The organism is Thioclava arctica (assembly GCF_040892615.1).
Taxonomy (GTDB): Bacteria; Pseudomonadota; Alphaproteobacteria; order Rhodobacterales; family Rhodobacteraceae; genus Thioclava; species Thioclava arctica.
Genome location: NZ_JBFRYC010000007.1, coordinates 111,505 through 168,852 on the forward strand (window position 1 = coordinate 111,505; position 57,348 = coordinate 168,852).

The 57,348-nt window shown below is 60.5% G+C and carries 49 protein-coding genes and 5 pseudogenes (2 of these 54 cut by a window edge); 15 read left to right on the forward strand and 39 right to left on the reverse strand.

Annotated elements, in window-relative coordinates; translation table 11 throughout:
* From AB4874_RS12920 to AB4874_RS12945, 6 genes are all read right to left on the reverse strand, one after another.
* Positions 1–165, reverse strand: the 5' portion of a protein-coding gene (locus AB4874_RS12920) for an urease subunit beta (protein ID WP_368392287.1). 141 nt of this gene lie to the left of the window's left edge; 165 of the gene's 306 nt are visible here — the first part of the coding sequence; the start codon lies at positions 163–165; the stop codon falls past the left edge of the window.
* 4 nt (positions 166–169) lie between these two features.
* The gene (locus tag AB4874_RS12925; protein WP_368392288.1) at positions 170–349 is read right to left on the reverse strand and encodes a hypothetical protein; all 180 of its coding nucleotides are present in this window, start codon (positions 347–349) and stop codon (positions 170–172) included.
* 60 nt (positions 350–409) lie between these two features.
* Positions 410–712, reverse strand: coding sequence for an urease subunit gamma (locus tag AB4874_RS12930; RefSeq protein WP_368392289.1), 303 nt, complete (start codon positions 710–712; stop codon positions 410–412).
* Positions 713–721: 9 nt separating this feature from the next.
* Positions 722–1,546, reverse strand: coding sequence for an urease accessory protein UreD (locus tag AB4874_RS12935; RefSeq protein WP_438273479.1), 825 nt, complete (start codon positions 1,544–1,546; stop codon positions 722–724).
* A 138-nt stretch (positions 1,547–1,684) separates the two neighbouring features.
* The gene (locus AB4874_RS12940; protein ID WP_295532772.1) at positions 1,685–2,146 is read right to left on the reverse strand and encodes an Lrp/AsnC family transcriptional regulator; all 462 of its coding nucleotides are present in this window, start codon (positions 2,144–2,146) and stop codon (positions 1,685–1,687) included.
* Entirely contained in the window at positions 2,143–2,601 is a 459-nt protein-coding gene (locus AB4874_RS12945) for an Lrp/AsnC family transcriptional regulator (protein ID WP_295532783.1), read from the reverse strand. The genes AB4874_RS12940 and AB4874_RS12945 overlap by 4 nt, the downstream gene beginning before the upstream one ends.
* Before the next feature lie 127 nt (positions 2,602–2,728).
* On the opposite strand from AB4874_RS12945, the gene ilvC reads away from it, so the two are divergent.
* Complete coding sequence (ilvC, locus tag AB4874_RS12950; protein WP_295532773.1) at positions 2,729–3,751, forward strand: ketol-acid reductoisomerase; 1,023 nt, start codon at positions 2,729–2,731, stop codon at positions 3,749–3,751.
* An 83-nt stretch (positions 3,752–3,834) separates the two neighbouring features.
* A complete protein-coding gene (locus tag AB4874_RS12955; protein WP_368392290.1) occupies positions 3,835–4,224 on the forward strand; it encodes a hypothetical protein in 390 nt (129 codons plus the stop codon).
* A 33-nt stretch (positions 4,225–4,257) separates the two neighbouring features.
* On the opposite strand, the gene glmM is transcribed toward AB4874_RS12955, so the two are convergent.
* The 8 genes from glmM to AB4874_RS12995 form a co-directional block, all read right to left on the reverse strand.
* A complete protein-coding gene (glmM, locus tag AB4874_RS12960; protein WP_368392291.1) occupies positions 4,258–5,601 on the reverse strand; it encodes a phosphoglucosamine mutase in 1,344 nt (447 codons plus the stop codon).
* Positions 5,598–6,629, reverse strand: a complete 1,032-nt coding sequence (folP, locus tag AB4874_RS12965; RefSeq protein WP_368392292.1) for a dihydropteroate synthase — start codon at positions 6,627–6,629, stop codon at positions 5,598–5,600. The genes glmM and folP overlap by 4 nt, the downstream gene beginning before the upstream one ends.
* Before the next feature lie 39 nt (positions 6,630–6,668).
* Positions 6,669–7,589 carry a dihydroneopterin aldolase gene (locus tag AB4874_RS12970; RefSeq protein WP_368392293.1) on the reverse strand — a complete coding sequence of 307 codons (921 nt, stop codon included), beginning with the start codon at positions 7,587–7,589 and terminating at the stop codon, positions 6,669–6,671.
* 94 nt (positions 7,590–7,683) lie between these two features.
* Positions 7,684–8,373 carry a cell wall hydrolase gene (locus AB4874_RS12975; RefSeq protein ID WP_295535300.1) on the reverse strand — a complete coding sequence of 230 codons (690 nt, stop codon included), beginning with the start codon at positions 8,371–8,373 and terminating at the stop codon, positions 7,684–7,686.
* A gap of 251 nt (positions 8,374–8,624) precedes the next feature.
* Positions 8,625–11,168, reverse strand: coding sequence for a putative PEP-binding protein (locus AB4874_RS12980; RefSeq protein WP_368392294.1), 2,544 nt, complete (start codon positions 11,166–11,168; stop codon positions 8,625–8,627).
* A 165-nt stretch (positions 11,169–11,333) separates the two neighbouring features.
* On the reverse strand, positions 11,334–13,415 hold the full coding sequence (glyS, locus tag AB4874_RS12985; protein ID WP_368392295.1) for a glycine--tRNA ligase subunit beta: 2,082 nt from the start codon (positions 13,413–13,415) through the stop codon (positions 11,334–11,336).
* 1 nt (position 13,416) lies between these two features.
* On the reverse strand, positions 13,417–13,890 hold the full coding sequence (locus AB4874_RS12990) for a DUF6446 family protein (RefSeq protein ID WP_295535310.1): 474 nt from the start codon (positions 13,888–13,890) through the stop codon (positions 13,417–13,419).
* Complete coding sequence (locus AB4874_RS12995; RefSeq protein WP_368392296.1) at positions 13,887–14,849, reverse strand: glycine--tRNA ligase subunit alpha; 963 nt, start codon at positions 14,847–14,849, stop codon at positions 13,887–13,889. The genes AB4874_RS12990 and AB4874_RS12995 overlap by 4 nt, the downstream gene beginning before the upstream one ends.
* A gap of 186 nt (positions 14,850–15,035) precedes the next feature.
* Between AB4874_RS12995 and AB4874_RS13000 the strand changes: the two genes are divergently transcribed.
* A complete protein-coding gene (locus AB4874_RS13000) occupies positions 15,036–16,826 on the forward strand; it encodes a trypsin-like peptidase domain-containing protein (protein ID WP_368392297.1) in 1,791 nt (596 codons plus the stop codon).
* Between the two features lies 1 nt (position 16,827).
* Here the strand turns inward: AB4874_RS13000 and AB4874_RS13005 are convergent, their stop codons facing one another.
* Positions 16,828–18,276 (reverse strand): TrkH family potassium uptake protein, encoded by a 1,449-nt coding sequence (locus tag AB4874_RS13005; RefSeq protein ID WP_368392298.1) that lies wholly within the window; start codon positions 18,274–18,276, stop codon positions 16,828–16,830.
* A gap of 162 nt (positions 18,277–18,438) precedes the next feature.
* Here AB4874_RS13005 and AB4874_RS13010 point away from each other — a divergent pair, with 162 nt between their 5' ends.
* The 5 genes from AB4874_RS13010 (at position 18,439) to AB4874_RS13030 (ending at position 25,568) form a co-directional block, all read left to right on the forward strand.
* Positions 18,439–21,870: a pyruvate carboxylase gene (locus tag AB4874_RS13010; protein ID WP_368392299.1), complete on the forward strand. Its 3,432-nt coding sequence runs from the start codon at positions 18,439–18,441 to the stop codon at positions 21,868–21,870.
* 256 nt (positions 21,871–22,126) lie between these two features.
* Complete coding sequence (locus tag AB4874_RS13015; RefSeq protein ID WP_368392300.1) at positions 22,127–22,789, forward strand: SDR family NAD(P)-dependent oxidoreductase; 663 nt, start codon at positions 22,127–22,129, stop codon at positions 22,787–22,789.
* A gap of 65 nt (positions 22,790–22,854) precedes the next feature.
* On the forward strand, positions 22,855–23,640 hold the full coding sequence (surE, locus tag AB4874_RS13020) for a 5'/3'-nucleotidase SurE (protein ID WP_295535327.1): 786 nt from the start codon (positions 22,855–22,857) through the stop codon (positions 23,638–23,640).
* A complete protein-coding gene (locus AB4874_RS13025; protein ID WP_295535330.1) occupies positions 23,637–24,293 on the forward strand; it encodes a protein-L-isoaspartate(D-aspartate) O-methyltransferase in 657 nt (218 codons plus the stop codon). Before surE ends, AB4874_RS13025 begins: the two co-directional genes overlap by 4 nt.
* A gap of 63 nt (positions 24,294–24,356) precedes the next feature.
* Positions 24,357–25,568 (forward strand): peptidoglycan DD-metalloendopeptidase family protein, encoded by a 1,212-nt coding sequence (locus tag AB4874_RS13030; protein WP_368392301.1) that lies wholly within the window; start codon positions 24,357–24,359, stop codon positions 25,566–25,568.
* Between the two features lie 109 nt (positions 25,569–25,677).
* Here AB4874_RS13030 and AB4874_RS13035 read toward each other — a convergent pair whose 3' ends face one another.
* Positions 25,678–26,649 (reverse strand): DUF808 domain-containing protein, encoded by a 972-nt coding sequence (locus tag AB4874_RS13035; protein WP_368392302.1) that lies wholly within the window; start codon positions 26,647–26,649, stop codon positions 25,678–25,680.
* A gap of 109 nt (positions 26,650–26,758) precedes the next feature.
* Entirely contained in the window at positions 26,759–28,276 is a 1,518-nt protein-coding gene (gene gatB / locus AB4874_RS13040) for an Asp-tRNA(Asn)/Glu-tRNA(Gln) amidotransferase subunit GatB (RefSeq protein ID WP_368392303.1), read from the reverse strand.
* A 329-nt stretch (positions 28,277–28,605) separates the two neighbouring features.
* Here gatB and AB4874_RS13045 point away from each other — a divergent pair, with 329 nt between their 5' ends.
* Both AB4874_RS13045 and AB4874_RS13050 read left to right on the forward strand, forming a co-directional pair.
* On the forward strand, positions 28,606–29,790 hold the full coding sequence (locus AB4874_RS13045; RefSeq protein ID WP_295535341.1) for a sugar ABC transporter substrate-binding protein: 1,185 nt from the start codon (positions 28,606–28,608) through the stop codon (positions 29,788–29,790).
* Positions 29,791–29,796: 6 nt separating this feature from the next.
* Positions 29,797–31,887: an ATP-binding cassette domain-containing protein gene (locus AB4874_RS13050; RefSeq protein WP_368392304.1), complete on the forward strand. Its 2,091-nt coding sequence runs from the start codon at positions 29,797–29,799 to the stop codon at positions 31,885–31,887.
* Positions 31,888–32,067: 180 nt separating this feature from the next.
* On the opposite strand, the gene AB4874_RS13055 is transcribed toward AB4874_RS13050, so the two are convergent.
* The 11 genes from AB4874_RS13055 to AB4874_RS13105 form a co-directional block, all read right to left on the reverse strand.
* Positions 32,068–33,543: an NAD(P)(+) transhydrogenase (Re/Si-specific) subunit beta gene (locus AB4874_RS13055; protein ID WP_295535347.1), complete on the reverse strand. Its 1,476-nt coding sequence runs from the start codon at positions 33,541–33,543 to the stop codon at positions 32,068–32,070.
* A 13-nt stretch (positions 33,544–33,556) separates the two neighbouring features.
* Positions 33,557–35,131 carry a Re/Si-specific NAD(P)(+) transhydrogenase subunit alpha gene (locus AB4874_RS13060; RefSeq protein ID WP_295535350.1) on the reverse strand — a complete coding sequence of 525 codons (1,575 nt, stop codon included), beginning with the start codon at positions 35,129–35,131 and terminating at the stop codon, positions 33,557–33,559.
* Between the two features lie 287 nt (positions 35,132–35,418).
* Positions 35,419–35,859: a methyltransferase family protein gene (locus AB4874_RS13065; protein ID WP_368392305.1), complete on the reverse strand. Its 441-nt coding sequence runs from the start codon at positions 35,857–35,859 to the stop codon at positions 35,419–35,421.
* 18 nt (positions 35,860–35,877) lie between these two features.
* The gene (locus tag AB4874_RS13070; RefSeq protein ID WP_295535356.1) at positions 35,878–36,336 is read right to left on the reverse strand and encodes a D-galactarate dehydratase; all 459 of its coding nucleotides are present in this window, start codon (positions 36,334–36,336) and stop codon (positions 35,878–35,880) included.
* 63 nt (positions 36,337–36,399) lie between these two features.
* Positions 36,400–36,831, reverse strand: a complete 432-nt coding sequence (locus tag AB4874_RS13075; protein WP_368392306.1) for a hypothetical protein — start codon at positions 36,829–36,831, stop codon at positions 36,400–36,402.
* Positions 36,828–37,835 (reverse strand): GTP 3',8-cyclase MoaA, encoded by a 1,008-nt coding sequence (gene moaA / locus AB4874_RS13080; RefSeq protein WP_295535361.1) that lies wholly within the window; start codon positions 37,833–37,835, stop codon positions 36,828–36,830. The genes AB4874_RS13075 and moaA overlap by 4 nt, the downstream gene beginning before the upstream one ends.
* A gap of 50 nt (positions 37,836–37,885) precedes the next feature.
* Positions 37,886–39,070 (reverse strand): M20 aminoacylase family protein, encoded by a 1,185-nt coding sequence (locus AB4874_RS13085; protein ID WP_368392307.1) that lies wholly within the window; start codon positions 39,068–39,070, stop codon positions 37,886–37,888.
* 67 nt (positions 39,071–39,137) lie between these two features.
* Positions 39,138–39,953: an energy transducer TonB gene (locus AB4874_RS13090; protein ID WP_368392308.1), complete on the reverse strand. Its 816-nt coding sequence runs from the start codon at positions 39,951–39,953 to the stop codon at positions 39,138–39,140.
* The gene (locus AB4874_RS13095; RefSeq protein WP_368392309.1) at positions 39,950–40,360 is read right to left on the reverse strand and encodes a biopolymer transporter ExbD; all 411 of its coding nucleotides are present in this window, start codon (positions 40,358–40,360) and stop codon (positions 39,950–39,952) included. The genes AB4874_RS13090 and AB4874_RS13095 overlap by 4 nt, the downstream gene beginning before the upstream one ends.
* Positions 40,360–40,740: an ExbD/TolR family protein gene (locus AB4874_RS13100; RefSeq protein WP_368392310.1), complete on the reverse strand. Its 381-nt coding sequence runs from the start codon at positions 40,738–40,740 to the stop codon at positions 40,360–40,362. The genes AB4874_RS13095 and AB4874_RS13100 overlap by 1 nt, the downstream gene beginning before the upstream one ends.
* Positions 40,740–41,429 (reverse strand): MotA/TolQ/ExbB proton channel family protein, encoded by a 690-nt coding sequence (locus AB4874_RS13105; protein ID WP_295535371.1) that lies wholly within the window; start codon positions 41,427–41,429, stop codon positions 40,740–40,742. Before AB4874_RS13105 ends, AB4874_RS13100 begins: the two co-directional genes overlap by 1 nt.
* Positions 41,430–41,834: 405 nt before the next feature.
* Between AB4874_RS13105 and AB4874_RS13110 the strand changes: the two genes are divergently transcribed.
* Entirely contained in the window at positions 41,835–42,089 is a 255-nt protein-coding gene (locus AB4874_RS13110) for a hypothetical protein (protein WP_295535374.1), read from the forward strand.
* A 509-nt stretch (positions 42,090–42,598) separates the two neighbouring features.
* On the opposite strand, the gene AB4874_RS13115 is transcribed toward AB4874_RS13110, so the two are convergent.
* Positions 42,599–43,381, reverse strand: a complete 783-nt coding sequence (locus AB4874_RS13115; protein WP_295535388.1) for a response regulator — start codon at positions 43,379–43,381, stop codon at positions 42,599–42,601.
* Between the two features lie 223 nt (positions 43,382–43,604).
* Between AB4874_RS13115 and AB4874_RS20070 the strand changes: the two are divergent.
* A pseudogene (locus AB4874_RS20070) lies at positions 43,605–43,979 on the forward strand (IS3 family transposase); the annotation flags it as partial.
* A gap of 41 nt (positions 43,980–44,020) precedes the next feature.
* Positions 44,021–44,417: pseudogene (locus AB4874_RS13120) on the forward strand (integrase core domain-containing protein); the annotation flags it as partial.
* Between the two features lie 119 nt (positions 44,418–44,536).
* Here AB4874_RS13120 and AB4874_RS13125 read toward each other — a convergent pair.
* From AB4874_RS13125 to AB4874_RS13170, 9 genes and pseudogenes are all read right to left on the reverse strand, one after another.
* The gene (locus AB4874_RS13125) at positions 44,537–44,998 is read right to left on the reverse strand and encodes a response regulator (RefSeq protein WP_368392311.1); all 462 of its coding nucleotides are present in this window, start codon (positions 44,996–44,998) and stop codon (positions 44,537–44,539) included.
* Positions 44,999–45,154: 156 nt separating this feature from the next.
* A pseudogene (locus tag AB4874_RS20075) lies at positions 45,155–45,907 on the reverse strand (IS5 family transposase).
* Positions 45,908–45,972: 65 nt separating this feature from the next.
* Positions 45,973–46,771 (reverse strand): annotated as a pseudogene (locus AB4874_RS13140) (IS3 family transposase); the annotation flags it as partial.
* A 73-nt stretch (positions 46,772–46,844) separates the two neighbouring features.
* On the reverse strand, positions 46,845–47,924 hold the full coding sequence (locus tag AB4874_RS13145) for an ABC transporter ATP-binding protein (protein ID WP_368392314.1): 1,080 nt from the start codon (positions 47,922–47,924) through the stop codon (positions 46,845–46,847).
* Positions 47,921–48,838, reverse strand: a complete 918-nt coding sequence (locus AB4874_RS13150; RefSeq protein ID WP_368392315.1) for a carbohydrate kinase family protein — start codon at positions 48,836–48,838, stop codon at positions 47,921–47,923. The genes AB4874_RS13145 and AB4874_RS13150 overlap by 4 nt, the downstream gene beginning before the upstream one ends.
* A gap of 2 nt (positions 48,839–48,840) precedes the next feature.
* Positions 48,841–49,863: an SIS domain-containing protein gene (locus tag AB4874_RS13155; protein WP_368392316.1), complete on the reverse strand. Its 1,023-nt coding sequence runs from the start codon at positions 49,861–49,863 to the stop codon at positions 48,841–48,843.
* Entirely contained in the window at positions 49,860–50,705 is an 846-nt protein-coding gene (locus tag AB4874_RS13160; RefSeq protein WP_368392317.1) for a carbohydrate ABC transporter permease, read from the reverse strand. The genes AB4874_RS13155 and AB4874_RS13160 overlap by 4 nt, the downstream gene beginning before the upstream one ends.
* A complete protein-coding gene (locus AB4874_RS13165) occupies positions 50,705–51,589 on the reverse strand; it encodes a carbohydrate ABC transporter permease (protein ID WP_368392318.1) in 885 nt (294 codons plus the stop codon). The genes AB4874_RS13160 and AB4874_RS13165 overlap by 1 nt, the downstream gene beginning before the upstream one ends.
* A 103-nt stretch (positions 51,590–51,692) precedes the next feature.
* Positions 51,693–52,931 (reverse strand): extracellular solute-binding protein, encoded by a 1,239-nt coding sequence (locus AB4874_RS13170; protein WP_368392319.1) that lies wholly within the window; start codon positions 52,929–52,931, stop codon positions 51,693–51,695.
* Between the two features lie 182 nt (positions 52,932–53,113).
* Here AB4874_RS13170 and AB4874_RS13175 point away from each other — a divergent pair, with 182 nt between their 5' ends.
* Positions 53,114–54,289 (forward strand): ROK family transcriptional regulator, encoded by a 1,176-nt coding sequence (locus tag AB4874_RS13175; RefSeq protein WP_368392320.1) that lies wholly within the window; start codon positions 53,114–53,116, stop codon positions 54,287–54,289.
* A 65-nt stretch (positions 54,290–54,354) separates the two neighbouring features.
* On the opposite strand, the pseudogene AB4874_RS13180 reads toward AB4874_RS13175, so the two are convergent.
* Positions 54,355–55,471: pseudogene (locus AB4874_RS13180) on the reverse strand (transposase).
* Positions 55,472–55,770: 299 nt separating this feature from the next.
* Between AB4874_RS13180 and AB4874_RS13185 the strand changes: the two are divergent.
* Positions 55,771–57,348 carry the 5' portion of a sensor histidine kinase gene (locus AB4874_RS13185; protein ID WP_368392321.1) on the forward strand. The gene runs 273 nt beyond the window's last position, so 1,578 of the gene's 1,851 nt are visible here — the first part of the coding sequence; the start codon lies at positions 55,771–55,773; its stop codon lies beyond the right edge, outside the window.

The window sequence follows — 57,348 nt, forward strand, 5'->3', positions numbered from 1 at the left end:
TGCGTCGCGGTCAAAATCAAGGCCGGGATTGGTCTCGGCGAAATGATAATGGCTGCCGACCTGCACCGGGCGGTCGCCGGTATTGGCCACCATCAGCGTCAGGACCTCGGCCCCGGCATTGAGCGTGATCTCGCCAGCGGCGGGTAGTATTTCCCCCGGGATCATTGTCCTACCCCCGATTGCGGCGCAAAACCCGCGCCAGTTCTGGGCCAAGATAGGCGGCAAGCGCCAGCATCAGCACAGCGATCAACGGGCCGTCATGGAAGAACCAGGTCGTGTCGGCACTATGGCCGGGATGGGCCAGCGCTGCGGTCGGCGCGAGGGCGGCAAGGACTGCGAATGTCTTCATCGGAGGGACCTTTCTTTAGCAAAACTTATTTTGGCTACTATCAGATAAGCCATTCTTATCTCAGCGGATCGGATGATGGACGGTGACGAGCTTTGTGCCATCCGGAAACGTGGCCTCGACTTGGATCGAATGGATCATCTCGGGGATGCCATCCATGCATTGCTCGGCCGTGATTACGCCTGCGCCCGCCTCCATCAAATCGGCGACCGTGCGGCCATCGCGCGCACCCTCAACGACAAAATCGCTAATGATCGCAATCGCTTCGGGATGATTCAGCTTCACCCCGCGCGCAAGGCGACCGCGCGCGACCATCGCGGCAAGGCTGATAAGAAGCTTGTCTTTTTCCCGTGGTGTCAGGTTCATTGGTCCCTCTCAGAGTTGCCAGACGCGCGGCGCTGCCTGCCCGCGTCGCAAGCGTTCCATCAAGCGCAAGATCTGGCGGCGCAAAGGCCAGCCGTCCCGCGCCAGCAATCGGATGATGCATTTCCCGTCAAAGCCCGAGGCCGCGCCGATGACACCCGGCTCATCAAGCACCGCACGCGCTGGCTCCAGCGCATCTTCGCCGCCCGGCGTGCACAGAACGAGCGTCGCCATTGCACGCGCATCGCCCAGAATTGCAGCGCGGGCGCCCTGCGCCAAAATGTCGGAATTCAGCAAGAATGGCTCGATAAAAACCGGCTTTCCAGCCCGTTCAATCCGCCGCATGTCGAAAAAGTCCAAGTCGCGCACGCGCTCTCCCATCGCGACACGACCCAGTAAAACAGCTTCGAGCATCAAACACCCGGCATCCGGGGCAAGCTCGATCACGGTTTCACGCAGCAACTTCGAGCGATCAAACAGGATCGTTTCCTGTGGCAGCCAATCGAGCCAGCACCCCGCCCCGACCTTATGGCGCACCTGCACTTCGGCGCGCCCCTGATCAGCGCGATACGCGCGTTCGGCGGCTTGCGTGGTCGCCACGAGATGCGCGCCATTGCGGGTTTCGGTGACATATTCCAGCCGATCCCCAGAGGTCAAGCCGCCAGAAGTATTGAGGAAAACCACTTCCGGCACACCTGCGACACGCGGCAAGATCGCCTTGGCCGAGCCGCTTTGACGCAGCCCGCGCAACCGTGTGCCGTCAAACGCAGCCATTGCCGCGCCTTTTGAGCGCTGCATTACCGGTACGGCAGAATTGGCGGCGTGATTGTCAAACATGGGACCCTCCTTCACGATCCAATCCCGCATGGGGATCGGGGTCCACCGCTGCCGGACCATACGTTTCGGCAAGGCGCGTACGAAGGGACAAGATGCCCAATAAAGTGGCATCTTGGTGATTTTCAGTGCAGAAATAAATCAGCCCAAAGGACCGGGGCGCCGTTCTTCGCTGAGCAGCACATTCGCCTCGACCTGTCCGACGCCGGGAAGCGTCATGATCCGGCGTCGCAGCACGCGCTCAAAATCTGGGAGATCGCGCGCAGTCACCCGCAAGCGATAGTCAAACAGCCCCAAGACATGCTGCACGACCTGCACCTCGGGGATCGCGGTGACGGCGCGCTCAAAATCGTCAAGACTTACGCGGCCCTTCGCCGCCAGCTTGATGCCGAGAAACACGGTCACGCCAAAGCCCAGCGCAGCCTGATCGAGATCCACGCGCCGCCCTGCCAGCACACCGGCCCCTTCAAGGCGCTTGATCCTACGCCACGTTGCGGGTTGCGACAGGCCCAACCGCCGCCCGAGCGCGCCCGCGCTTTGCGTCACATCCTGCGTCAACGCGCGCAAAATAGCCCGATCAAGATCATCCAGATCAAGGCTCATAGCGCCAGCTCCGCGCTGGATTTGATCGTCGCCACCAACATCAATGCGTCCAGTTCCGCGATATGAGGCAAGGTCAAAATACGCTTGCGATAGATCTCTTGGTAATGTGCCATGTCACGGGCGATGACTTGCAGGCGTATATCAGTTGAGCCAAGAAAGCTTTGAATTTCAATAACCTCCGGGACGCCCCGCGCTGCGGCGATGAATTCATCAAAGGCGCGCGGATCGGTCTTGTCGAGGGTGAAACGCAAACTCACCTCGACCTCCCAGCCCAATGCCTGCCAGTTGATCACAGCCTGCTCTGCGCGCAGCACGCCCGCCTCGCGCAAGCGCTCAATCCGGCGCCAGCACGTGGCCGGGGTCACCCCCGCGCGCTCGGCCAACTCGGCGGTCGCCAAACCCGGCTCTGCCATCATCTGGCGTAAGATTCGACGGTCCGCGTCGCTAATTTGCATGATTATTTCACTATCGACAAAATTGACGAATGTATTTTGCCAAATCACTGCGATAATATCAAGTTTCGAAAGCAAATTCTGTCGATAGTGCCTATTGTCGCCTCCAGACATCAACGGAGGAAACGCCATGCGCGTCTATTACGATCGCGATTGCGATGTGAACCTGATCAAAGACAAAAAAGTTGCCATTCTGGGCTACGGCAGCCAGGGCCACGCCCATGCGCTGAACCTGCGCGACAGTGGCGCGAAAAACCTGGTCGTCGCGCTGCGCGATGGCAGCCCGTCGGCGAAAAAAGCCGAAGGCGAAGGCCTGAAGGTTATGGGCATCGCCGAAGCGGCCGCTTGGTGTGACGTGATCATGTTCACCATGCCCGACGAATTGCAGGCTGAAACCTACAAGAAATACGTCCATGACAACCTCAAAGAGGGTTCGGCGATTGCCTTTGCCCACGGTTTGAACGTCCATTTCGGCCTGATCGAAACCAAGCCGGGCATCGACGTGATCATGATGGCGCCCAAAGGTCCGGGCCACACCGTGCGCGGCGAATATGTCAAAGGCGGCGGCGTGCCCTGCCTCGTGGCGGTGGAAAACGACGCGACCGGCAAGGCGATGGATATCGGCCTGAGCTATTGCTCGGCGATCGGTGGCGGCCGCTCGGGCATCATCGAAACCAACTTCCGTCAGGAATGCGAAACCGACCTGTTCGGCGAGCAGGCCGTGCTGTGTGGTGGCTTGGTTGAGCTGATCCGCATGGGCTTTGAGACGCTGGTCGAAGCCGGTTACGAGCCCGAAATGGCCTATTTTGAGTGCCTCCATGAGGTGAAGCTGATCGTGGACCTGATCTACGAGGGCGGCATCGCGAACATGAACTACTCGATCTCGAACACCGCCGAATATGGCGAATATGTTTCGGGCCCGCGCATCCTGCCCTATGACGAGACCAAGGCCCGGATGAAAGCGGTTCTGAGCGACATCCAGACCGGTAAATTCGTGCGTGATTTCATGCAGGAAAACACGGTTGGTCAGCCCTTCTTCAAGGCGACCCGCCGGATCAACGACGAGCACCAGATCGAGCAAGTCGGCGCCAAGCTGCGCGCCATGATGCCTTGGATTTCCAAGGGCAAGATGGTTGATAAAGAGCGCAACTAAGGCGCGACGACATGAACCAGGGGGGCGCCTTGCGGGGCGCCTCTTTTGTTGTCAGACTCAGCGGTGAACCAAGCGGAGGCCTTATGGCAAACCTGTCCAAATCCGAGCTGGACGCGATCCATGCCGAACGCACGAAATTCTTTACGCCCCAGTGGTTTGGCGACCTTTTCTCAGGTCGTCTGTCACCCGGTGACACGTTTTGGGCTGGCAATTATGGGCCCGCGCTGATCGTCGTGCCGCTTTTGGTGATCGTGGCATTGTTCACGGCAATGGCGATGCCGGGGCGTTTGGGGCCGCTATTCGGGTCGGTTGCGCTTGGCGCGGGGATCTACCGGCTTCTTGTTTTGACCGGTTTGGTGCGCAGCATAGCGCGCGTGTCGGGGCCAAAGGTTTGGCGCTGGATCGGGGTATTCTGGACGTTGTTCGAGGCCGTCATTCTGATCTGGCTGGGCCTGCGTTTGTTTGGCGGCTGAGGCGTTTAGGAAGCGCGGCAACCGTGCCTCCGTTCACGCGGTTTCCGCCTCGACAGCGGCGACGATGCTTTCGACCGCATCATGCAAAACCGTCTCATCTTCGCATTCAGCCATGACGCGGATCAGCGGCTCTGTGCCGGATTTGCGGATCAGCAAACGGCCATGGCCGGCCAGTTTCAGCTCTGCCGCGGCTATCACTTTTTCAACATTTGATGCACCTAGCGGTTCTTGCCCAGCGCGATACCGTACATTTTTCAACATTTGCGGCACGGTTTCGAATTGATGCACCAGCTCAGAGGCGCGCATCTCGGTTTCCGCCATCGCCGCCAGAAACTGCAGCCCCGCCATCAGCCCGTCGCCGGTGGTGGCGTAATCCGTCATCACGATATGGCCCGATTGCTCGCCGCCCAGATTAAAGCCGCCCGCGCGCATCCGCTCGACCACATAGCGGTCGCCGACCTTGGTGCGTTCCAGCCGCAATCCGCGCCCCGACAAGAACCGCTCTAACCCAAGATTGGACATCACGGTCGCCACCAACGCGCCCCCGCGCAACTGGCCGCTTTCGGCCCAGCGTGCGGCGAATAGCGCCATGATCTGATCGCCATCCGCGACATGGCCGGTCTCGTCGATGATCATCACCCGATCCGCGTCGCCATCCAGCGAAATCCCAAGATCGGCCCCATGCGCAACCACTGCCTCGGCGCAGGTCTGGGTGTGGGTCGAGCCGCAATTCTCGTTGATATTGCGCCCATCCGGAGAGACGCCGACCGGGATCACCTCGCAGCCCAGCTCCCACAACACGGCGGGAGCGGCGCGATAGGCGGCGCCATTGGCGCAATCGACCACCACTTTTAGCCCCTGACGCCCGCCCTTGGGAAAGGTCGTTTTGGCATATTCGACATAGCGGCCCAGACCGTCATCGATGCGCTTGGCGCGACCGATGTTTTCGGGCTGGGCAAGGCGGATCTCTTGATCCAGCATCGCCTCGATCTCGGCCTCGGCGGCATCGGACAGCTTAAAGCCATCCGGACCGAAGAACTTGATTCCATTGTCTTTTGCTGGGTTGTGACTGGCGGAAATCATGATCCCCAAATCGGCCCGCATCGAACGGGTCAAATAGCCCACGGCGGGTGTTGGCACCGGGCCCAGCAGCAGCACGTTCATCCCCGTCGAGGTCAGCCCCGCCGTCAACGCATTCTCAAACATATAGCCCGACAGGCGGGTGTCCTTGCCGATCACGACGCGATGCCCGCGCGAGTTGTCGCGACGAAAATACCGCCCCGCCGCCGCGCCAAGCTTGAGCGCGACTTCGGCCGTCATGTGACCCGAATTGGCCTGACCGCGCACACCGTCCGTGCCAAAAAGCTTTCTGCTCATTGCCCGCCCTCCTCGTGGTATCCTCTTGTTATCGCGTCCCAAAGCCGGACCCCTTGAGCGATTTCCGCGACATCGTGGACGCGGTGAATCTGCACGCCCTGCCCCAGCCCCGCCAGTGTCACCGCCAGCGAGCCCGGCATCCGGGCCTGGGCATCTTCGGCCCGCCCGATGGTGCCGATAAAGCGTTTGCGCGACGTCCCAAGCAGCAGCGAACACCCAAGCCCGTGAAACAGGCTCAGCCCCCGGATCAGCGCCAGATTGTGCTGCAACGTTTTGCCAAATCCGATGCCGGGATCGGCGATGATAGCGGCGCGATCCACGCCATGCGCCTCGGCCAGCGCGATGCGATCCTCAAGGTAGTCATAAACATCGAGCAGCACGTCAGAATAGCGCGGATCGTCTTGCATATCCTCGGGCAGGCCCTGCGCATGCATCAGGCAGATCGGCACGCCGGACACCTGCGCCACCTCGACCATCGCGGGATCAAATTCCAGCGCGGAGACATCGTTAAGCATATCCGCGCCCGATTCCAGCGCCTGATCGGCCACAAGCGCCTTGCGCGTATCAATCGAGATTGGCGTATCAAAGTCCACCTCGCGCAGCGCGGCAATCACCGGGGCGGTGCGTGCAATCTCTTCATCCTCGGACACTTCGTTGGCACCGGGGCGGGTCGATTCGCCGCCAATATCCAGAATATCCGCGCCCGCCTCGCGCAGCTCAAGCGCGCGCGCGACGGCGGCATCTTCAAGATCATATTGCCCGCCATCCGAGAAACTGTCGGGCGTGACGTTCAAGATCCCCATGATCCGGGGCGCATCCATGCGCAGCCCGGCGACCGGCGCGCGCGCGGTGCACAGGCGCAGCATGATGTCTTCGGGCAGATGGCTGGCGGGGATGATCTCGGGCTCGGCGTCGCGCCGGATCAGTTCGACCTCGTCGAACCAGCACCAGCCTGCGGCCAATGTCAGGGCGCTGTCGGGACGCGCGGTATCAAGACGCAGAAGCGGGCGGTAATAAGTCTTTTCCATGCGCCCATTCACCTTATCGGCGCGCCTTTTTCAAGCCATTCAAAGCGATGCTCGCGTGATTGGCACGCGGCTTCCCGCCGGGGCTGAAATATCTCCGTGAAGCTCAAGGCGCGCGGCGGCCAGATGCTCGGCCAGCCACAGCGTCAGCGCCACCGCATTATGGGCTGGCGCGCTTGGGCCATCGACGGCATCAAGCACGATTTTCGAAGGCGCCCAGACCACCATCTGCCCGTGGCGCATCGCCCAGTCGATCTCGGTGCGCGTGGCGACCACAACGCAACGCGGATCGCGCGCCGCCAAGCGCCAGGCGTTTTGTTCAATCGCGAGCAGGTCGATGCGACGCTGGGTTGGGCCCTGCCCGCTTTGCACGACGGGACCGTCCGGCAGGCCGACGGCCAAAATCACCGGCGCGCCCGCCTTTTGCAGCGCATCCAGACGCGCGCCCAGATCGGGGGCGTCAATCGCGGCGTTGGAGAGATAGGCGACGACCGGGTGCAGCGGCTCTTCTCCGCCATCGGCGCGCAGACCCTTGGTTGGGGCCGCGGCGCGCGAGCGCACGATTTCCACGCCCAAAGCCCCCGGCCCGCGATCAAGCTTTTCGATACGCACGAAGACCCGCATCGCTTGCGGCGCGGCCAGTACACGCTCTGCGACGCGCGCCGCGAGGGTTTCCAGCAGATTCACCCGTTCCTCGGCCAATTCGGCGGCGATGGCTTCGGTGATGCGATCATAGGACAGGATGCGATCAACATCGTCTTCAAGGGGCTCGGGGGCCGGACGCACCTCGACCACCACATTAAATTGCAGGCGTTGCGTTTGTCCGCGCTCTTGCTGGAACGCGCCGATATCGGCCTCAACCACATGATCGCGCAGCGAAATCCGGTCGCGCGGATCGGTGGGAGCAGACGCGGCCGCGCGCGCCTCGGGATGGGCAAAAGCCAAAGTGATATCGGAACTCATGGCCCCCTCCGGGAATTGCGTCATTTGAGCAAGCATAGAAAAAGGGCGGGACAAAGCCCACCCTCATCCGTCATTTCGCGCGCGATCCGCGACCTCAATTCGAGGCGGTGCGGATCGGATCGGCGTAAAACAGGTGATGCCCGATTGCCGCCGTCTTATCGAAGACACGCGACCAGCGCGGATAGCTGTTGCGGGTGTGGAAATAGGTCGCCCCATCGGTCAGGCTGCGCGGCGCACCGTCGATCATCGCGCGCGCGACCTTGGCCACCCGTGCAAACGCGCCTTTATTGTGCACGGCATCGGCGCGGCCATCGCAATACCAGCTGAACTGGCAGCCACGCGAATTGGACTGATGCACAACACCGCAGATCGAGCCGGGGAAGCGCGGGTCATCGACCCGGTTCAAGATCACTTCGGCCACCGCCTGTTGACCCTTCACACCTTCACCGCGCGCTTCGAAATACAGCGCCTTGGAGAGGCATTCAAACTGCTCACCGCCGGTCGCCTTGGGTTGCTGCGCAAGCCAGGTCGCGGACAGCATCTTGGGCATGACGCCTTTGGTTGCGATCTTTTTGGAATGGGCGGGCGCCATCGAGAGCGCGGTCACCCGACGCTTGTCGATCACGCTCATCGCCGAGCGTTCCTGCCACAGAACAGACATAAGGCCTTGTTCGGCCACTTCGGTCGGGTCGTTGGACTGGCTCACCGTTACTTCGGCACGCAAGCCTCCGGCGAGGGCCAGGAGGACAACAGCGCCCCCCGTCCAGCTTTTCAGCACTGACATGTTTATCTTCCGATAAGGACAATCGCCACATCCCCCCAAGGGCGTGACCGCGCTCACTTAACGTCAGCTGTCAAAAAAGTCCAGAAAACATGGAACCGTGCCCTAAACCCCACAGGATTCGCGGCGGATTCTTGCCATGTTGATGCGCTAAGTTCCGCGCTGTCCCTTAAAGAATCGGATAAACCGAACTGCGGGGATTTGCCAATGGATAAACGCTAAACTGCGCAAAATCTTGCCCATTTACGCGCCCGTCAAGGCGTGCTGCGCCCGCGCGGAGCCAAAAGTGCAAAATGCGCTGCGGCTAAACGCGCAACGGGCACACGAAACGGTGAACAAGACACATAATCGAACCCGGCGGCGCGACAAAACGCGATTGATTCGGGGTTGCCGCCATGCTCGCCACAGACCGAGATCGTGATGTCTGGGCGCGCCCCACGCCCCCGCGCCGCCCCCATCAACAACAGCTCGCCCACGCCCTCGACATCAAGAATGTGGAACGGGTCTTCTTCATAGACCTGCTGATTGACGTAGGTGGACATGAACCGCCCCGCATCGTCGCGCGACAGCCCATAGGTCATTTGCGTCAAGTCATTGGTGCCAAAGGACAAGAAGGCCGCGTGTTCAGCGATTTCCCCGGCACGCAAAGCCGCACGCGGGGTTTCCACCATCACGCCAAGGCGGTAGGTGAAGGACGATTTCGTCTCATTGCGCACGGTGGCGGCGACGGCATCGATGCGGGTCTTCACGAGCTCGACCTCACGCGAGGCCGAGACCAGCGGGATCATGATATCGGGCACGATTTCCGCACCGCGCCGTTTGGCCTCGACCGTCGCTTCAAAGATCGCGCGCGCCTGCATGTCGTAAATTTCGGGCACGGTGATACCCAAACGCACGCCGCGCATCCCCAGCATCGGGTTGAACTCGCTCAGCGCCTCACAACGGCGCATCACGTCCGATAGCGGACGATCCAACGCCTCGGCCAATTCGCGCATCCCCTCGCGGTCATGGGGCAGGAATTCGTGCAAGGGCGGGTCGAACAGACGAATGCAGACCGGCTGGCCCTTCATCAACTCAAACAGGGTCAGGAAATCGGCGCGCTGCATCGGTAGCAGCCGTTCCAGCGAAGCGCGACGATCCTCGGGGCTGTCGGCAAAGATCATCTCGCGCATGACGGTCAGGCGATCTTCGTCGAAAAACATATGCTCGGTGCGACACAGACCGATTCCGTCGGCCTCAAACATCAGCGCGGTGCGCGCATCATCGGGCGTGTCGGCATTGGCGCGAATCCCGATATCGCGCACCAGATCGGCCCAGTGCAGCAACGTGCGAAACCCGTCATCCAGCGCAGGCGCCAGCATCTCGGCGCTGCCCACCAGAACCTCGCCATTGGTGCCATCCAGCGTGACGATATCGCCCTCGCGGAAAATCCGCCCCTTGGGGCCGCGAAACTGGCGCTCGCGGGCGTTCAGTTCGATCTCGGAACAGCCCACGATACAGGGCAGGCCCAGACCGCGCGCGATCACCGCCGCGTGGCTGGTCATGCCGCCGCGTTCGGTCAGCACCGCCACGGCGGCGTGCATGCCGCGAATATCCTCGGGCGAGGTTTCGCGGCGCACCAGAATGCAGGGTTCGTCGCGCGCGGCGGCGGCCTGCGCGGCGGCGGCCGTGAACACGATCTTGCCCGTTGCCGCCCCCGGCGAGGCCGCGATGCCGCGCGCCAGCACATCGCGGGGCGCGCGCGGATCAACCTGATAATGCAGCAATTCCGTGATCGCGCGGGGTTCGACGCGCAGCAACGCATCCTCGCGCGAAATCACCTTATCCTCGGCCAGCGCGACCGCGATGCGCACCGTGGCGCGCGACGAGCGCGGCACGCGCACCGCATCAATCACATGGACCTGACCCGATTCAACGGTGAATTCGAGCTGCATCTCTTCGCGCAGTTTTACCCGACACGCCGCGCCATATTCACAGAGCTGGTCAAAGACGCGCTGGTCGGCCTCTTGCAGCGAGGCTCCGCGCGGATCGCGTGTCAGATACAGCGCCTCGATCGCGGCTTTGCGACCTTGGCTTTGGCCGCGAAACCGACCCGTGACCTGCGTCGCGCCCGTCACCGGATCGACGAATTGGATGGTGCCCGAGCCCGACAGCCCCGGCCCGATCCCAAGCGCCATTTCCTGCACCAACAGCCCGAGGGCGGCATCGGGTGGCGCGCCCTTGGCCTGACGCAGCAACCGCGCGGTCGTGCCTTCCCAAGCGCGCGCCATCGAACGCAGCACCTCACCCAATTGACGCGCAGGCGATTGCGGGAAACGCTCGTCCGTCTCTTCCTCAAAGGCGTCAAGCGCGAGGTCTAGCGCGCCCGGCCCCGAATCCTGCTGAAACATATCCGGATCGAGACGCGCGACATGGATTGCATATAGCTGCACGAAGCGCAGATAGAGCGCATCCGCCGCCTCGGAGCCGTGGGTGTTGGAGAGATGCGCGTGCATATCGTCGTTCATACCGACATTGAGCACCGTGCCCGGCCCGCCCCATTCGGGGTTTTCCGGGCTTGAGCGCACCGAGACCAGCATATGCGGGCCGAATTCCTTGACCAGCGCGACGGTGTCGATGCTTTGCCCTGCGGCGATAGCGCGCACGGTTTGGGCGGGCAGCGACACGGTTGTGGGCACCGGCAAATCCAGCCGGATCAGCCGTTGCAGGCATTTCGCACGCCAGCCGTGAGTCGCCGTCCCGACCGAAGCCGAGGGCGTCAGGGTGACAAAGTCAGCGATTTCAAACAGTTTCTGCATTGCAGCATAAATCTCCACTCAGGCAGGATAGGGCGATTTTGCGCACTCGCAAGTGCGCCGGCACGAGAAACGACGCAGCGTTACCCGCGCGCCCTGTCGCGACGTTGGGACAAGGTCCGCGGGCGGGAGCCTCCGGCGGGAGTATTTTTGGCCAGATGAAAGGGCTTAGCCCTCGATTCGGGTGAGGTCGGCCACGCTGAGGCAGATTTGGCGGATGCGCGAGAGCAGGTTGAGGCGGTTGCGCCGGATCACTTCGCTGTCGGTATTGATCTGCACCGCCTCGAAGAACGCATCAATGGGGCTGCGCAGATCGGCCATTGCGGCCATTGCGGTGGCGAAATCTTCGGACTCCATCGCCGGGGCGATCTGGGCCTCGGCGGCGTCGAGCGCGGCGAAGAGGGCTTTTTCCTCGGGCGTTTCGGCGAATTTCACATCCGCGCCAAAGGAATATTCGACCCCGTCTTTTTCCTCGGCTTGGGTGAGGATGTTATTGGCCCGCTTAAAGCCTTGGATCAGGTTCGCGCCATCCTCGGTCTTGAGGGTTTGCGACAGAGCCTGTGCGCGTTTCACGACGAGGGTGAGATCGTCGTTGCCGGGCATGGCAAGCACGGCGTCGATCACGTCATGGCGGATACCTTGGTCTTTGAGGAAGACTTTGAGGCGGTCGTGGAAGAAGGAGAGGAGGTCGTCTCGCGGTGATACAGTGTCTACTGCGGCGTTTAGTGCGAGACCAATGCGAAGAGTTTTCAAAATTTCCAACCGCAGTCCATTCTCCAGCACCAACCGGATCACGCCCAGTGCCGCGCGGCGCAGCGCAAAGGGGTCTTTCGACCCTGTGGGTTTCTCGTCGATCGCCCAGAAACCGGTCAGCGTGTCGATCTTGTCGGCCAGCGCGACGGCGACCGAGACGGGCTCGCTGGGCACGGCGTCGGACGGGCCAAGCGGTGCGTAATGGTCGCGCACGGCGTCGGCCACGCGATCATCGAGACTAGCACTTTTTGCATAATATCGGCCCATCACCCCCTGCAGTTCGGGGAATTCATAGACCATTTCCGACCTTAGATCGGCTTTGGCAACGCGGGCAGCCTCGGAGGCGAGGTCGGGGCTGGCGCCCACCAGCGGGGCGATTTCGCGCGCCAGTGACTCGATGCGGCGGATGCGCTGGCCCTGAGAGCCCAGCTTGTTGTGGAAGGTCACGGCATCCAGACCCGCGGCCATGCCTTCGAGCCCGTGGGTCTTGATCGTGCGCTGATCGTTTTCCCAGAAGAATTTGGCATCCGACAGACGCGCCGAGAGAACCTTTTGGTTGCCCGCAAGGATGGTCGCGCCGTGATCGGCAGTTTCGCGGTTGGCGACGGTCACGAAACCCTCGATCCGGCCGGTTTTCGGGTTTTTCACCGAGAAGAATTTTTGATGCTCTTTCATCGAGGTTTGCAGCACCTCGGGCGGCAGGTCGAGGAATTCATCGTCGATCTGCCCCATCAGCGTCACAGGCCATTCGACCAGCCCGGCGACCTCGGCCAGAAGGCCTTTGTCTTCAACGACTTCCCAGCCCTTGGCAAAGGCCATTTGCTGCGCGTCATGCCAGATCGTGGCGACGCGGCTCTCGGAATCGAGCACGACCTTGCCCGCCTTGAGCTGGCGCGCGTAGCTTTCAAACCCGCCGACCGAAAACGCATCGGGGGCCATGAAGCGGTGCCCGCGCGTGCTGTCGCCCGCGATGATGCCATCGACATCAAGCGGGACGATGGTGGCGCCGGCCTCATCGGACAGGATCGCGAGGATCGAATGCAGCGGGCGCACCCAGCGCAAGCTGCCCGCGCCCCAGCGCATGGATTTCGGCCAGGGGAAGTTGCGGATCGTGTGTTCGAGCACCTCGGCCACGATCTCGGTCGCGGGGCGGCCGGGGCGTTCGATGGTGGCGAAGTAGACTTGCCCTTTTTTGTCGTCGCGGATTTCCAGTTGGTCCTTCGAAAGACCAGTGGCGCGCAAAAATCCGTCGAGCGCCTTTTCGGGGGCGTCGGTGCGCGGGCCTTTGCGTTCCTCGCGCAGGGTGGGCGAGTTGGCGGTCAGCCCCTCGATGGCCAGCACCAGACGGCGCGGCGTGGAAAACGCGCCCGCATGGGCGTAGGTCAGCCCGGCCTCGACCACGCCATCGGTGATCAGCTTTTGCAGATCGGCGCGCGCGCGCGGCTGCATCCGGGCCGGGATTTCCTCGGAGAACAGTTCAATCAAGAGATCGGGCATGTCACTTCTCCGCTTCGGAATTCAATTGGTGCCAGACATAGGCCTGACCGTCGGGATAGATTGCCACGACGCGATCAACGCCGGGGTGAATGTCGTGCTGAGACAGGAAGGCCACGGCGCGCCCGGCTTCTAGATCGGCGCCGATGCGTTTGGCATCAAAGCAGTCGAACCATCTTGGCCCGATCAGCGGCGTGGGTTTGTCGTAGACCTGAAAGGTTTCGGTGGCCGTGGGCAGCGACAGATCGGTGCGAAAACAGGCGCGGTAGCGCAGCGGCGAGCTGTCGGCGTCAATGCCCTGATAGCCCGCAACATCCAGCGGGTCGAGCGTGCCGCCAAGCTCGGCCAGCGTAATCGCAGCGCCCGGAGCCGTAGCCGAGACGGTCTGATAATAGCCATATTCCTGCGCGTAATAGACGCCCGCGCCAAAGGCCAGCGCGATCAACACGATGCCGCCCCCGATATATTTGCCATTCACGCTGCGGCCCCGTTCGGTTGCGCCCCGCCCGCCTCGGTGCGCACAAAGGCATCGGCGCAAGCTTTGGCGAGCGCGCGCACACGCCCGATATAGGCTTGGCGTTCGGTGACCGAGATCACGCCGCGCGCATCGAGCAGGTTGAACAGGTGGCTCGCCTTGATGCATTGATCATAGGCCGGGTGCGCCATGATGATCTTGCGGCCCGCATCGTCGGTATCGTCACTGGCAAGGATGCGGCCACATTCGGCCTCGGCATCCTCGAAATGGCGCAACAGCGTGTCGGTATCGGCCACGTCGAAATTCCAGCGCGAATATTCCTGCTCGGTCTGGCGGAACACATCGCCATATTTCAGCGCGATGGGCGCGGAGGGGTCGTTATAGGGCATGTCCATCACGTGATCGATGCCCAGCACATACATTGCCAGACGCTCAAGCCCGTAGGTCAGCTCGCCCGCGACGGGTTTGCAGTCATGCCCCCCGACCTGTTGGAAATAGGTGAATTGCGACACTTCCATGCCGTCGCACCAGACTTCCCAGCCAAGACCCCAGGCGCCCAAAGTGGGGCTTTCCCAGTCATCCTCGACAAAGCGGATGTCGTGCAAGTCCAGATCAATCCCGATGGCGGCCAGCGAACCGAGATAGAGATCTTGCAGATCGGGCGGGCTGGGTTTGATCAGCACTTGATACTGGTAGTAGTGCTGCAGACGGTTGGGGTTCTCGCCATAGCGCCCGTCGGTAGGGCGGCGCGAGGGTTGGACATAGGCCGCAGCCCACGGTTTATCGCCCAGTGCGCGCAGCGTCGTGGCTGGGTGGAACGTGCCCGCGCCGACCTCCATGTCATAGGGCTGCAACACCGCGCAGCCCTTGGAGGCCCAATAGCTCATCAATCGCAGGATTATCTCCTGAAACGATCTCGGCGCGCTCTGGGGGGCGTTCTGGGGGGCGTCGGGATTGGCCATGTCTCACCTCGAATAAAGCGCCTTCTTCCTAGGCAAGGGGGGCGGGGGCGTCAACGCCTCGCAAGCCCGATCTGCATGGCGATCTGCGGCCCAAGCCCCACATCCGCCGATTTCCTGCCATTTGAGGGGGTGACCTTGCGCGAGGTTTCGATAAGTTGCGCGACAAGACGATAAAAAGGGGTGGGTATGCGCAAGGTTCACAAAGCGATTTCGGTCATTGTCGGGGCGAGTTTGACGGCGATGGTCTGGACCGGCAGCGCATGGGCGCAGGCTTGGGTGCAGATCGAGGCGAAATCTTCACTCGCCCAAGCAGAGGAACGCGCGCGCGACTGGGCGGGGATGTTTCCGGATGCCTCGGGCTTTCGTTTGAAATCGGGCTGGTATGCGATTGCGCTGGGGCCGTTCGCGGATGAGCAAACGGCCGATGATCGCCGCCGCGCGCTGCGTCAGGACGGGTTGATCCCGCGCGACAGTTTCGTGGCCGATGGCGGGCAGTTCACACAGCAGTTTTGGCCGATTGGGGCAAGCCTGAGTGGCGCGCCGATCAGGCCAGTCGAGACCCAGCCCCTGCCCGACACCGCCCCTGCCCTTGGCGCGGCTGAAGTCCCCGCCCCCCCTGCGGCTGAGCCCGCAACGCCCGCGCAGCCCGCACCTGAAACGTTGGCAGACTCGCGCCGTCTTGAAAGCGCGCTGAGCCGCGATCAGCGCCGCGACATTCAGGCCGCGCTGGATTGGGAAGGCAGCTATCAAGGCGCGATTGACGGGCTGTTCGGGCCGGGCACGCGCAGCTCAATCGCCGATTGGCAGATGAAAAACGGCTTTGAGCCGACGGGGGTTCTCTCTTCGGCGCAGCAGATGGAATTGCTCGACCGGGTGGCGGCATCACGCGCCGCGTTGGGGCTGCAAACGGTCGATGAGACCGAGGCCGGAATCTCAATTGAGCTGCCGTTGGGGCTGGTGCAATTCGCGCGCTACAACACGCCTTTCGTGAATTACGCGCCCAAAAACGATAGCGGCGTACAGGTCTTGCTGATCTCGCAGCCGGGCGATGCGGCGCGGTTGCGCGGTCTGTATGATGCGATGCAAACGCTTGAAATCGTGCCGGTTTCCGGGGATCGCACCCTGCGAAACAATGGTTTCACCATTGAGGGCGGCAACAGCGAAATCCAGTCTTACACGCAGGCCACGCTGTCCAAGGGGCTGATCAAGGGCTTTGTGCTGGTCTGGCCTGCAGGCGATACCAAGCGCATGGGCCGGGTGCTGGAGGCGATGAAATCCAGCTTCAAGCCGATTGGCACCGCCGCGCTGGATGCCACGCTGGGCCAGCCGATGTCGGTCACGCGCGCAGCCCTGATGGCGGGGATTGAGAAACGCACGCCGGTGTTTTCGCGCTCGGGGTTTTACATTGATGCCAAGGGCTCGGTTCTGACGGCGGCACAGGGGCTGGCGCAATGCGGGCGCATCACGGTCGATGCGCATCCCGCCGATCTGGCGTTCAACGACGCGCAGATGGGGTTTGCCGTGTTGCAACCCAGCGCGCCGCTTGCCCCCAAAGGGTTCGCGCAATTCAGCACCCAAGCCCCGCTTGCAGGCGCGCAAATCACCGTGGCGGGGTTCTCTTACCCCGAAGCCCTGCCCGCGCCGGTGTTGAACTTTGGCACGCTGTCCGCGCTCAAGGGGCTGGCGGGCGAGACCGATCAGGCCCGCATCGAGGCCAAGACGCGCGCAGGCGATGTCGGCGGGCCGATACTGGATGGCACGGGCGCGGTGATGGGGATGTTGCTGCCCCCCGCGCAGGATGCCGGCCGGATGTTGCCCGATGGCTTGCATGCCGCGCTGCAGGCGCAGGCGATGGCCCCGGCACTGTCGCAAAACGGCTTCCCCCCCGAGGCGGCCAGTTTTTCAGGCCCGCGCGCAGCCGAAGACCTGCAGCAGATCGCCGATCGGATGGTGGTGCGGGTGTCGTGCTGGAAGTGATCTAGGCGCGCCAGAAGCGGGGCAAGAACAGCACGAGCACGCTCATCAATTCGAGCCGCCCGATGCACATCGCCCCGCTCATCAGCCATTTCGCGCTGGCCGGGAAATCCGCGACCGAGCCATTGGCCGTGATCTCGGGGCCCCAAGCCGGGCCGATATTGGCGATCGAGGTCCAGGCGGCGGTCATCGCGGTTTCGGTCTCAAGCCCGGTGAAGGTCAGCGCGATGATCAGCACCCCGAAGGTCAGGATGAACAGCGAAAAGAACGCCACGACCGAGTTGACGACTCCGTCCTCAACGGCCTGCCGGTCATATTGCACGCGCAGCAGACGATGGGGTGAATAAAGCCGCTGGATTTGCACCTTGATCGCCTCGAACAAGATCAGGTAGCGAAACACTTTGACCGAGCAGGCGGTTGAGGACGTGCAGCCCCCGATCAGCCCCGAAATGATAAGAACGGTAAAGGCGAGATGGCCCCATTGGGTGATGTCTTCGGACGCGTAGCCAGTGCCGGTAAAGGTCGAGACGACGTTGAATGTCACCTCGCGCAGGGTCGGCCAGAACGAGGCCTCGTGGCGGATCATCCGGTAGATCACGATCACCGCAATCGCATAGCCCATCCAGCGCAGGAACGCGCGCACCTGCGGGTCGCGCCAGAGTGGCACCACATTGCCCTGCGTCATCTGCACAAAGCGGATAAACGGCATCGCGGCGAGTGCCATATACACTGAGGAGGCATATTCCGGCGCGCCCTTATAGGTCGCAAAAGAGGCGTCGTAATTGGAAAACCCGCCCGTGCTCATCGTGGTGAGCGCATGCATCACCGCATCAAACCCGGTCATGCCCAGCGCCATATAGGTCATCGCGCAGGCAATCGTGAGGCCGACGTAAATACGGATCAACGCGGTTGAGATATCCATCGCGCGCGGCAGAATTTTGCCAAGCGTATCAAAACCTTCCGAGCGGAAAAACTGCATCCCGCCGACCTTCATCACCGGCAGAAAGATCATCGCGACGATGATAATCCCCAAGCCCCCCAGCCATTGCAGCAAGCCTCGCCACAGGTTCACGCCCGGGGGCAAGCCATCAAGATGGGGGATCACGGTGGTGCCGGTGGTGGTAAGGCCCGACATCGCCTCGAAATAGGCATCCGTCAGGTTCAGATGCGGCGCGCCCAAGATCATCGGCAGTGCGCCAAACAGCGGCAAAGTCAGCCAGACGGCCGTGGTCAAGACGAAGCTTTGCTGAATGGTCAACGTGCTGCGCAGCGCATCGCGCGAGGCTAGCGACAGCACGAAGCCGGTGCTGACCGTCAGGATCGCGCTTTCGACGAATACCTGCCAATGGGGTGATCCATAACCCCAATCCACCGCCGCCGGGATCAGCATCGTCAGCCCCAGCACGGATGTCAGCATGCCGATGATGTAGCCTACCGGGCGCAGATCGATCATGTGCCCACCTTGCCCAGCTAACGGGGCTAGTCAATAGCCGCAATCGGGGTTTGCAAAGTCCTTGAGTTTGATCTGTAAATTTGCCGCGCTTTGCAGATAGGCCTTGCGCTGCGCTGCGGCGACGCTACCGTTCAGCCGGTTTTGAAAGAGCGGGAGACAGCAATGTTCAACAAGATCCTCGTGGCAAATCGCGGCGAAATCGCGATCCGGGTAATGCGCGCAGCCAATGAGCTGGGCAAGAAAACAGTTGCCGTATATGCCGAAGAGGACAAGTTGGGGCTGCATCGTTTCAAGGCGGATGAGGCCTATCGCATCGGCGAGGGGCTGTCGCCTGTTGGCGCCTATCTCAGTATCGAGGAAATCATTCGCGTGGCCAAGGAATCGGGCGCGGATGCAATTCATCCGGGCTACGGGCTTTTGTCGGAAAATCCCGATTTCGTAGAAGCTTGCGCCGATGCGGGCATCACATTCATCGGCCCCAAGGCCGAGACGATGCGCGCCCTTGGCGACAAGGCGTCTGCGCGTCAGGTTGCGATCAAGGCGGGCGTGCCGGTGATCCCCGCGACCGATGTTCTGGGCGAGGATTTCGACGCGATCAAGACCGAGGCTGCCAAAGTGGGCTATCCGCTGATGCTCAAGGCGTCTTGGGGTGGCGGCGGGCGTGGGATGCGCCCGATCACGTCCGAGGACGAGTTGGTCGAAAAGGTCCGCGAGGGTCGTCGCGAGGCCGAGGCCGCCTTTGGCAATGGCGAGGGTTATCTGGAGAAGATGATCATCCGTGCGCGCCATGTCGAGGTGCAGCTTTTGGGTGACACGCATGGTGGCCTTTATCACCTGTTCGAACGCGATTGCACCGTGCAGCGGCGCAACCAAAAAGTGGTGGAGCGCGCCCCTGCCCCGTACCTGAGCGACGCGCAACGCGCCGAAGTGTGCGCATTGGCGCTGAAAATCGGCAATGCCGTGGGCTATCAGAACGCGGGCACCGTCGAATTCCTGATGGATATGGACACCGACCAGTTCTATTTCATCGAGGTCAATCCGCGCGTTCAGGTCGAACATACCGTCACCGAGGAAGTGACCGGGATCGACATCGTGCAGGCCCAGATCAAGATCGCCGAGGGTGCGACCCTGACCGAGGCCACCGGGGCCGCCGCGCAATCTGACATCCAGCTTTCGGGCCATGCGCTGCAATGCCGCGTGACCACGGAAGACCCGCAGAACAACTTCATTCCCGATTACGGCCGCCTGACCGCCTATCGCAGCGCGACCGGCATGGGGATTCGCCTTGATGGCGGCACCGCCTATGCGGGCGGGGTGATCACACGCTATTACGACAGTCTTCTGGTCAAGGTCACCGCTTGGGCGCAGACGCCGGACCAAACGATCCGCCGGATGGACCGCGCCTTGCGCGAGTTTCGTATTCGCGGCGTGTCCACCAATATCGATTTCGTCATCAACCTGCTGAAACATCCGACCTTCTTGGATATGAGCTATTCGACGAAGTTCATCGACACCACGCCCGCGCTGTTTGATTTCAAGCTGCGCCGCGACCGGGGCACGAAAATTCTGACCTATATCGCGGATGTCATCGTGAACGGGCATCCCGAGACTGTCGGGCGGGCCAAACCCCATGCCGAAGCCAAACCCCCTCGCCTGCCCCCGATCACGGGTGCGCCGCAGCCGGGCACGCGCAATCTGCTGGAAACCGAAGGCCCGCAAGCGGTCGCGGATTGGATGAAGGCGCAGAGCAAGCTGTTGCTGACGGACACCACGATGCGCGACGGGCATCAATCGCTGCTGGCGACGCGGATGCGCTCAATCGATATGATCAAGGCCGCGCCCGCCTATGCCGCCAACTTGGGCGATCTGTTCTCGGTGGAATGCTGGGGCGGCGCGACGTTTGATGTGGCCTATCGCTTCTTGCAGGAATGTCCCTGGCAGCGGTTGCGCGACATTCGCACCCATCTGCCCAACGTGATGACGCAGATGCTGCTGCGCGCCTCCAACGGCGTGGGCTACACGAATTATCCTGACAACGTGGTGGAGTTCTTCGTCAAGCGCGCCGCCGCGACCGGGGTGGATGTGTTCCGCGTGTTCGACAGCCTGAACTGGGTCGAAAACATGCGCGTCGCGATGGATGCGGTGATTGAAAGCGGCAAGGTCTGCGAAGGCACGATCTGCTACACTGGCGATATTCTTGACCCCGATCGCGCGAAATACGACCTGAAATATTACGTCGGCATGGCCAAGGAACTTGAGGCGGCGGGCGCGCATGTGCTTGGTCTCAAGGATATGGCAGGCCTGCTGAAACCCGCTGCCGCGCGCCAGTTGATCACCGCGCTTAAGAACGAGGTCGGCCTGCCGATCCATTTCCACACCCATGACACCTCTGGCATCGCCGGCGCGACGGTTCTCGCCGCTGCCGATGCGGGCGTGGATGCGGTCGATGCGGCGATGGATGCGTTTTCGGGCGGCACCTCGCAGCCCTGTCTTGGCTCCATCGTCGAGGCCTTGGACCATACCGAGCGCGACACCGGGCTTGATATCGCCGCGATCCGGCGGATGTCGAATTATTGGGAAGCCGTGCGCCATCAATATGCGGCGTTCGAATCTGGCCTCGAAGCCCCGGCCTCAGAGGTCTATTTGCACGAAATGCCCGGCGGCCAGTTCACCAATCTCAAAAGTCAGGCGCGCTCGCTGGGGCTGGAAGAGCGTTGGCACGAGGTGGCGCAGGCCTATGCCGATGCCAACCAGATTTTCGGCGATATCGTCAAGGTCACGCCCAGTTCGAAAGTGGTCGGGGACATGGCGCTGATGATGGTGGCGCAAGGGCTGAGCAAGGAAGACGTGCTTAACCCGGCCAAGGATGTCTCCTTCCCCGATTCCGTGATCGACATGATGCGCGGCAATCTGGGCCAACCCCCCGGCGGCTGGCCCGAAGGGATCTCGAAAAAGGTGCTCAAGGGCGAGGTCGCCTCGACCGAGCGCCCCGGCAAACACCTGCCCGCCGTCGATCTGGAAAAGACGCGCACCGATCTGGCCGCGCAGCTTGGCATTACGATTGATGACGAAGATCTCGCCGGATATCTGATGTATCCCAAGGTCTTCACCGATTACGCCACGCGCCATGACACCTATGGCCCGGTGCGCACCCTGCCCACCCCGGTGTTTTTCTACGGGCTTGAGCCGCAGACCGAAATCTCGGCCGAAATTGATCCGGGCAAGACGCTGGAAATCCGCTACCTCACTGAAGGCGACACGGATGAATTGGGCGAGGTGAAGGTCTATTTCGAACTCAACGGCCAGCCTCGCGCCGTGCGCGTGCCCAACCGTGCGGTCAAGGCCACAACGGCGGCAAAACCCAAGGCGGATCCCGGCAATCCCAACCATATCGGCGCGCCAATGCCCGGCTCGGTTGCGAGCGTCGTGGTGAGCGTGGGCCAGGTCGTCAAGCCGGGCGATATGTTGCTGACGATCGAGGCGATGAAGATGGAAACCGGCATTCACGCCGACCGAGAGGCCACGGTCAAGGCGCTGCATGTGACGCAAGGTGCACAAATCGACGCCAAGGACCTGCTGATAGAGCTGGAATAAAGCGGGCTGCCCAATCGCCAGTCGCGGTTGGGCAGAGACCGCCACTGGGGCGACGGGTGTCGGCGGGTTCTGTTGCTGGCGTACATGCCCCGCCTGCTGCGCAGGTTTCCCCGGAATATGCGGGCAAACGCGATGGCAAGACAGCCGCGCAGGGCGGCGAAATGACCTGTCTGCAATCGCACAGCACCACGCGATTGCATCGCAGGGGGCTGCGCGCTCTTGCATGGGCGCGCGCAGGGTGGCAAAGACTTGCCCTATGAGCACCGATACAACCCAAGATAAAAAACTTGCCCTGATCACCGGCGCGTCGCGCGGACTCGGGGCGGCTTTGGCCGAAGCGCTGGCCGCGGATGGCTATCACGTCATGGCCGTGGCGCGCACTTCTGGCGCGCTCGAAGAGCTGGATGACCGGGTGCAGGCGCTTGGCGGCACCGCGTCGCTGGGGCCGCTGGATGTCACTGACCCCGATCAGATGGCGCATCTGGCGGGCTCGATTGGGGCGCGCTGGGGCGGGGTCGATCTGTGGGCGCATTGCGCGATCCACGCAGCCCCCTTGTGCCCTGCTGGCCATATCGACGCCAAGGAGTTGTCGCGCTCCACGGCCGTGAATATGACCGCCACGGCGCAGTTGATCGGGCTGATCGAGCCGCTCTTGCTGGCGCGCAAGGGCACGGCCCTGTTTTTCGACGATGATCGCGCGGGGCAGAAATTCTTTGGCATTTACGGCGCAACGAAGGCGGCGCAAATGGCCATGGTGCGCAGCTGGCAGGCTGAAACTGTCAAGGTCGGGCCGCGCGTGATGATCGCACCCCCCGCCCCGATGGCCACGGCATTGCGCGCGCGGTTCTTCCCGGGCGAAGACCGCGATGCACTGGCAGATCGCCACGCCGAAGCGCGCCGGATTCTGGCAAGCCTGTAAGCCCCGCTTTACCCTGCGGCCCACCCGCGTTAAGCAGGGGCAAATGCCAGCAGACCGGGGGCCATATGCGCATTCTCATCACCAATGACGACGGGATCGACGCGCCCGGCCTTCAGGTTCTAACCGAAATCGCCGCCGAGGTGGCTGGCCCCGATGGCGAGGTCTGGACAGTCGCGCCCGCCTTTGAGCAATCCGGCGTCGGCCATTGCATCTCCTACACCCATCCGATGATGATTTCCAAACTGGCCGAGCGGCGCTTTGCCACCGAGGGCAGCCCTGCCGATTGCGTGTTGGCCGGGCTCTATGATGTGCTCGAGGGGCAGCGCCCCGATCTGGTGCTGTCGGGCGTGAACCGGGGCAATAATTCAGCCGATAATGCCTTATATTCCGGCACGTTGGGCGGCGCGATGGAGGCCGCTTTGCAAGGCGTTCCCGCGATTGCGCTGTCGCAATTCCTTGGCCCGCTGGTGTTCGACGCCCCCGATATGTTCGAGGCGGCGCGGGTGCATGGGGCGGGCCTTGTGCGCAAGCTGTGGGAAAACGGCGTCTGGGACGATGGCGATTATCGGGTGTTTTACAACGTGAACTTCCCGCCCGTGCTGGCCGCTGATGTGAGGGGCCATAAGGTCGCCGCGCAAGGCTTTCGCAAGGATTGCTATTTCGGCGTTGAGCCCCATCACGCGCCCTCGGGGCGGCGGTTCTTGTGGGTCAAAGGCGGACCGCAACACACGCCCACCGCGCCGGGCACCGATGCGGCGGCCAATCTGGATGGCTATATCTCGGTCACGCCGATGCGCGCCGATCTGACCGCCCATGACGTGCTGGTCGATCTGGAGGCGCGTCTGGGATGAGCAAAGAGGCGCAAGAGAACCTGGCCGAGCGCAAGATGCGCTTTCTCTTTGCGCTGCGTTCCAAGGGCGTGACGGATGCACGCACGCTGAGTGCGATGGAGACAATCGACCGGGGCCGTTTTGTGCGCGGGCTGTTTGCCGAGCGCGCCTATGAGGACATGCCGCTGCCCATCGCCTGTGGGCAGACGATCAGCCAGCCCTCGGTTGTTGGCCTGATGACGCAGGCGCTAAAGGTCGGGCCACGTGATACCGTGCTGGAAATCGGCACCGGGTCTGGCTATCAGGCCGCCGTGCTGAGCCAGCTTGCGCGCCGGGTCTATACAGTGGATCGCCACCGCCGCTTGGCGCGCGATTCCGAGGCGCTGTTTGCCGCCCTGTCGATCCCCAATATCGTGACGATTGCGGGCGATGGATCGCGGGGCTTACCCGATCAGGCCCCCTTTGATAGAATTATCGTGACCGCTGCCGCCGAAGACCCGCCCGGCCCACTCTTGGCCCAGCTCAAGATCGGCGGTATCATGGTCTTGCCGGTGGGTCAGTCTGATACGGTGCAAAGCCTGATCCGGGTGCAACGCCTTGAGAGCGGGTTTGACTATGAAGAATTGCGCCCGGTGCGCTTTGTTCCTCTTGTTGAGGGGATGGCGAGCGATTGACGGGCCTGGGCAATAGCGTGACAAGGGTCCCCCAGAGGCCCGGCAAACAGTGAGGACGAGCGGATGGTATTGAGAAACTCCCGGTTGCGACTGATCCTTGTGGCAGGCGTGGCCGCAGGCACATTGGCGGCTTGCGACCAGCAAGGCTTTGACATGGACCTGCGCCGCTTTGGCACGGGTGGACTGGAAACGACCGAGGCGGCGCGCCAAGCGGTACAAGATCGCCCGCGCCCCGATAGCCGTGGCATCATCACCTATCCCAATTATCAGGTCGTGGTCGCCAATCGCGGTGACACCGTGACCTCGGTCGCCCAGCGCATCGGCGCCGATCCCGGGGCACTGGCGCGCTATAACGCGGTTGCCCCCAACGCGGTGCTGAATGCAGGAGAGGTTCTGGCCCTGCCCAACAGCGTCGGCGGCGGTGTGACAAGCAATACACCGATGGGTGCTGGCGCCAATCCCAGCGCGCTGACGGCGGATACGATTGATATCACTTCGCTGGCCTCCAACGCGATCGACAAATCCCAAGCCGGGCAAACCGCGCGCCCAGTCGCCTCCAAGCCGGTGGTCACATCCCCCACCAGCCCCGAGCCGATCCGCCACAAGGTTGCGCGCGGAGAGACGGCCTATTCGATCGCGCGCTATTACAACGTGCCAGTCAAGGCACTGGCGCAATGGAACGGGCTGCCCAATGATCTCAGCGTGCGCGAGGGGCAATATCTGCTGATCCCGGTCGCCTCGAACCGCCAACCGGCCAAGGTGGAAACCGCAAGCTCTACCACTGTTCCCGGTATCGGCTCGCCGACCCCGGTTCCGCCTTCGGCCGCCGAGCCGCTGCCCAAGATCGTACCGCCCAAGGCCTCGGCCCCGGTGGATAAATCGAGCGTGCCCGATATGAGCAATGAGCGCACCGCCGCCTCAAGCAGTAGCAAGATGACGATGCCGGTCTCTGGCGCGATCATTCGCCCCTTCAAGAAGGGCAAGAATGATGGAATCGACATTTCCGCAAGCCCCGGCACGGCGGTGAAAGCGGCCGAGGCGGGCACGGTGCTACTGATCTCTCAAGACACTGATAATGTGTCGTTCTTGGCGCTGAAACATGCCGATAACCTGGTCACGGTCTATTACAACGTAGCCGGGCTGAGCGTGAAAAAAGGTGCGAGCGTGACGCGCGGGCAGACGATTGCCAAGGTGGCGCCGGGCGATCCGGGCTATCTGCATTTCGAGGTCCGCAAGGGGATCGAGTCGATCGATCCGATGCCCTATCTGAACTGACGGGCCCTATCTGAACTGATGGGAGGGGGCGCTGCACCCAACTGCCAAAGCCGCGGCTTTGGCAGTCTCCCCCGGAGTATTTAGAGCTAGATGAAAGAGCCGCGTGCGATCAGTGCGCGGTTTTTTTCTTGCCCGTCAGCAGGCGGTAAAGCGGCTGGATGATCCGCATTACCACCGGGATCAACACCAGCCCGTAAGCAAGCCCGAAGATGCCATCGAAAAACGCCGTAACGGCCCAAGTAACGAAGCCCTGCGCGGTGGCAAGGGCATGGGCTGCGGCTTCGGCCTGATGGTGGATCCAGTCATAGGGCGCGTGAAACCCAAGCTCGGCGAGCCCGTGCAGCACGATATTGCCGCCCACCCAGATCATCGCGGCCGTGCCCACCGTCATCAATACTGTCATCAGCCACGGCATCAGCTTGACGACACCATGACCCAGCGCGCGGGTGGGCGCCAGCTTGCCGTTTTTGCACAGCCACAGCCCCGCATCGTCAGCCTTCACGATCAGCGCGACGCTGCCATAGACCACAACAGTCACACCAATGCCGATGATCGCAAGCGCCAGCGCCTCCATCCAGATATTTTGCGCGGGCGGCAACGCGGCCAGACCGATTGTCATGATCTCGGCGGACAGGATGAAATCGGTTTTCACGGCGGCTTTGACGCGGGCTTCTTCCAAGTGATCGGCCGTTTGCGCCGCTATATGCCCCTCGGCGTCGGGCACATGCGGTTTGAAGATGTGATAGACCTTCTCGGCGCCCTCAAAGCACAGGTAAGACCCGCCCAGCATCAAGAGCGGTGTGATCAGCCATGGTGCGAAGGCGGACAGCAGCAGCGCCGCGGGCAACAGGAACACCAGTTTGTTCTTGATCGAGCCGAGCGCGATTTTCCCCACAATGGGCAGTTCGCGCGCAGGGGCAAAACCATGGACATATTTTGGGGTGACGGCGGCGTCGTCGATCAGCGCCCCTGCCGCCTTGCCCCCCGCCTGCACCGCTTGGCCCGCCGCATCGTCAATCGAGGTCGCCGCAATCTTGGCAATCCCCGCCACATCGTCCAACAGCGCCAGCAAACCACTCATACGTATTATCCTACTCGTCTCACCCGTTGGCCAACCTAGGGTGAGGGGCCAAGGGTGGCAAACGAAAAGGGCGCCCGAAGGCGCCCTGATGCCCACCCTGCGAGGGCGCTTACAGGCCTAGCTTGCTTGCCACGATCTCGTTGACCGCTTTGGGATTAGCTTTGCCGCCCGAGGCTTTGATCACCTGCCCCACAAACCAGCCCGCGAGTTTCGGGTTGGCGCGGGCCTTTTCGACCTGATCGGGGTTGGCGGCGATTACGGCATCGACCGCCGCCTCGATGGCCCCGGTATCGGTGACCTGAATCATGCCGCGTTCTTCGACGATCTTCTCGGGATCGCCGCCTTCGGTATAGACGATCTCGAACAGCTCTTTGGCGATCTTGCCCGAAATCTTGTCGGATTTGATCAGCTTGATGATCGCGCCAAGTTGCGCGGGCGAAACCGGGCTGGCGGTGATCTCGGCGTCGTCCTTTTTCAGACGGCCGAACAGTTCATTGATGACCCAGTTGGCGGCCAGCTTGCCATCGCCTGCTTGCGCGACCACGGCCTCGAAATAATTGGCGTTTTCAACGTCTGCCGTCAGCACCGAGGCGTCATATTCCGACAGCGCGAAATCCTTGACGAAGCGGGCTTTTTTGCCGTCGGGCAGTTCGGGCATCGAGGCGGCAATATCATCGACCCAAGCCTGTTCGATTTCCAGTGGCAGCAGATCAGGGCACGGGAAGTAGCGATAATCATGCGCCTCTTCCTTGGAGCGCATCGAGCGCGTTTCGCCCTTGTCCGGATCATAGAGGCGAGTTTCCTGCACGACTGTGCCGCCGTCTTCGACGATGGCGATCTGGCGACGCGCCTCGTATTCGATCGCAGCTTGGATAAAGCGCATCGAGTTCATGTTCTTGATCTCGCAACGCGTGCCGAGATGGCTGAAATCCTGCGTTTCCTGATACTTCTCATAAGCGCCGGGTTTGCAGATCGACACGTTCACATCGGCGCGCAGGTTGCCGTTTTGCATGTTGCCATCGCAGGTGCCTAAGTAACGCAGGATCTGGCGCAGCTTGGCGACATAGGCGGCGGCCTCTTCGGGGCCACGGATGTCGGGGCGGCTGACGATTTCCATCAGCGCCACACCGGTGCGGTTGAGATCGACGAAGGACATGTTTGGATCCATGTCGTGGATCGATTTGCCCGCATCCTGTTCAAGGTGGATACGCTCAACGCGAACCTTGCGCGCGACGCCCGGGCCCATATCGACGATGATCTCGCCCTCGCCCACGATGGGATGGTAGAGTTGGCTGATCTGATAGCCTTGCGGCAGGTCGGGGTAGAAATAATTCTTGCGATCAAAGGCCGAAGTCAGGTTGATCTCGGCCTTGAGGCCCAGCCCGGTGCGCACGGCTTGCGCCACGCAGAATTCGTTGATCACGGGCAACATGCCGGGCATCGCGGCATCCACGAAAGCGACGTTGGAATTGGGCTCGGCCCCGAAGGTGGTCGAGGCACCCGAGAACAGTTTCGCATTCGAGGCGACCTGCGCGTGAACCTCAAGCCCGATCACCAATTCCCAATCCGATTGGGCCCCGGCAATGACCTTGGGTTGGGGCGAGGTAAATTCGAGATGGTCGAGCATGTCCGCATCCTGTCTGAAAGGCGTCTCGCGCCTTCTAGGACAGGGGCGGCGCGGGGGCAAGAGGGCGGCCACATCCGGGCGCGCCAAGCGCGCGATCTGCGGGCCCGATACCGATGCTCATACGGGCCCCTGATGCTGCAGCGCAGCAACACAGACTCTTGACCCTTCGCGAGTGGCCGCGCCCTTTGCGTGCGCGGGATTTGCACCATGATATCGCTAACAGGGTGTGCCCCGCCGGGCCACGCACCCTGCTGCGTTGCGCAGAACAAAACCTGATCCGAAGCGGGGTTGGGCAGAGGAGGAAATGACCCGGCTTCTGGAGGATTCTTATGACCAAACGCACCCATCTTTCGCCGGTTTCGGCAATGATCCGGCTTGCAGGAACCAGCGCGATCGCGCTTGGCCTATGTGGAATGGCCGCGCAGGCTCAAGGCGTGAGCGCATCCGATTTCGGCGCCGATTTCGCGGCGATGGCCAAGCTCAAGGACGTCACCGCCAAGGGTAAGGGCAAGATCGGCGTCTTGCTGCCCGATACGGCCAGCTCGGCGCGCTACACCTCGTTTGACGAGCCCTATCTGAAGAAAGCTTTCGATATGGCGGGCCTTTCAAGCAGTGACCTGATCGTCTCGAACGCGCAGGGCTCAGAGGCAGATCAGCTGACGCAGGCGCAGACCGATATCAGCCAAGGCGCGACGGTTTTGCTGCTGGACCCGATCTCGTCGGGCGGCGGCGCTGCAGTTGAGCAATACGCCAAGGAACACGGCGTGGCCGTGATCGACTATGACCGCCTGACGGTGGGCGGGTCGCGCGATTATTATATCAGCTTTGACAACGTCTCGGTGGGCAAGCTGATCGGTCAGGGCATGGAACAATGCCTGAGCGATTGGCAGGTCAAGAACCCCGATATCCTTGTCATGGCGGGGTCTCCTGATGACAACAATGCCACGCTGTTCAAGCAAGGCTATCTAGATGTTCTCAAACCGAAATTCGACGCGGGCACCTATAAGAACGCGGGCGAGCCTGCCGGTAGCTGGGACCCCTCGGTTGCACGCACCACCTTTGAGCAGCAGTTCACCGCGCATGAGAATATCAACGCGGTCGTGACGCCCAATGACGACAACGCCAACGCTGTGATCTCGTATCTCAAGACGCTGAAGGTTCCGCCAAAAACCTTCCCGACCACGGGTCAGGACGCGACGCTGACGGGGCTGCAAAACATCCTCACCGGCTATCAGTGCGGCACCGTTTACAAACCGATCTATCTTGAGGCCCAAGCCGCCGCCGCACTCGCGCTTTATGTGCGCGCAGGCGAAACCCCGCCCGCAGGCCTGATCAACGGCAAAACGATGGACAGCGCGCAGAAAAAAGACGTGCCCTCGATCCTGATGGTGCCGATCTGGGTCACCGCGAAGACCATCGCTAACACTGTCGTGAAGGACAAGTTCGTGGATGTGGCCAAGCTCTGCACCGGCGATGCGACCGCTGCGTGCAAAGCCGCTGGTATCGGGAACTGATAGCCAATGAACGAGATGGGTAATGGGACCGGGCCCCAGGATGCGATTCTGCGCATCCGGGGCCTGGAAAAGCGTTTCGGCGCGGTGCAGGCCCTGAGCGGCGTCGATTTTGACGTGCGCCCGGGTCAGGTGACGGCGCTGGTGGGTGACAATGGCGCGGGCAAATCCGTGCTGACCAAAACGATCGCAGGCATTCATGAGGCCGATGGCGGAACGATCGAATGGGATGGAAATGTCGTGCGGGTGCGCAATCCGCGCGACAGTGCCGAGTTGGGCATCGAGGTGGTCTATCAAGACCTTGCGCTATGCGACAATCTCGATGTGGTCCAAAACATGTTTCTGGGCCGCGAAATCCTGACCAACGGGATGCTCGACGAGGACGCGATGGAACGCGCCGCCGCCGAGACGCTGGCCGGGCTGCGGGTGACGACATTGCGCTCGATCCGCCAGCCGGTGGCCTCGCTTTCGGGTGGGCAGCGCCAGTCGATTGCGGTCGCCAAGGCGGTGATGTGGAACTCGAAGCTGGTGATCCTGGACGAGCCCACCGCCGCGCTGGGTGTGGCCCAGACCGGCCAGGTTCTGCAACTGGTGCGCCGTCTGGCCGATCAGGGGCTGGCGGTGGTGATGATCTCGCACAACCTCAACGATGTGTTCGCGGTGGCTGACAATATCGCGATCCTGCGGCTGGGCGAGATGGTCAGTCAGGGGCCGATGGACAATTACGACACCCAGCGTGTGGTCGAGTTGATGACCACGGGCAAATCGGACCATGTGGTTGAGCCCGGCAAGGGGCGCGCGGCGCCCTCGATTGCGGCAGAAAACGCCAAGGACGTGGCCGAAGCGCGCGCGGTGTCTGGCGATAGCGGCCCTGCCGCCGTGGTCAGCACCGGCGAGGCCGAAAGCTTTGCCAGCTACATGGCGCGGGTCTGGTCACGGGTGAAGGCAGGCGAAAGCGGGGTCTTGCCGGTTGTGCTGGGCTTCGTGCTGATCTCGGCGATCTTCCAGTTCCAGAACGATAAATTCCTGTCCTCGGGCAACCTTGTGAACCTGCTTGTTCAGGGCTCGGTCTTTATGATGATCGGGATGGGGCAGGTTTTCGTGCTGCTTCTGGGCGAGATCGACCTGTCGCTGGGCTTTGTCGCAGGCATAGGGGCGACGGTGGCGACGCTGCTGGTCGCGCCGGGCATGGGCTGGCCGTGGTGGGCGGCGGTGATCGTGGCACTGGGTGTCGCGGCGGTGTTGGGGATTTTCCAGGGCCTGCTGATCACCAAGCTGCGCCTGCCCTCTTTCGTGGTGACGCTGGCGGGTTTGCTGGGCTTTAACGGGCTGATGATCCAACTGCTGGGCGCGGGCGGCACGGTGCCAATCGCGTCTGATACGATCAACAACTTTGCCAATGGCACGCTGAGCCCGCTGATGGGCTGGGTGTTTACCGGGGTGGCCGTGGCGGTTTTTGCAGCCCTCACCTATCGCAAGGACGCCAAGCGCCGCGCCAGCGGTCTGGTGGCACCGCCACTGGGGTTGACGCTGCTCAAAATCGCGCTGGCGGTTGTGGCCGGGGTTGTGCTGGTCACGATCTCGAACATGAACCGCGGGATTGCGCGCTTTCCGCTGTCGGGGATGCCTTGGGTGATCCCGATCGTGTTTGGGGTGCTGATCGCGTGGTCCTTCCTGCTCGGCAAGCTGAAATTCGGGCGCTACGTTCTGGCCATCGGTGGCAATGCCGAGGCCGCCCGGCGTGCGGGCATCAAGCTGGGTCTGATCCGCACGGCAGCCTTTACGCTGGCGGCCACCACGGCGGGCGTGGGGGGCATCATCTACGCCTCGCGGCTGCGCTCGATCTCGACCAGCTTCGATGGCGGCACGATCGTGCTGTATGTCGTAGCCACGGCGGTGATCGGGGGCACCTCGCTGTTTGGCGGGCGCGGCCATCCGCTGCATGCGGTGCTGGGCGGGGTCGTGATTGCGGCCATCGTCAACGGCATGGCGCTGCTGGGTCTGCCCGCTGCGGTGCAGCTGATGGCAACCGCGCTGGTGCTGCTGGCTTCGATCACGGTCGATGTGGTGGTGCGCAGACGCGGCGAGACCACACGCTAAGGCGCCCTGCGCAAAACATTGGAAAGGCCCCGCCAAATGCGGGGCCTTTTTTCGTTGCGATGAGGGCTGTGACCTTTGGCGCGTGCGACCAGCACGGACGACACCTCCCCTTGAAGGGGCTCACGCCCCATGAAAAAGGGCGACCCGAAGGCCGCCCCATCCAATCCATCTGCGCCGCGATCAGTCGATCATCGGTAGCAGCGTGTTCACCGACGCCTTGGCATCACCATAGAACATCCGCGTGTTTTCTTTATAGAACAGCGGGTTCTCGATGCCGGAATAGCCTGTGCCCTGACCGCGTTTAGACACAAAGACCTGTTTCGCCTTCCACACCTCAAGAACCGGCATCCCCGCGATGGGCGAGTTCGGATCTTCTTGGGCGGCCGGGTTCACAATGTCATTCGAGCCGATGACGATCACCACATCCGTTTCCGGGAAGTCATCGTTGATCTCGTCCATCTCCAGCACGATATCGTAAGGCACTTTCGCCTCGGCCAAGAGCACGTTCATATGCCCCGGCAGACGCCCGGCAACCGGGTGAATGGCGAAACGCACGGTCTTGCCTTGGGCGCGCAGCTTGCGGGTCAGCTCGCTCACCGCCTGCTGGGCCTGCGCCACCGCCATGCCGTAACCGGGCACGATGACCACGCTATCGGCCTCGTTCAGTGCTGCAGCAACGCCATCGGCGTCAATCGCGATCTGCTCGCCCTCAACCGCCATCGCGGGGCCGGTGGTGTTGCCAAACCCGCCCAAGATGACCGACACGAAAGAGCGGTTCATCGCCTTACACATGATGTAGCTCAGGATTGCACCCGACGAGCCAACCAGCGCACCGGTCACGATCAGCAGATCGTTGCCAAGGCTGAAACCAATCGCCGCCGCCGCCCAGCCCGAGTAGCTGTTGAGCATTGAGACGACCACCGGCATATCCGCGCCGCCGATCCCCATGATCAGGTGATAGCCGATGAAGAAGGCCAGAAGCGTCATCAGCAACAGCGCCCAGACCCCTGCCCCGTTCAGGAAGGCAATCAGCAGCAACACCGAGCCAATCGCAGCCCCGGCATTGAGCATATGCCCGCCCGGCAGCTTCTCGGCCTTGGAGCTAAGCTTGCCCGCCAGCTTGCCGAACGCCACGACCGACCCGGTAAAGGTGACCGCACCGATGAACACGCCAAGGAACAGCTCGACGCGCAGGATCGACAGCTCGACCGGCGCTTTATGCGCCAGCAGCGCCGCAAAGCCACGCAAGCCGCGTTCGTGCAGCGCCGCCGCGATGCCCGCCTCGTTCAGCGTGCCCGACAGCGAGGCCTTGAGCGCCATCACATTGGCCATTTCGAGATAGGCGTTATAGCCCACGAACACCGCCGCCAGACCGACGAGCGAGTGCATCGCGGCCACCAGTTGCGGCATTTCGGTCATTTGCACGCGGTTGGCCACGAACCAGCCGATGATGCCACCCGCCGCAATCATGACGACCGAGATCAACCACAGGCCAGAGCCCGGCCCGATCAGCGTCGCGACAACCGCCAGCGCCATGCCGGTGATGCCATACCAGACGGCGCGTTTGGCGCTTTCTTGGCCCGAAAGCCCGCCCAGCGAGAGAATGAAGAGAACTGCCGAAACGACATAGGCAGCGGTCGAGAATCCGGTTTCCATTGTCTCGGCCCCCTTACGATTTCTGGAACATGGCAAGCATGCGCCGCGTGACCATGAAGCCACCGAAAATGTTGATCCCGGCCATAAAGACCGACAGCGCGGCAAGCACGATCACCAGCCAGCTCCCCGATCCGATCTGCAACAGCGCGCCCAAGATGATGATCGAGGAAATCGCGTTGGTCACAGCCATCAGCGGCGTGTGCAAGCTGTGCGCGACGTTCCAGATCACTTGGAAGCCGATGAAACAGCTCAGCACGAAGACGATGAAGTGTTGCATGAAGCTGGCCGGCGCGATTAGCCCCACGGCAAGCAGCAGCACTGCGCCCACGACAAGCAAGGTCACTTGGTTCTTGGTCTGCGCCTTGAACGCGGCCACCTCGGCGGCGCGGCGTTCTTCGGGCGTCAGCTCTTTGGGCTTTTCGGCCGGCTTCTTGGCCGCAATCGCCTGAATTTTCGGCGGTGGCGGTGGGAAGGTAATCTCGCCCTGATAGGCAACCGTTGCGCCACGGATCACGTCATCTTCCATGTTATGCACGATCACGCCGTCTTTTTTCGGCGTCAGATCGGTCATCATATGGCGGATGTTGGTGGCATAAAGCGACGAGCTTTGCGACGCCATCCGGCTCGGGAAATCGGTGTAGCCCACAATGGTCACGTCATTGTCGGTCACGATTTTCTCGTCCGGCTTGGTCAATTCACAGTTGCCGCCACGTTCGGCCGCAAGGTCAACGATCACCGAGCCGGGCTTCATCGCCTCGACCATATCCTTGGTCCACAGCACCGGGGCATCGCGGCCCGGGATCAGCGCGGTGGTAATGACGATGTCGATATCGGGCGCAAGTTCGCGAAACTTCTTAAGCTGGGCTTCGCGGAATTCCGGGCTCGAGGGCGCGGCGTAACCGCCTGTCGCGGCCCCATCCTGCGCGGCTTCCTCAAAATCGAGATAGACGAATTCCGCCCCCATCGATTCGATCTGCTCGGCCACTTCGGGGCGCACATCGAACGCGAATGTCATGGCGCCAAGCGAGGTAGACGCGCCGATCGCAGCAAGACCCGCCACGCCTGCGCCGACCACCAGCACTTTGGCCGGAGGCACCTTGCCCGCCGCCGTCACCTGACCGGTAAAGAAGCGACCAAAGTTATTGCCCGCCTCCATCACCGCGCGGTAGCCCGCGATATTGGCCATTGAGGACAGCGCATCCATTTTCTGCGCACGCGAGATACGAGGCACCATATCCATCGCGATCACATTCGCGCCGGTCTTTTCCGCCGCCTTGAGCAGTTTTTCATTCTGCGCCGGGTAGAAGAACGAGATCAGCGTCTGACCGGGCTTGAGGCGTTTGACCTCGGCGTCGGTGGGTGGGCGGACCTTGACGACGAAATCCACCTCTTTGAACAGCGCCGTCGCCGTCTTGATGACGGTGACATTGGCAGCCTCATAGGCGGCATCGGTAAAGCCGGCTTTTACGCCTGCACCGGTTTCGATGAAGCAGTCATGACCCAACTTTTGCAGTTGCAGCGCAGAGTCCGGCGTCATCGCGACGCGGGCTTCACCTTCGAAAATCTCCTTTGGAGCTCCGACTTTCAATGTAACTCCCCCTTGGATAGCGACCCACGGCAAAGGCTTGGCGCGGGCCTGTAATCTGGCGAAGCCCTGAATAACACTGCGCAATAATGTTTCACAAGCGCCGACTGCCTTTAAAATGTTCTTATTGCAAAACAGGGGCGCGACGACATAAATGTATACAATCGCACACCGTTCTCAATTTGAATTTCCGCTATAAAATCAAAATTTTAGCGTGGCCTGCTCAATGGTAACCACCCGGAAACGCGCGGAGATTTTTTGTAGATGCAGCAATTGGGAGCAGGCAGCAATCAAAGCCAGCGGCGGACCTGCACGCGATAATCGGCATATGTCGCACCGAAATGCGCGCCGATCCGGTCCTCTTCGCCGATGATGAAGCGCACTGTTATCAGCCACATAAAGGCGGGCACCAAGGGCAGCGCGAGGGCCGCATTCCACCACAGGCACAGCCCCGTCAGCACCAGCGCATCGCCCAGATAAATCGGGTTGCGCGTCAAGGCGAAGACGCCCGAGGTCACCAGATCGCTGGGGTCACGGCGCGGAATGAACGTGGTGTGATGCAGCACCATCTGCCCCACCGCGACCGCCATCAGCACCAGTCCCATGCCAATCAGCGCCCCGCCAATAAGGCGATCCAGCGTAAAATCAATTGGCACAGCCTGCCCGATGCTCCACGCCATCGCGGCAAATAGCGCCAGCCATAGCGGCGGGATGTCGATCTCGCGCAGCAACTTGATCCTTTCGCGCCGTTACAGGCGATAAACGGTGAGTTCAGGCAGCTCGGTCAGCGGCACCTCAAGCAGGCGCAGCGCAGGCAGCGACACCTCCGAACCCGCCCCCGCCGGTTTACCCGTGGGGATCAGCGTCACCTTGGCCGATTTCCCGGTTTTCGGGTTTTCGATACGCCCTTTGCTCTCAACGCTCACCAATCCCGTGCGCATCCAGAACCCCGGATCGGTCGGATCGCCAAGACTGGCAATTGTGACGCCTAGTTTCGCCTCACCGGTGGCGGGTTTTTGCGCCGCCTCGGCGCGTTGCGCCGCCGTTGTGGTGTCAAACGCTGCAGCGCTATTCGCCGTGGGTTTGGGGGCCGGCGCGATCCGGCCAGGCGCGGGCATCGAGGCTGGGGCGTCCGTTTTGGGCCCGATCCCAAGCTGCGCGCAGCCTGCCACGGCTAAAACCAATCCCATACTTAACAAACCACGCATCCGAAAAACTCCTCAAATCCAGAACAAATCCTAACGCATCGCGGCGCGCGCGCAAATGGCACTTTAACCCCGATTCAACCCGCGCAGGATTTGGCGAAACACAACGATGCCAAGCAGTACCAGAACCGGGGTGACTATAGGTTCATAGATCAGCGCGGTGAATGCCTCGCCGGGCAGCCAGCCGCCACCGCCCGGCGCAGGAAATGTTGCGCCCACCCGGTCTCCAGCCCAATACCAACCCAGCGCGAACATTAGATATGCCAACAGCTTGAACGGCCAAGGCCCTGAAAGCGCGGCCAAAACCGCCAAAGGCAAAATCAGGATTGCGCAGAAACGCAAGCAATCCAGCAAAACAGGGAATGGCGCAGGGGCATAGGCGGCCAGCGCAGCGCTTGGCACAAATACGCTCTGACCCCAGATTGAAAGCGCCACGATCAGCGCGCCCGCGACCCCCGTCAAAGCCGCGCGCAATGCCCGAGAGCACCGCGCGTTCATCCGCCGGTATGGCTCATATGCCGGGTCATCTGCCCGGCGACGGTCTGGCGGGAATAGTCGAAATCATGGCCCTTGGGTTTGCGCGAAATCGCGGCGCGAATGGCCGCAACCAGCGCGTCATCCTCAGTGCTTGCGCGCAGCGGAGCGCGCAGATCAGCGTTATCTTCTTGGCCCAGACACATGAACAGCTCGCCCGTGCAGGTCACGCGCACACGGTTGCAATTTTCACAGAAATTATGCGTCAGAGGCGTGATGAAGCCGATTTTTTGTTGAGTTTGTGCAAGTCGCACATAGCGCGCCGGGCCGCCGGTGCTTTCGCTCAGCTCTTCCAGCGTAAAGCGTTCGCCCAGTCGGGCGCGCAAATCAGACAGCGGCCAATATTGATCAAGGCGCATCTCTTCGCCCATCTCGCCCATCGGCATCACCTCGATGAAGGTCAGATCGAACCCCTCAGCGGCGCACCAATCAACAAGGTCAAACAGCTCATCTTCGTTAAAACCCTTGAGCGCGACGGTGTTGATCTTGACGCGCAGCCCGGCACGCTTGGCCGCCTCCAGCCCCGCCTTGACCTGATCAAGCCGCCCCCAACGGGTGATGGCGGCGAATTTGTCCGAATCCAGCGTATCCAGCGACACATTGATCCGTTTGATTCCCAACGCGGCAAGATCGGGCGCGAATTTCGCCAATTGCGAGCCGTTGGTGGTCAGCGTCAACTCATCCAGCGCCCCGCTGTCGAGATGGCGCGAGATGGTGCGGAAGAACGTCATGATATCGCGGCGCACCAAAGGTTCACCGCCGGTTATGCGCAGCTTCTTTACGCCGAGCCCGACGAAAGTCGAGCACAGCCGGTCCAGCTCCTCCAGCGTCAGCAGCTCTTTCTTGGGCAGGAATTGCATGTGTTCAGCCATGCAATAGGTGCAACGAAAGTCGCAACGGTCGGTGACCGAGACCCGAAGATAGGAAATCGGGCGGGCGAACGGGTCGATGAGGGGCGCGTGATCCATGGGGGGAAACTATGCCTCGGGGGGCCGCGCGGCAAGGGGGCGCGTATGGTTCAAGATGGCGCAGCCAGGCGATCCTCGACCATCCCCACCAGCCAGCTTGCGCCATAAGGGATCGCCTCGTCGTGGAACTCGTATTGCGCGTGATGCAGCGGCGCGCTGTCGCCATTGCCAAGGAAAAGATAGGCTCCGGGGCGCGCCTCAAGCATATAAGAGAAATCCTCGGCCCCCATCATCGGGGCAACATCGCGATCCACTGCGCCGTTGACCCGCTCGGCCACGCGCGCGGCATGTTCGGCGCACTCCACATCGTTCACCGTGACCGGATAACCACGCAGATATTCCACCTGCGCCTGCCCGCCATAGGTCGTCGCGACGCCATGGCTGATCTCACCTAAGCGCCGCTCGGCCAGATCGCGGGTCTCTGCCGACATCGCGCGCACCGTGCCTCCCAACATGACCTCATTGCCGATCACGTTATCCGCTTCGCTTTGCGAATTGAGCGTGGTGACCGAGACCACCACGGGATCGAACGGGTCGACCTCGCGGCTGGCGATGGATTGCAGCGCCAGGATCAGCTGCGCCGAGATCACCACCGGATCGGTGACCTCTTGCGGTTTGGCCGCATGACCGCCCTTGCCGATCACCCGGATTGTAAAGAAGTCCGCCGAAGCCATCATCGCGCCGGGGCGCACCCCCAGATGGCCCGCCTCCATGCCCGGCATGTTGTGCAGCCCATACACCTCGTCGATGGCGAACCGCTCCATCAAGCCATCTTCGATCATCGCGCGCGCGCCTGCCCCCCCCTCTTCGGCGGGTTGGAAAATCACCACGGCGCGGCCTGCGAAGGCCCGCGTCTCGCACAGATATTTCGCAGCGCCCAGCAGCATCGAAGTGTGCCCGTCATGGCCGCAAGCATGCATCTTGCCCTTGCTCTGCGAGGCATGCTCCAGCCCGGTTTGTTCCACAATCGGCAGCGCATCCATATCCGCGCGCAGACCGATCACGCGCGGCCCCTTCGCCCCTTTGGTCGCAACCTCTTGCCCTTCGATCACGCCAACCACGCCAGAACGCCCGACCCCCTCGACCACCTCGTCACAGCCAAACGCACGCAACAATTGCGCGACGCGCGCCGAGGTGCGCGGCAGATCATAGCCCAACTCGGGATGGCGGTGAAAATCGCGTCGCCAGCCGATGATCTCGGGCAGCAATTCGGCGAAACGGTTCTTGATCGGCATGGGATACAGCTTTGCGATTGGGACAATTCGCGCCCACCTTGGCCTGCGCGCGATGCGCGTGCAAGCACTAGCGAAACGCCATCGGCAGGTCGAACGCATAGCTTTGCGCCTCCAGCCCTTTGGGCGCTGGCGCGAACCGCCCGGCCCGGCGCACCGCCTGCACAGCGGCGCGATCCAGCGCCCCGTTGCCCGAACTTTGCGCCAGCGAGACCGACAACAATTGCCCCGTGCGCGCGACGCGCAAAATCACGATCACCCGCCCCGCTCCGGCCCCTGCGGGCGGAGTCTTGGCGCGCTCGATCTGGGCGCGGATCTGTGCCCCCCAGCTGGCCATTGCGGCGCGGGTCTGGCCCGGAGACAGCGTCGCCGCGCGGGCTTTGCCCTGCTGACCCGCCGCCACGCCCCCGCCTGCACCCTTGGCCTGCTGTTCCGGCGCGGCCTGTGAGGCACGCGAGGCTTTGGGTACGGTTTTCGTGGCCGGTTTCGGTTGGGGTTTGGGCTTGGCGACCGGGCGCGGCATCTCGGGCGGGGGCGGCACCGTTTGCTGCGGCGGCGGGGTCTCACGCGGTTGCGGCGGTGCGGGCGCGGTTGGCGCGGCATTGGTGAGGGGCGGATCGTTTGGTGCAGGGGCTGAGGGCGTCGCCTCATCCGTTTGCGGCGCAAGCGGCTTAGGGGCCGCTGCAGCCTGCGGCGGGCGCTCCCAGTCGGCCACAACCGCGGCCATCGCCGCCGAGGCTGGCGTGATCGCCACCAGATCTGCCCCTTGCGCGCCCGCCGATTGCGCCCCGCCTGCAACGGGGGGCTGCCAGAGCGCAAACACCGTCAGATGCAGCGCCACAGCCCCGCCCAGAGCGCCACCAAAGGCCCAGACCCGCGCGCTCATTTCGCGCGCACCACCAGCGCGAGATCGCGAAAGCCAAGCGCGGACAGCTGCGGCAGAAGGTCGGCCAGCGCCGCGCCGGGCACCTCCGCATCGGCGCGCAATTGCAAGGTATCGGCGCAGTCCCCGCATTGCGCGCGCGCGTCTTGCGCCGCTTGGCCCAATGCCACCAATGCGCCCGCGCCGCGCGCCGCCCCAAAACCAGCCGCGCCTTGCGCATCAAGATACAGCGTCAAGGCGCCGGAGTCGGGCGCGGTGTTGCTGTGTGCCTCGGGCGGGATCACAGCGAAAGGCGCGGGGCGCGCCAGCGTAGCGGCCAGCAGGAAGAACACCAGCAGCAGAAACACGACATTGATCATCGGTAGAAGCGGCTCGCTCAGCGCGCGGCGGGGGGGCGGCGCGATCCGCATCAGCGCACCAGCACGAGCTGCGCGATCCCTGCCCCGCGCAACTGCTCCATCACGGCGATCACATCTTGTAAATTTCCGCCCTTGGGCCGGATCACCACCGGATCGGTGGGCTTGGCCATCAGCGCATTCAAGCGCACCGCCAGATCATCGGGCGCAATCGCGACGCCGTTGAGGCTCAGCGCCCCACCTGCCCCCACATCCACCAGTCGCGGCGGGCCAGACCAGTGCGCAGACGCCCCCCCGCCAATCGAGAGATCCAGCGTGCGCTCAACGCCAAAGCGCGAGGCCAGCATGAAAAACACCAACAGCAAAAACACCACGTCGATCATCGGCGTCAGGGCTGCGCGCCTGCGCGGACGGGGGGTATCGAAGGTAAACATCACTCGGCAGCGGCGCGGCCCGGCGCCTTGGCAGCGGGGGCAACGTCGCGCGGTGCGCGCAGGAAAATCCGCGTCGCGCTATCTTCAAGATCATGGCGCAGCCGGTCCACCACCGCGTCAAATCCCGACAGCGCGATCTGCGCCGGGATCGCGACGCCCATACCCGCCGCCGTCGTCAAAAGCGCCTCCCAGATGCCGCCCGCAAGGGTTGCAGGATCGGCCTGAACCCCGGCCTCTTGCAAGGCGCGAAAGGCTGCGATCATTCCGGCAACCGTGCCCAGCAGACCCAAAAGCGGGCCAATCACCACCGCCAGTTCCAACCCCCGCAACCCCGAGCGCGCCCGGATCAGCAGCGCCCGTGCCGCGCGGGCGGTTTCGGCCTCGGCACTGGCGCGATCAAGGCTTGGGTCTTGCAGCGCCGCCATCGCTCGGCGCGCCAATTGCGCGCGCAAAGACCGCCGCCCCGCCAAAGCCGCCTCGGCGCGCGCGATATCACCCGCCTCCCAAGCCGCAATCGCGGCATGGGTATGCGCGCCACCCGACCACGCGCCCGCCATCGACAGATCCCAGATTTTCCATAAGATCAGCGCCAGCGACAACACCGACAGCGCCGCAATCGCCCACATCGCAGGCCCGCCAAGGCTGAGCGCGTCAATCAAACGGCCCGGTATCTGGCTGATGTCGGCCATTGCGTCTCCCTTGGTTGCGAAGCGTGTCGCGCGCCAGATCCAACGCGCCGCGTCCGTTTTGCTGTCGCACAGTCTGGCACGCCTTTCAACTCTGCGCAGGCGCGTCAGCCGTTGGAAACGTCCGGTTTCCGCATAGAAATGGGGGAAGACATGGTGCCGCCACCCCCTACGCGCCTTCGCATTTACCCCAAGGACTGCATGGCGCTTCTTTGCTGAGCCACAGAGCTGCGCTGCGCGGGCGTTTAGGGAGGTGGGGGCCGTTTTCAACCCCTGATGTCTGACACTCCAATGGTGCGCAAATGCACACAAAAGAAGCAAAAGTTCCGTTTACTCTGCAAAATAACACGCCATATGGGGTTGCGAGAGGGAAAGACCCTCGACCCTAGATTACAGAGTGAGACTATCATGAAACATATCATCGCTACATCCGCCGTTCTTGCGCTCCTCGCAGGCTCCGCTTCCGCTGCGAGCAATCAGACGCACGAACGTCACGCCTCTTTCCCGAACGGCGTCACCGCCACGGACACAGCCAAAGTCGAAGCGAGCACGGTTTATTCCAACAAGGAATTGCAGCGCGCGCACCTGGAGCCGACTGATATTGTGCCAGTGACCGTCTTTCAGGCACCCGACAATATCGCCCCGCCCAGACATGACGGCTGATCTCCTCTGCCGTGAATAGACATGGGGCGTCTGCAGCATGCAGGCGCCCCCAATTAATTTGGCCAGTGGCGCGCATATCACACCAGTGCAACCTATTGCGATGGATAACGATAACGCCCCTCGGAACACGCCTGGCATCGACGCGTGGCACGCCAATTCTCCTTGGGGAATACGCTCGGAGCGCTGCCTGTTGATCTCGCCAACCTTAGCCCCGGTCTAAACGTCTCCTCCAAGCGCCGCCAAATTCGCCTCATCTGCGAAGCGTACCAAGGACCACCCCTTGCGACTGGTGAGACTGTACAATGCGCGTGGGGCTTGATGACTGCCCTGCCCCCCTGAAAACTCCAGCGTCCGATGATCCAAAATCCGTAGGCAGGGCACAAACCCGCGGAATCTCGCGACAAACTTAGGACCAGCGGGGGACAGATCATGCACACGGCTCTGTTGCGCAAATCTGCAATACGCTACAGATATGACCTGTAGAACGGGTCTTGTTGGGCGGCCGGTTTTCAGGCGGGATGCCGCCCGAATAGCTTGCTTTTCTTGATAGCAGGCTCTTGAGATTCCTCCACCTTTCCCTGTTGCGAAAGAATTTCACCCGCCTCACCCAACGCAAAAGCCTTGCGTTCATGATCTTCCAAATCGCTCATGAAATCGAACAACCGCTCGCAGGAATTTGAGATTTGTTTGATCGCAGCATTATACTTGCTTTCGTCCGCCCTTGCTGAGTTAAGGTCACGAACGTGACGCATCATTTTTGTGATCAAAGGCTTCATTTCAACAGCACATTCCTTGGTGAACTTATCAAGGACAGCTTCGACCCTGTGACGCACAACCTCGTGGCTTTCGACAGAACGGGTAAGACTTGCCTTTTGCAGGGCGTTGATCGTGGCTCTTCGCAGGGTTTCGTTAGACAAATCGTCCTTGACCAGAAAGTCACTGCACCCGTTTTTCATCGCCTCGATTGCGACTTCGGACTTACCGTCGCCAGTTACCATGATTGTGGCAGCGTGGCGGTTGCGCGGATCAAGCTCGATGGCGTCAATGGCGAGCAATCCGCTGCCTTCCGGAAGGTGATAGTCCAGAAAAATCAAGTCAAACGTATTGAGTTCTAGTGCGGTGCCCAGCGATTCAAGCGAATCCGCTTCGTAGATATCCACCTCGAATTCGAGCCCCTCGCACATGCGCCGCAGCCGGGCCCGATCGAACCTTTGGTCGTCGACGATCAGAATTCTCGCAAAATCTGGTATTTTGATTGTGTTTTTCTGAACCTTGAATTGGATTTTCTGCATACTGGTCAAGGATACACTCCACTAATATCTCTAAGGTATTAAAGGGTAATTTCATGAAAAAAGTATAAAAAACACCGGGGATCGCTCTAATTGAAGCGACATCCCTTACAAATATGTGACGTCCCGAACGGCCTGATCTCGATATGAGGCCGCAACAGGCCTACTACCGATGGCGCAAGGACTGAGCCATGTCATGACATTGGTCTGAGTGACAATGGCGAAGGGTGGCATAAGCCGGGATCAGATGAAGCGGCCGAAGGAGCTGGAGACCGAGATTACCCGGCTCAGACGTGCGGTATCAGATCTGACGCTGGACAAGAGGGGACTGACCGAAGCCGCCCGAGGAAACTTCTGAGCCCTTCCCGCCGCGGTAGGTGTATTGATCACGTGCGGCAGGCCCCCTCCACGCAGCGAAAGGTTCGCTATGGCCTGCCAGACGAAGAACGGTTGACCGAGGAGATCATCGAGCTGACGCGAGAGTTCGGGTGCTATGCACTGTCCGCCAAGCTATACTTACGTCGACGCGAGAGGATACCGCATGATTACCGGGATGCTGAACACCAGCGGCTGGCATGCGAATCACAAGCGCCCCACTCGGCAGATTTGCGATGCAAATCGCCTGCCGGGCAATGGTCGAGTGACGCGTTCACGAAGGAGGCGCTGGTCATCCGTGTCAAACGCAAGCTTAATTCCGTCAACGTGGTCGACGCCTTGAGCCGATCTGTTCGTGCCTCACGCGGCCCGCCTGAGGTCACAAGATCAAACAATGGAGCGGAGGTCATCGCCAAGAAGTTGCGAGCTTGGATCGGCGCGGTTGGCGCTAAAACGGCCTTCATCGCATCAGGGTCACCTTGGGAAAACGGCTCCTGCGAGAGATTCAATGCTCGGTTCCGAGACGCGTTGCTGAACGGTGAGGCCTTCTCGACGCCGCGCGAGGCACAGATCCTGATCGAACGTTGGCGCCCCCCCCTACAATACGGTCAGGCTGCACAGCGCCCTCCGATACCGGCCTGCCGCATCAGAAAGCTTTGTCCCGATAGACCAAAGGCTAACCATGCACTAACAATTAACTTGGACCACTTAAGGGTTAATGGGGGCACGCCAACAGTGCGGTCAGCATCCATTTGTGAGAGGCGATCGTAAAAATGTCATGTCCTAGCGCGGCATTTCGACAACTTTGGTATAGGCGTCAATCATCTCGAGCGCTTTCACAAAGCTGTCGCCGAGATCGTCTTTCACGATGTATCCCGCAATATTGCTTTCATAGGCTGCAGCAACATCCGTTGGTGCATCGGAGGTGGACAGCACAAATATTACGGCAGGGTGCAACTTTGGGTCTTTGCGTACTTCTTCCAGAAAGTCAAAGCCGTTCATGCGTGGCATATTGAGGTCCAGCGTCACAAGATAGGGAGACAAAAGAGAATCTTCGCCACAATCGCCGCGCAAGATGTTCAGCGCATGTTGGCCATCTCTGGCTATTGTCACTGGATTGATGATTTTAAGTTTCTTTAACGCGCGCTTCACAGCCATCACACTGACCACATCATCATCGACGATCAGGAATTTGACCGGGGCCGTCTGAACATCAAAGGATTTTTCTTGTTGTGTTGCTACCATTTTTAGCGCCCTTATCAAGTTGGCCTACGCGGCCTGGTTGATTGAATTTACATCCTCAGATTTTTCCGGAAAATCGAATGTAAATGTGGTACCACGTCCAAGCTCAGGATCAGATTGAATCGAGATTGACCCACTGTAGTGTTCTAGGCTCAGGACTCATAACCAGAATATGACGGTTGCGGCGAGGGCGACGGCGGAGAGGAAGACCTTGGGGCACCTATCGTAGCGGGTCGCCAGGCGGCGCCAGTCCTTGAGCCTGCCGAACATGATCTCAATGCGGTTCCGTCGTCTGTAGCGGCACTTGTCGTATTGACGGGCTTGCCGCGGGACTTTCTGCCCGGGATGCAGGGCTTGATCCCTTTGTCTTTCTATGCTTCGCGGAACCAATAGGTATCGTCGCCGCGGTCTGCGATCAGCCAGTCGGCCTTCGACAGACTACTCAGCAGCGCTGCGGCGCCGGTATAGTCAGATCTGACCGGCGGTCATGAAGAACAGAATGGGTCGCCCGCGGATGTCGGTGATGGCGTGCAGCTTGGTGTTCATGCCACCTTTAGCCCGCCCGATCAGACGCCCGCCCCCCCTTTTTCGACCGCAGACTCGAGGCCGTGCGGTGCGCTTTCAAATAGGCCGCGTCGATCATGATCGTCTTCCGATCGCGGCCTCGGAAGCCAGCCCCTCGAAGATGCTGGCGAACACGCCCATCTTGCTCCACCTCTTCCAGCGGTTGTAGAGCGTCTTGGACGGCCCCTACCCGGCCGGCGCATCACACCACCGCAAGCCATTGCGACTGATGAAGATTATGCCGCTCAGCACGCGGCGATCGTCAACCCGTGGCTTGCCATGGCTCTTTGGAAAGAACGGTCGCAGCCGCGCCATCTGCTCGTCGCTCAGCCAGAGAAGATTGTTCATCACGCCCCCATCAGTTCGAGAGCGTGAAACACGCCGACAGGGCGCCCGCAAGCCGATTAATGGGTCCTGACTCTAACGGCCCATCCGATCACACGCCGAGAATGCAAGTCCAGGATCACCGCTAAATACAGCCCTCACGCGTCCAAACATAGCTGATATCGCCCGCCCATTTCTGGTTTGGGGCATCCGCTGTGAAGTTTCGGTCCGGCAGGTTGGGCGCGATGTTGAACTTGTGGTCGCTGGCTGTCGTGACCTTATGTTTGCGCGTTCTCACGACGGATATACCATTCTGGCGCATCAATCTGCCAACGAGCCTGTGCCTCACGTCCAAACCGATCTCTTTCAACTCCTCCGTCATCCGGGGTCTGCCGTAACTACCCAGACTGAGACGAGACTGTTCTTTGATGTGAGCCAAAGTGACCATATCGGATCACTGCCTACGGCTTCCTGGGCGGCTGCGGAACGCCCGCAATCCACGCGGGCTGACATCCATGACCTTGCACAGACGTCCTATGGAAAATGCGGATCGGTGTTCTTCCCCTCTTGTGCATGTAACCATGCACAAGAGGGCAGTGGATGAACCTAAACCTCACGGCTTTTGGCTCGCGAAGAACTGCGGTGCTTTTTTAGGATTTCCCTCTCTTCCTTGATAATACGGTTCTCGCGCCGAAGCTGGTCCTTCTCTTGAGCGAGGCTCATATCCTCTTTCGACATCACGTCTGGGTCTCGGTGTGCCGTGATCCACTTGTTCAGTGTCAACATGCCAACGCCAAGGTCATCGGCCACCTGCTTACGCGTCAACCCGCTGGTCAGCGCGATCCTAACTGCATCTTGCCGAAAGTCGTCTGTCCGTTTCAATCCCATAGTCAGCCTCCTTAATTGCAGTAAATGCTATCAAAGGGGCGGCATCAAACCGCGACAGGTCCAGATCTGACCCTTAAGCGTTGGGATGCTCTGAGGTTATTTCTACCCGCAGTCCCGTTTCTGCATCAAAAGCAGATAAGCGCTCGGTGTCGACGTAGAGGTCAAGTGCCTGCCCGAGCCTCAGTTCTTCTTCAGCAGGAAGAGATGCAGTGATAGACGCACCATCAAGAGCCAACGAAACGATCTGCTCCGGCCCAGTTAACTCGATGAGTTCAACCCTTCCGCTAAGGCGGAGACCGCCGGCAATGGTCTTCGTTTTCAAGGCTTCAGGACGAATGCCTACAACGATCTCGGACGCGGGATGATGGCAGCGCCAGACAGTTTGGGTCGTGCCTAAGCGTAATCCACCCGCGACCGCGCTCGTGGGCAATATATTCATTGGCGGCGCACCCATAAATTCGGCCACAAAGCGAGAGGTTGGTCGATTGTAAATTTCTGCCGGTGTCCCGAGTTGTTCGATCTGCCCGCGATTCATCACCGCAATCCGCGTCGCGAGTGTCATTGCCTCAATTTGATCGTGCGTCACATAGACCACTGTGACACCAAGCATCTGATGGAGGCGTTTGAGTTCGCTGCGCATTTCCATACGTAACTTGGCGTCGAGATTGGACAGTGGCTCGTCGAAAAGGAACAGTTTTGGTTTGCGCACCATCGCGCGACCGATCGCCACGCGCTGGCGTTGCCCGCCTGATAAGTCGCCGGGTTTGCGATCGAGAAGATGACTGATTTGCAGCATTTCCGCAGCTTCGGCGACGGCCCTCTTGCGCGTGGTGAGGTCAACATTACGCATTTCGAGCCCAAAGCCGATATTGCGAGCCACGGTCAGGTTTGGATAGAGCGCATAGGATTGAAACACCATCGCGATGTCGCGGTCTTTCGGATGCACGCCATTGAGCGTGCGTCCGTCGAGGATGATCTCGCCAGAGGTTGGCTCGGATAGTCCAGAGATCATGTTTAGCAAAGTGGATTTGCCGCAGCCTGACGCGCCAAGAAGGACTAGGAACTCGCCGTTTTGCAGATCAAGGTCGATCCCCTTGAGCGTTTCTAAAGCGCCATAGGATTTGCGGATGCCGTGCAACTCGAGTGTGCTCATACGGAGACCTCCTGGTGAATGTAGCAGCGGGGATTGGTCGACACCGCAAGCGATGCTGTAGCAACTGCGTGATCAAGCGCTTGCGCAAGGGGGGTGCACTGAGAGAGCGACGCAATGAAGGCGGCATTGAACACGTCTCCTGCTCCAATCGTGTCTTTGACACCGACTTGCGGCGCAATCGCGCGGATGGTCTTTGCATGCTGTCGAGCGATTGCGCCTTTTGGTCCCAGCTTGACGACTGAAATTCCCGACTTTGGCTGGTGTCTTGCAAGGCTTTCGAGGGCCGCTTCTGGCGTTGCGGTTGCTGTCAGGCTCGTGGCTTCGATCTCATTCAGCAAAACGATTTGGCTGCGCGCGACCCAATGCAGGGCACGGGCGCGAGTTTCCTCGTTCCAACCGTGAATCGGCCAACCGGTGTCGAGGGCGATTGCGATCTGTTCCTGCGCGGCGCGATCAAACAGTCGGCCATAATCAGCGCTCAAGCGTTCGGTGAGAAAACTGCCGCATAATATAATCGTTCCGCCACGAAGTGCGTCCCAATCAAGTTGTCGTTCGACATCTCTCCAACTGAATTCGGGCAGGTGACCAACGGTGGTGAGAAACGTCCGTTCAGCATCGGGATGAGTGACGCCGACTGAGATCGTCGTGCTGCCTGATGTCCGGCTCCAGTGATCGGCCGTAGAGCCGAAGCCTGCGCGCAGCCAATCACCGAAATGATCGTCGCCTGTGCTGCTCGCGCATTGAAAGGGGAGGTTCCATGCCCGCCAGGTTAGAGCAACATTGCCTGCGGCGCCTCCGACACGCAGATCGCTGTCGGGGCAGAGAACTTCAGAACCGGGCACCGGCCAAGGCGAGAGTGGTCCGAGGATTAGGTCGACATTAACATTGCCAACCGTGGCGAGTGGACTTTGCATTGTTATTCGACCTTTGTCACCTTCGAGCAGCGTAGCGGCGTGCCGACGTCGGCGACGCGCGAGGCGGCAAAATCCACCATGAAGCGCTGTGCTGGCGGCAGAAGCGAGAAACTTGCAGCGAGTCCCGAGGCTGAAGGGCATAAGATGGTCTGAGCGCCGGCGATCGGTGGCAGTCCGGATGCGTCAAAGACGATCAGTGGCGAGTCACTCGTCGCTACAACAAATTCTGCAAGATTGGTGACATAGGTCGATGATGGGTCTGCATCGCGAAACATCACGACGCCCACATCGGGTCCTAACATTTCAACCGGCCCGTGACGCAACTGCCCACCTTCGAGGCTGAAACAGGGCAGACGCGATAGCTCTGTCAGGCCAAGGGCGATTGCTTCAGCTACGCCTTGCTGCGCCCGGCCCGAAGTCACAATTGCACGCACATTGGCAAACTTCGCAACTGCCGGGACGACGTCCGCCGATGTGACAGTGTCAAGCATCTCCATAGTGGCCCCAAGATCAGCGCCAAGTGCGTGCAGCACGCCTGCATGCAGCGCCAGCGTTACCGTCAGAGAACGGGTGGCCGCAAAAGGCAACTCGGATCCTCCCGCGCCGATCAAAGAAGGCGCTAGCTTCGCGAGCGAGGATTTCGGCTCCATAGTTAGACCGAAGCAATCTTTCGGCGCATGACCTTCATCAAACCAGCGCAGCACTTCGGCGCTTTCGCCCGATTGTGAAGTTACGATCACGCTGCGTCCGGCAAGCGGTAGCGGCGCGTCAAGTTGCTCGGACAGCGGTATCGCTATGGCGTCGATTCCTAACGCCCGATAGCAGGGTTCAAGTGCGCGCCCCACAGCATGAGAGCCGCCCATCCCAAGCATTATTAGCCGCTTGTTTGACTTGATCGTCGCAGCGATTGTGCCAGCCAGTTTGGTATTATTTGTGATACTGTCGCGGCTATCGCCCAACTGACGCGCCATTTCTGCATCGAGCGCGGCGAGCACCGGGTTCAGGGTTTCGAGAGCGGTTGTCATCCTTTGACACCTCCATTGGTAAGCCCTGAAATCAAGGCGCGTTGCATGAGAATTCCGACCGCGACGGGCGGCAGGGCGGCAATCACCCCGGCTGTCGCGATCAGCCCGTAATCAGAGACCCGGCCGCCAGCGAGATCGGCAATGGCCACGGTCAAGGTTTTGGCGTTCTGGTTCGAGGTGAACAAAAGCGCATAGAAGAACTCGTCCCACGCCAGCAGAAAGGCAAAAATTAGTGCCGTCGCAATTACCGGAAGCGCCAGCGGCAAGATCACGATCCGCAGCATTTGATCGAGCCGCGCGCCATCAATCGAGGCCGCGTCTTCTAGATCGCGCGGAATCGGGTCAAACCCCGCCTTGAGAAGCCAAGTCACGAAGGGCGCAAGGATGCTAAGATAGACTAGCGCGAGGCCAAACACATTATTGAGCAGCCCGAATTTTGCCAGAATTAGGTAAAGTGGGACCGATAACGCGACGGGCGGCAGCATATAGGTGCCGATTACCCCGCCCAACGTCCAACCAAGTTGCGGGTTGCGCGACGCGGCCCAACCTGCGGGCACTCCGACGACAAGCGCAGCGATCGTGGCCATGCTCGCTACCTTAATGCTGTTGCCCAACGAGGACATAAAGGCAGCGCCCGCCGAATTGTCGCTCCGGCTGAATAGCAAGCTATATCGCGAAAAATCGAGCGTTTCGGGCCACCAATGCAGCGGTTTTGCCGACAAATCGACGCTGGAGGATACGCTCATGATGAAGAGCCACGCCAGCGGTGCAAGGATCACTACCGCGACAAGAAGTGCCATGGTGTGGATGAATATACGAAAGATGAGTGATTGATGTTCCATCACCGACCCTCCCCGGCGAGACGACGCATGATGAAAAGATAGGCCACGGCAAGGACGGTGATCATTAAAGTAATCATCAAAGCCAGCGAAGCGCCGGAGCCTGCGCGCTGAAAGGCAAAAGCCTCTTGGTAAACGAGGATAGATAAGCTGCGTGTCGAGTTGGCTGGGCCACCACGTGTCATAATCCAGATCAGATCGAACACTTTGAAGGCCTCAATCGTGCGCAGCACCAGCGCCACCATTAGCGGCCCCAGAAGATAGGGCAGAGTGACATGACGGAAGCGGCGCCAGACGTTCGCACCATCAGAAATCGCGGCGGCGCGAATATCGTTCGGGATCGCCTGCAGGGCTGCCAACGCGATCAGCGCAACGAGTGGGAAGTTTTTCCAGACATCAGCCACAATCAAAGCGGTCAAGGCAGTGCCAGGTTCGCCCAGCCATGAGCGATAGCTGTCTAGAAATCCAAGCTGCGTCAAAGCCGCATTCAGAGCCCCGTATTCGGGGTTGTAGATGAGCCGCCAAAGCGTCGCGTTGACTACGGTCGGCAGTGCCCAAGGTAAGATCAGCAAGGCTCGAAGCAATGTTCGGCCATGGAACTTCTGATTTAGCAGGAGCGCGACCAGCACTCCAATGACGAGTTCCAACGTGACTGACCAGAGGCTAAACTTCAGAGTGGTGAAAAAAGCCGAATGAAAATAGCTGTTTGAAAGCATTTTCGTGAAATTTTGAAGCCCCACAAAGTGACCGCCAGTGCCTACCAAGCGGGCGTCACTAAACGAGAGGCGGATCGTGTCGATGAGCGGCCAGCCGATAACCGTGAGCATCACGATAAGTAGGGGCAGCATAAGCAACCAGACACGCAGAGGAAGGCGTTCTGTGGACATGGTGATTGGCCTTGTAAGCGAAAGGTCGGGTGTCACTGAGGTGTGCGACAGCGTCAAGCAGGGGGCGGTGCGCCGGTGTCAGCAGCGGCGCACCTAGTCTAGATTACAGGCCGCTATTATCGGCCGCTTCCTGAAGCGCATCTTTAGGCGAGGCTGTGCCCAGAAGGGCCTCTTGGATCCCCTGCTGCAATGCCATCGACATTTCTTGGTAATGCGGCGTCATCGGGCGCGGATACATTACGGCCAAGCCAGTCTGGGCCGCAGCGATTAGCTCTTCCTGCCCTTTTGTAACTTCGGGGTCAGTGTAGGAACTTTTCCAAATCGGCAGGCTCAGCTTTGAATATGCGTTCTGCACTTTCTGCGATGTCATATAGGTAATGTAATTCCATGCCGCATCGGGATGTTTTGAGGTGGTCGTGATGCCCAACCCCATCGAACCGTTCACAGCAGATGCGTCAGAAATGCCTTCGACGCCAGGCGCTGGCACGACGCCAACATCCCCAGCAACCTTACTGTCTTTCGGGTCATTGGCGAGGTTGTACATGTAGGTCCAATTCAGCGCGAAGGCAGCATCGCCGTTCTGAAAGACGTTGCGGACATCCTCTTCGAGGAATTCCTTTGAGTTTGGGTTGGTTAGACCGTCATTGTAACTGTCAACCATGTATTTCAACGCCTCAAGGCCGCCGCCGTTTTGGAAATCGGGCTTGCCGTCTTTGATGAAGTCACCGCCATAGGCGCTCAGCAAGGTCGTGTAATCGCACACCGCAGCTTCCGCCTGCGACCAACTCCACGCGATCGGGTATTTGACTATGCCCGCGTCTTTGATTTTCTGCGCATCAGCTTTCAGTTCGGCCCAAGTCGCGGGAGGCGTGCTTATGCCGGCTTTTTTGAGCATCGCCTTGTTGTAAAACAGGTATTTCGTATCAAGGATCCATGGCATGCCATAGTTCTTGTTTTCGTAGGTCACCGTTGTCCAAGCCCCGGGTAAAACGCCTGACTTCATCTCGTTGGTGATGCGGTCGCTAACGTCAAGAAGCACATTGTTTTGGGCATATTCTGCCGGCCAGATTACGTCGAAAAGCACGACATCATATCCACCTCCGGCCCCCATCGATAGAACGGTTTTGTCGTGTAGGCCTTCATAGGGGACGAATTCGAGGTTCACTTTCACATCCGGGTGGGCCGCTTCATAGGCCGAGGTCATCGAACGGATGTCGTCTTCACTGTAGGCTGCTTGAGCCATAAAGAGCGCGTTGAGCGTAGTTTCTGCTTGGGCTGCGGTGACAGTGACACCTAACAACGCAGTGGCGGCCAAGAGGGGCGCATGCAAAACGAATTTCATTTTTTCTCTCCTGTCGGATCGTTTGGTGCGGGCCGCCTGACGGACCGGACCTGGATTGAGCCTATTCACTTGGTCACGACTCTGCGGCCATTTAGTCCAAGTGATGGACTTAATGATTGCGGAGGAGCCACCGTCCTGTCAATATATTTTTTATGAGATTGAAACCGCCCCAGATCCGCGCGATGTCCGGAACCAGTTCCGGCGCTGCTGCCGTTCACAATAGACGTGTCGTCATCGACGCGATCCGTATCAATGGCGCGTTGTCTCGTGCGGATCTTGCTCGGGCCACTCGGCTTGCAAAGCAGACGTTGTCAAATATCATCGACGAATTGGAACGCGACGGGTTGGTTGTCGCGCGTGACACCGTCAAGGAAGGCCGCGGAAAACCTGCGACTCCCTATGATCTCGCACCGTTCGGAGCTTTTTCGATTGGGTTGCAAATCGATCGGCATTTAGCGCGGACAGTGGTGATGAATTTGGTTGGTGACATAGTTCTGCGTCGCGATCTTAAGTTTCTCCCGTCCGAGCCGGAGGCGGGGTTGGACAGTCTGATTCAGCTGATTGCTCAAACCCGTGCAGATCTTGCAGAAATATATCCCTTGTCCGAATCGCGCACTGTTGGCTTGGGCGTTGCAATGCCTGGCCCGTTTGGTCAGCCGACACAGGATCGCAGTGCAGATGATTACACTATGGCACGCTGGCAGGGGGTTCATTTGGTCGAGCGGTTGGCTGCGGCGACCGGATTGATGGTGAACGTTCAAAACGATGCTTCAGCCGCAGCAACCGCGGAAAAGATGACTGGCAAGGCGCACGGGATGCAGAATGCGATTTGCCTATATCTCGGTTACGGTCTGGGTGCCGGGCTGATCTTGAATCGCGAACTGTTTGGTGGCCGCAACGGCAACGCAGGTGAAATCGGGATGATCCGGAACCTTGGAGAGACTGATCGAAGAGCGGTGATGGAGCGTAGCGTGGCGCTTGGCGGGTTTTGTGCGCGCTTTGGTCTGAGCCATTCTGATGAACGGCTTTTCGAACGGATAGAGACGCTTCTAAGCGAAGCGAGTCCGGCAGTGGATGAGTGGCTCAACAATGCCGCATTCCGTCTCGGGTGGCTCGCTGAAATGCTCCAATTGATAGTTGATCCCGAAGCGATCATCTTGTGTGGAACCGCTCCGTCAATGCTAATTGAGGGAATTGTTGCTCGCGCTAATAGCGCGCTTGATGACGACCTTTCGGGCGGGCGTCGACTGCGGCTTCTGGCTGGTCATTCTGATCCTTGGATTGTTGCTATCGGTGCGGCGGCAGAGCCGATCAGCCGTAATTTTGATCCAAAATACGATGCTATTCTAAAAGTTTGAGAGACCATGAAGGCATTATTGCAGAACTCGTCGTCGGAACGAGATCCCCCCCTTCCCCAATGATCTTAGGCCACGCGTTCGATCTCGGCCTGGCCGAGGGCGTTGAAGCGGTTCATGAGGGCGATGCGGATGTGGATTTCTGCAGGCTGACGGTTGGGGTCTCGTGACGCGATCCTCTCTCCGAAGGATTTAAGGCCGCGCATCCGCTGCCCGGCAATTGTTTGCCTGCAAACCATGAGAGGGTTCGCCTCGACCCGACTTCAGATGTGGTAGCAGGACCATCATTTCCAGATCGCCCGCCCGAAGCGTCGGGTCGCCCGGAGGATGTCATTGCGGGGCGCAGGCGTTGTCCGCAATTGGTCCGAGCACAATGCCGAGCGCGGCAGGATAACCCTCCTTCCAGAGGCGTCCGTTCTTGCGGATGGGTATGATGGCGGTGTCGCCACGCGCGAGGATCGCGGTGTGGCCGCGACGGGGTAAAGGGCGTCTTGGAAACGATCCAGTAGATCGTTTCAGCCCTGAACGGGCGGAGCCCTAGGTCGAAGGCCCCATCCATTGCCCGACAGGCGATTGCACAGCAATCTGCCGTGAGGGGCCGGTCACGGTGCCAATCGGTTGATCCGGCGGGATTTGGTCCAGCAGGTCAGGAAGGACGGGGCTGTCGCCCTCGCGGCTTGAGGTGAATTCCACGGCCCGGATCTCGCCGGTGGCGGCATCCATCGCCAGATGGACCTTGCAGTATTGGCATCTGCGATGGGTGCCATGCTTGCGGGCCGGCGGTTCGAGATGCCGACGGTGATGCTCTTTTGCCCGCGGCTCAGGGTGGAAAAGTCGGGAACCGGCCAATCCAGTTCGGCCATCTTCAGGATGCAGGACACCATCCCGCCTTGCCATGGTCACTCGGACCAGTGGCGTTCCCATGGCTCGATCTGCCGACGCGGCAGGCCGAACAGCACTTTCACCATCAGGCAGAACTGGATCGCGGCATCGAAAAATATAGGTGGTCGGCCTGGACGCCCGGTCTTGGGGCCGAGCCACTTCATGTCCTTGTCTAGCCAACCTCTCACACATGCAAACATGTGTTGCCAGTCAACGGATCAACAGCGAGCCACGCCGCTTCAGGGTTTCGCTATAGGACTTCCAATTCGTCGTGCGGTAGCGGCCTGCTTCGGGCTTGCTCATGCCGAGCCTGTTAACCTACCGGATTCGCAAGGTGAATCCTTCCGGCGTCGAGTCCTGCAACAATGCCGGTCGCAGCCCTCATGTCCGGGGATGCTCCCCGGGTCAGAAACGGGGTGAGCCTAAAATTTTCCGAGCCACTTCAAGCAACATGTCTCTCTATTACCAACAGCCAAAAAGAACGAACACGCATGTGGGTTTTTCGAAAAGTAAGGTGGACAAAGCGGACGCCGAACGTCACCAGTTTAATTTCACAGGACACCCCGGGGTGGCCGTCAGCCTTAAATGCGTGGGAAAGAGCTTTGAGCAACCAACTGAAAGATTCTCCGATCATTCAAGCATTCAAGCACATGCAGGTCGCGCTGATGATCTTAGGATCAGAAGGTCAAATATTGCATAGCAATCACAAGACCAACCGCTTGTTTGGCTATGATAACGACGAGCTGATGGGGCGCGATATATGTGATGTTTTGTGCATTGAATCCTTGGCTGAACTGAATGCTTTCATCGAACCTCCCGCCGTTGATGCCTTCATTAAAGAAATCGCGGGACACCATAAAAACGGTGATCTGCTCACGCTATCGGTCCATGTCACGATATGGATTGATGCCAACCGAGGCCGACAGCATGCACTGGTCTTGAGAGATATTTCGAACGAATTGAAAGCCGCTAATTCGGTCAAAGAAGAGTTGAAGCGGGCGAACAATGCCATCGTTGGCGCTCATATTGGCGTTTTTGAATACAATCCCATTGATGACGATGTGATTGTTTCGGATATCTGGCGAGAACTGCTGGAGTTGGAGCCGTCAGACGACGTGGACCTTCAGGTGGAATGGCGCGAGCGCGTGCATCCTGACGACCTTGCCGCTGCACTGGAGCCAGTCCGTCTTTGTCTCGAAGACGTACGCGAACGTGCCAGCTGCGAATATCGATTACGATCGCGAGATGGAACGCAATGGGGCTGGATACGTACCGATATCGCGGTTTCGAAACGCGATGAGGCTGGTAAACCTATTCGTTTGAGTGGCGCAATGACGGATATCTCCGACATCAAGGCCGTTGAAGGCGCTCTGCGCGCGAGTGTCGAACAGTTTCGCGCAACTTTCGAAAGTCCGGTCATTGGAAAACTCATTGTCGACTTGGAAGGTAATTTGCTACGCGTGAATGAGGCTATGAGCCATCTTCTGGGGTATTCCACCGAGAAGCTTCTGACTTCCAATTTCCAGACATTAACGCATCCTGACGATCTCGATGAGGATCTTCGTCTGTTTAACCAACTGAAAGCCGGTAAAATAGCGCATTACGAGTTGGAAAAACGCTACATCCGCGCAAACGGGGCCATCATGTGGGGGATCTTAACCGTAAATATGGTCAAAGACGCTAATGGGGATCCAGAATATTTCGTCTCTCAAATCATGGATATCACCGAAAAGCGGCGTCTCAGCGAACTTAAAAGCGCGTTTGTTTCAACCGTTAGTCACGAACTTAGAACGCCACTGACATCAGTTCTTGGCTCTTTGATGCTGCTGTCTACCCTTAACGACAACACCCTGTCGGACGAAGCTCAGCGCTTGCTGTTCATTGGACAAAAAAATGGGGAACGCCTGCGCGATCTGGTCAATAACATTCTGGATTTCGAAAAGTTTTCGGCCAATCAGATGCGGTTCACCTTGTCCCGGCAGCAACTCGTCTTGCTTGTCGAGGAGGCCGTTATGGCGAATATGGCCTCCGCAGATATATCTGGTGTTCGTTGCAACGTGGTCTGTCCGGATCGGACGGTAAGCGGTTTTGTTGATCCGAAACGATTTGAACAGGTGATGGCTAATTTTCTGTCCAACGCTACTAAATTTGCGACCAAAGGCACCACAATTGACATTACG

Bases quoted from the DNA above. Each gene is read 5' to 3' on its own strand.
- AB4874_RS12925 (WP_368392288.1), bottom strand. From the start codon at position 349: ATGAAGACATTCGCAGTCCTTGCCGCCCTCGCGCCGACCGCAGCGCTG.
- AB4874_RS12930 (WP_368392289.1), bottom strand. From the start codon at position 712: ATGAACCTGACACCACGGGAAAAAGACAAGCTTCTTATCAGCCTTGCC.
- AB4874_RS12935 (WP_438273479.1), bottom strand. From the start codon at position 1,546: ATGTTTGACAATCACGCCGCCAATTCTGCCGTACCGGTAATGCAGCGC.
- AB4874_RS12940 (WP_295532772.1), bottom strand. From the start codon at position 2,146: ATGAGCCTTGATCTGGATGATCTTGATCGGGCTATTTTGCGCGCGTTG.
- AB4874_RS12945 (WP_295532783.1), bottom strand. From the start codon at position 2,601: ATGCAAATTAGCGACGCGGACCGTCGAATCTTACGCCAGATGATGGCA.
- ilvC (WP_295532773.1), top strand. From the start codon at position 2,729: ATGCGCGTCTATTACGATCGCGATTGCGATGTGAACCTGATCAAAGAC.
- AB4874_RS12955 (WP_368392290.1), top strand. From the start codon at position 3,835: ATGGCAAACCTGTCCAAATCCGAGCTGGACGCGATCCATGCCGAACGC.
- glmM (WP_368392291.1), bottom strand. From the start codon at position 5,601: ATGAGCAGAAAGCTTTTTGGCACGGACGGTGTGCGCGGTCAGGCCAAT.
- folP (WP_368392292.1), bottom strand. From the start codon at position 6,629: ATGGAAAAGACTTATTACCGCCCGCTTCTGCGTCTTGATACCGCGCGT.
- AB4874_RS12970 (WP_368392293.1), bottom strand. From the start codon at position 7,589: ATGAGTTCCGATATCACTTTGGCTTTTGCCCATCCCGAGGCGCGCGCG.
- AB4874_RS12975 (WP_295535300.1), bottom strand. From the start codon at position 8,373: ATGTCAGTGCTGAAAAGCTGGACGGGGGGCGCTGTTGTCCTCCTGGCC.
- AB4874_RS12980 (WP_368392294.1), bottom strand. From the start codon at position 11,168: ATGCAGAAACTGTTTGAAATCGCTGACTTTGTCACCCTGACGCCCTCG.
- glyS (WP_368392295.1), bottom strand. From the start codon at position 13,415: ATGCCCGATCTCTTGATTGAACTGTTCTCCGAGGAAATCCCGGCCCGG.
- AB4874_RS12995 (WP_368392296.1), bottom strand. From the start codon at position 14,849: ATGGCCAATCCCGACGCCCCCCAGAACGCCCCCCAGAGCGCGCCGAGA.
- AB4874_RS13000 (WP_368392297.1), top strand. From the start codon at position 15,036: ATGCGCAAGGTTCACAAAGCGATTTCGGTCATTGTCGGGGCGAGTTTG.
- AB4874_RS13005 (WP_368392298.1), bottom strand. From the start codon at position 18,276: ATGATCGATCTGCGCCCGGTAGGCTACATCATCGGCATGCTGACATCC.
- AB4874_RS13010 (WP_368392299.1), top strand. From the start codon at position 18,439: ATGTTCAACAAGATCCTCGTGGCAAATCGCGGCGAAATCGCGATCCGG.
- AB4874_RS13015 (WP_368392300.1), top strand. From the start codon at position 22,127: ATGAGCACCGATACAACCCAAGATAAAAAACTTGCCCTGATCACCGGC.
- surE (WP_295535327.1), top strand. From the start codon at position 22,855: ATGCGCATTCTCATCACCAATGACGACGGGATCGACGCGCCCGGCCTT.
- AB4874_RS13025 (WP_295535330.1), top strand. From the start codon at position 23,637: ATGAGCAAAGAGGCGCAAGAGAACCTGGCCGAGCGCAAGATGCGCTTT.
- AB4874_RS13030 (WP_368392301.1), top strand. From the start codon at position 24,357: ATGGTATTGAGAAACTCCCGGTTGCGACTGATCCTTGTGGCAGGCGTG.
- AB4874_RS13035 (WP_368392302.1), bottom strand. From the start codon at position 26,649: ATGAGTGGTTTGCTGGCGCTGTTGGACGATGTGGCGGGGATTGCCAAG.
- gatB (WP_368392303.1), bottom strand. From the start codon at position 28,276: ATGCTCGACCATCTCGAATTTACCTCGCCCCAACCCAAGGTCATTGCC.
- AB4874_RS13045 (WP_295535341.1), top strand. From the start codon at position 28,606: ATGACCAAACGCACCCATCTTTCGCCGGTTTCGGCAATGATCCGGCTT.
- AB4874_RS13050 (WP_368392304.1), top strand. From the start codon at position 29,797: ATGAACGAGATGGGTAATGGGACCGGGCCCCAGGATGCGATTCTGCGC.
- AB4874_RS13055 (WP_295535347.1), bottom strand. From the start codon at position 33,543: ATGGAAACCGGATTCTCGACCGCTGCCTATGTCGTTTCGGCAGTTCTC.
- AB4874_RS13070 (WP_295535356.1), bottom strand. From the start codon at position 36,336: ATGCGTGGTTTGTTAAGTATGGGATTGGTTTTAGCCGTGGCAGGCTGC.
- AB4874_RS13075 (WP_368392306.1), bottom strand. From the start codon at position 36,831: ATGAACGCGCGGTGCTCTCGGGCATTGCGCGCGGCTTTGACGGGGGTC.
- moaA (WP_295535361.1), bottom strand. From the start codon at position 37,835: ATGGATCACGCGCCCCTCATCGACCCGTTCGCCCGCCCGATTTCCTAT.
- AB4874_RS13085 (WP_368392307.1), bottom strand. From the start codon at position 39,070: ATGCCGATCAAGAACCGTTTCGCCGAATTGCTGCCCGAGATCATCGGC.
- AB4874_RS13090 (WP_368392308.1), bottom strand. From the start codon at position 39,953: ATGAGCGCGCGGGTCTGGGCCTTTGGTGGCGCTCTGGGCGGGGCTGTG.
- AB4874_RS13095 (WP_368392309.1), bottom strand. From the start codon at position 40,360: ATGCGGATCGCGCCGCCCCCCCGCCGCGCGCTGAGCGAGCCGCTTCTA.
- AB4874_RS13100 (WP_368392310.1), bottom strand. From the start codon at position 40,740: ATGTTTACCTTCGATACCCCCCGTCCGCGCAGGCGCGCAGCCCTGACG.
- AB4874_RS13105 (WP_295535371.1), bottom strand. From the start codon at position 41,429: ATGGCCGACATCAGCCAGATACCGGGCCGTTTGATTGACGCGCTCAGC.
- AB4874_RS13110 (WP_295535374.1), top strand. From the start codon at position 41,835: ATGAAACATATCATCGCTACATCCGCCGTTCTTGCGCTCCTCGCAGGC.
- AB4874_RS13115 (WP_295535388.1), bottom strand. From the start codon at position 43,381: ATGCAGAAAATCCAATTCAAGGTTCAGAAAAACACAATCAAAATACCA.
- AB4874_RS13125 (WP_368392311.1), bottom strand. From the start codon at position 44,998: ATGGTAGCAACACAACAAGAAAAATCCTTTGATGTTCAGACGGCCCCG.
- AB4874_RS13145 (WP_368392314.1), bottom strand. From the start codon at position 47,924: ATGAGCACACTCGAGTTGCACGGCATCCGCAAATCCTATGGCGCTTTA.
- AB4874_RS13150 (WP_368392315.1), bottom strand. From the start codon at position 48,838: ATGCAAAGTCCACTCGCCACGGTTGGCAATGTTAATGTCGACCTAATC.
- AB4874_RS13155 (WP_368392316.1), bottom strand. From the start codon at position 49,863: ATGACAACCGCTCTCGAAACCCTGAACCCGGTGCTCGCCGCGCTCGAT.
- AB4874_RS13160 (WP_368392317.1), bottom strand. From the start codon at position 50,705: ATGGAACATCAATCACTCATCTTTCGTATATTCATCCACACCATGGCA.
- AB4874_RS13165 (WP_368392318.1), bottom strand. From the start codon at position 51,589: ATGTCCACAGAACGCCTTCCTCTGCGTGTCTGGTTGCTTATGCTGCCC.
- AB4874_RS13170 (WP_368392319.1), bottom strand. From the start codon at position 52,931: ATGAAATTCGTTTTGCATGCGCCCCTCTTGGCCGCCACTGCGTTGTTA.
- AB4874_RS13175 (WP_368392320.1), top strand. From the start codon at position 53,114: ATGTCCGGAACCAGTTCCGGCGCTGCTGCCGTTCACAATAGACGTGTC.